The sequence below is a fragment of the Actinoplanes campanulatus genome (assembly GCF_014647795.1).
In the GTDB taxonomy this organism is placed as follows: domain Bacteria; phylum Actinomycetota; class Actinomycetes; order Mycobacteriales; family Micromonosporaceae; genus Actinoplanes; species Actinoplanes campanulatus.
On record NZ_BMPW01000004.1, the window covers coordinates 57672 to 114645 of the forward strand.

Consider the following 56974-nt stretch of genomic DNA (forward strand, 5'->3'; position numbering starts at 1 on the left):
GGGGGCGGCGGCCACCCGGCGTACCTCCAAGGAAAGATTCTCACCGCCGAGCGCGCGCATCGCGCCGGCCAGCACCCGCCCGTAGAAGGGTTTGGCGCTCATCGCGGCCGGATCCGGGTCGACGATCAGCACCTCGATGCGGTCCCGCCGGTGCGGGCCGCCGCGCCCGGTGGCCAGGGCGCGAGCCGCCACGTGCGGCGCGAAACCGAGCCGGGCCGCCACCGAACGCACATGATCACGGACCGTCGGCGAGGTGCCGTACGCTCCGTTGATGGCGCGCGAGGCGGTGGCCTTCGACACGCCTGCGACGCGCGCCACATCGGCCAGGGTGGGGTGCCGTCGTTCCATGTGGATCACGATAACCGCAGATCTTCGATTGACGCGGCCTCCTAGGTTGTGCGGGTGAATATCAGGTATCTCATACACAACGCGTACGGTGTCGGGGGAACGATCCGTACGGTCTTCAACCAGGCCAACGCGTTGTGCGCCACCCACGACGTCGAGATCGCCAGTGTGTACCGCACCGCGGAGACTCCAGCCTTCACGCTGGACCCACGGGTGCGGCTGGTCTCGCTGACCGACCTGCGCACCGACGGCACGAGGTGGAACGGCCCGCCCCGCCGGCTGCTGCGCCGGACCCGGGTCCTGCGCAACCCGCTGCCGCACGGCCGGGACTTCCGCTACCACCGCTGGGACCCGATGGTCGACATGCGGATCATCCGGTACATGCGGGCCCAGAAGGACGGGGTCCTCTTCAGCACCCGGCCGGCGCTCAACCTGCTGTCCGCCTGGTTCGCGCCGAGCCGGCTGATCCGGATCGGCCAGGACCACATGAACTTCAGCAGCTACCGCAAGGGCCTGCAGAAGCGGATCGTCCGCGCCTACCCGCGCCTGGACGCCGTCACCGTGCTCACCCGCGCCGACCTGGCCACCTACCGGGAGGCACTCGGTGACGGGGCGCAGCTTTTCCGGATCCCCAACGGCATTCCGCCACGGACCTCGACGGCCGAGCCGGACCGCACCCGGACCGTGATCGCCGCCGGGCGCCTGGGCCGGCAGAAAGGCTTCGACATGCTGATCGACGCCTTCGCCCTGGTCCACGAGCAGCACCCGGACTGGCGGCTGGACATCTTCGGCGCGGGCCAGGCACGGGACCGGCTCACCGCCCGGATCGCCGAACGCGGCCTCGGCGACGTCGTCCGGCTGCGCGGCGTGACCCGCACCCTGGACGCCGAGTTCGCCAAGGCGTCGATCTTCGCGCTCTCCTCCCGCAAGGAGGGCCTGCCGATGGTGCTGCTCGAAGCCATGAGCGCCGGACTGCCGGTGGTGTCGTTCGACTGCCCGACCGGCCCGGCCGACGTGGTCGACGACGAGGTGAACGGGCTGCTCATCCCGCCCAAGGACGTGCCCGGCCTGGCCGTCGGCCTGTCCCGGCTGATCGAGGCCCCCGCCGAGCGGGAACGGATGGGCGCCGCCGCACGGACGACCGCCTCCGGCTACGAGATGCCGGTGGTCGTCGCGCGGTGGGAGGAGCTCTTCGCCGGCCTGCTCGGTCGTCGCCGGGTGGTGCCATCTCAGCGTGACGGCGCGGCGGAGGACGCCGTCACCGGATCGGCGCGGCGCCGCTGACACGGTCACCGGTCAACGGCAGCGAAACCTCGAAGGTGGTGCCCGCACCCTCGGTGCTGCGGGCACTCACCTCACCGCCGTGATCGTGGACTATCTGCCGGACGATGGCGAGCCCCAGCCCGCTGCCGCCGGTGCCCCGGCCGCGCGCCGGGTCGGCCCGCCACAGCCGGTCGAAGACCAGCGGCAGGTGCTCCGGTGCGATCCCGACCCCGGTGTCGGTCACCTGGAGCACCGCCCGGTCGCCGCGGGCGTGCGCGCGCAGGGTGACCGAGCCGCCGGACGCGGTGGCGCGTAACGCGTTGCCGACCAGATTCCCGACGATCTGCCGGATCCGGTCGGCGTCCGCGTCGGCGAACACCGGGCCGTCCGACTCGACCGTGAGCCGGACGCCCACCGCGTCGGCGGCCGGCCGGTGCGCGGTCCGGGCCGTCTCCATCAGCTCGGCCAGATCGGTCGGCTCCCGGTGGTAGACAAGCGCCCCGGCCTCGGCCAGCGCCAACTCCTGGAGGTCGTCGACGATCCGCTGGTTGAGGATCACCTCGTCGTGCAGGGACGCGAACACCTCCGGCGTCGGCTCGATCACCCCGTCCTGGATCGCCTCCAGGTAACCGCGCAGATTCGCCAGCGGGGTACGCAACTCGTGCGCCACATCCGCGATGAGCCGCCGCTGATCCTCCTCCGCAGCCCGTACCGAATCGGTCATCTGATTGAAGGCCCGCGCCAGCTCGCCGATCTCGTCGCGGCCGTCGTCGGGCACCCGCCCGGCCCGGTCGCCGTCGGCGAGCCGGCGGGCCGCCGCGGTCAGCGTGCCGATCGGGCGCAGCACCCGCCGGCTGATCAGCAGCGCGCCGCCGACCGCCAGCGCCGCCACCACCACGGTGATCAGCAGGACCGGGCCGGTGTCCAGCGCCCGTACCGGCTCGTTGGCGGCGCCGATCGTCAGCAACAGCGTCGGCGGGGCCACCTCCGAGTCGGTGATCCGCCGCCGGAACGCCTCCCGCAGGCAGCCGGCCTCGGCACACTGCCCCACCTCGAGACGGTCCGCCTCCCGCGTCCCCTCCGGGAAGGGCCCGGGCCGGCAGACGTCGAGAGTGTCCGGATCAACACCGGAAAGACCATGACGGGGTACGCCGTCCGCGCCCACCATGCCCAGCGGCGTATAGCCGGCCCGGAACAGGCACGCCGACCGCACCGTCTCCTCCCGGTACACGCCGATGGCCGTGAGCGTCGCCATCCGCTCGTCACCGCCGTCCGGCAGCACCAGCGTGGGCAACGGGTCGACGATCACCGCGACCGGGCCGGGCGGCCGGGCGGCGCGACCGTCCATGTGATCGGTATCGGCCACCGCATTGCCGTACGGGTCGACCAGCCGGATCCGCTGCCCGGTCTGCGCCCGCAACCGCTTCAGGGTCTGGTCCACCCCCTCCCAAGTGCCGTTGCGCAGCGCCTGCGCCCGCAACTCGCCGCGGATCGTCTCGGTCGTCTCCCGGGACGCCGACGCCGCCTCGCCCACCTGGTCGCGGGCCTGCCACCAGGTCAGCGCCACGGTCAGCCCGGTAGCGCCCAGCCCGACGACGGCGACCAGCAGGAAGACGCGGATCCGGAAACTCACGGCTCGGCCGCCAGCCGGTAGCCGCGCCCGTAGACGGTCTGCACGTACCGTGGATCGTCCGGGTCGTCGCCGAGCTTGCGCCGCAGATTGCGCACGTGCGCGTCGACCGTGCGCTCCAGAACGTACCGGTCGAAACCGAACGCCTTCGCCAGGATCTCGCCACGGGTGAATACCCGCCCCGGCGCCCCGGCCAGCACCTCGATGATCCCGAACTCCTTGGCGGTGAGCACGATCGGCCGCCCGCCGACCCGAACCTCGAACCGCCCCACGTCGACTTCCAGATCCCCGGTACGCAGCACCGGCTGATCCCGGTCCCGCAGCGCCCCCGACCGGCGCAGCAGAGCCCGCACCCGGGCCGCCAGCTCACGCGGACTGTACGGTTTGGTCAGATAGTCGTCGGCCCCGGCGTCCAGGCCACGCAGAATGTCGTCCTCGGCGGCCCGGGCCGTCAGCATGAGAATCGGAACGTCCGACTCGGCGCGCAGCACCCGGCAGACCGTGACCCCGTCGAGCGCCGGCATCATCACATCGAGCACCACGAGATCCGGCCGCCGCTGCCGGCACGCCTCGAAGACCGCGGGCCCGTCCCCGACCAGCGTGACCCGGTGCCCTTCCCGCCGCAGATAGGCGGCGGCAAGCTCGGCCTGCTTGGGGTTGTCCTCGGCGATCAGGATCTCGGTGGCCACCCCACCGATCCAAACACCACCCCGCAACCTGGTGGGATTGCTACCTCTGCTCCGTCTGATGCCGGAACGGGATCCGGTCGCCGCACCAGTTCGGGCAGGTGCACGCGCCGGCCTCGAGGAGGCGGCGCCGCAGCGGGTCCGATGCCGGCCGGCGGGATCTCAGCGGCGGGCGGCAACGACCGCACCAGCGCGGCCACAGCTGCCGGGTCGAAATCGGGTCGCGCGGCGGGGTCGACGTCATCCCAGGTGAGCAGCCGGAAATCGGGCAGGTGGACACGGTCGGTGCTCAATGCAGTCAGCCTTCCGTCGGGCAGCCGGACACGATATCGGTCGTCGCGTCCGCTCGTGCGGGGCCACGCGCGCTCGTCCCACCTCCGCCCGCATCGTGCTCACCCGGCAAACCGCCGCCGTGGTCACCTTTGGCGTTGCATCGACCTGGTTCGTGGCGACGTCAGGCTTTCGGCGGGGTGACCGGCAGGGTGAGTCAGATCGGCTCGCCGTCGTCGTCGAAGGGGCCGTTACAGGCCTCCTCGACGAACTCCTCCAGGTCCTCAAGCAGGTTCTCGGCATCGGCGAGGATGGCCTCGGTGGAACGCGGCTCGCCGGGCGCGAGAGCGACGAGCGCGGGAATCGGGTGCGGCTCGCGATTCAGCCCACCGACCGGCTCCAGCGGTCCGACGCCGTTAGCAAGCAGCCACAGGTAGTCGCCGAGATTCCGGGCGAGTACGGCCAGTTGGCCCTCGGATCCGAGGAACACGACCGGCTGCGCCTCGATCGACCTGTTCGAGTCGCGCAGCCAGATGGTCGCTTGGCCGCCCGAGCCGTCCGAGCCGAAGAACCGTAGGGGCGGCTAGCCGGCGTCTTCGTTGCCCGTCCACGCCTGCCACCAGTCGGTGATGTCCTCCGCCGAGTCGAATTCATCGAACGGCTCGAAATCATGGCCCTCGTGATCGACGGCGAAGGGGGCGTTGAGGGCTGCGGCCAGCGAGGTAGGGAACCTGGAGGGTTCCCAGTTCGGCATGTGGGGCGGCCGCGATGAGGACTGCCCCGACTGCACGGCCGTAGCACAGGAGATCGATGCCCGATGGCCCGAGGACCGCCGCGCCTACGGGTCTCGGGTCTTCAGCTCGGCCGGCCGTACCGCGCCTTCATGGACATGCCGAGACAGGCCAACCGTCCCACGGCGGCGCCTGCCCGTGCTGCTGCGGACGCGGCCCGCAGCACCGCCCCGCTGTTGTTCCACCTCCCGGACGACGAGGTCTTCCCCGTCGACGGGCAGCGGGAGCCGTTCAACCTGATCCGATCCATCAGGAGGTGCCTGGTCACCGAGCCTGGCCGCCACGTCGGCACCACCCCGCGGCGATCATCGGGTGGCGAACCTTCATCGCCGAGCGCCTGACCGGCCAAGAGATCTAGCCATCCCCACGACCAGATTTCGAGCATGCCGATATCAGGGAGTTTCGTCGGGTCCATGCCCGACCGCTGGAGCCGGTCCGAGCAGCAGGAAAGAGTCGCTGCGAATCTTCCAGACGAGACGGGCCGATGATCCGGCAAGTACTGCGCCTATCAGCCATGCCGTCCACAATATCACCGCCGTGACGGACAATTTTTGGCTCGCCAGATAAGGAAATGATCCCAGCAGCGCCAGTATGCTGATCCCTGGAAACGAAATCAGCTGTGGATCAAGGCCGCGATACTGTTTCGGGCTGGAACGATGCGATCGGATCCATTGTTCCCAACCAAGTCCACCTGATACGCGAGGGCTCAACTGGGTGCGGATGTAGGTGCCGATGCTGAGGCACGCATAGCTGTGCGCGACGGCACGTCCAGCGAGCATGTAGGTGATCAGGGGAAGGACCAGGAGCACGGCAGCCCGCCCGGTCCCTGAGAGCGCGAGGCTGAACAGCGCCCCTGCCGCGGTGAGTTGTATCGACAGGAGGCCCTGTGCGCTTGCCTGTCGAGCGATGATCTCTGCCCGCAGAGCATTAAACTCGGCCAGAACTACATCTTTTTCTGGAACGGCATTCTCGATCAATTCCACTCCATTCGAAGGATTGGTTACATGCGCTGCCGACTCCCATAATGCATTAGGCGGGCAATGCTGTTACCTCGGAGGCGTATTCGCACAAAAACACTCATTTCACTTCACTCAGTCGGAGATGATAAAGTCGCGAGTAACAATCTTGGATCGGATAAGGCAGTCGAAGCCGTCACTTTCATAGCCGCGGAGTAGGCACTCCTGGTGACGTCGCGGGCTGGTCCACCGTGACGCCGGAGCAGGGCCGGAGGTTGACCGACGAGCTGCGTGCTCAAGGGGTTGTGTGTCTTGGCGATCCACGTCGAGGATCTCCCGCGGGGGGTTGACCCGCGAGAGCCCACCAAGATGGTCCAGGACGTGCAGGGTGACTTCCCGTTGGGCGGTATCTCGTGGTCGGGTAGCGTGCTGCGGACCAGGAGCAAGATCAGGTACGGCTGCGGTGCGCGTACGGTGGGAATGGAAAAGTGGTTTTGAGGGGATCAGCGGTAGTTTGCGCCTTGGCCGTCGTTTCTCTCGCCGCCTGTGGCAGCGATCGTGAGCCGGCGGCGGTACCCGTCGTCACCTCGCCCTCGCCGTCTGTGCTGGTCCTCGCGGAACCGGCAGATCCGCAGATCGTTGCCCGGCTCGTCGGGCGCACCGGTCGTTGGCGGGCGTCGTTGGGTGTGCCGGGCGATCAGGGCGACCTCACGATCCGGTACCGATGTACCGGTGGCGGCGAATTGATCGTCGGCACCGGCCTGGGCGGCGAAACCGCCAAGGCCACGAGCACCTGTGATGGCGTCACCAGGCTCCATAGTGCCAGCTCACCGGAGAAATCCTGGCCGGTGGCCGTCACGGTCGAGCCCGATGGTGCTCAGCGATGGTCGCTGGCCGTCGTGCGGGGGCCCTACGAACCGGGCGACGACTGGCCGAAGGGCGCCCCGGAGATCGACCCCGCGCCGGGCTGGTGAGCGGCCGGTAATCTGCGGCGGTGGACTGTCATGCCTGCCGCAACAACGAGGGCTTCGATCGACTGCCGCCCCGGGAGCGGGTGGCCGCGGACCGGTTCTGGCGGGTGGCGCACGACTTCAACAGCAGTCTGCCCGGGTGGCTCGTCCTGGTTCCGCGGCGTCACGTGACCTCGATCGCGGAGCTGACCGACGACGAGGCGAGCACGCTCGGGCTCTGGCAGGTGCGGCTCTCGCGTGCGCTGCGGGCCGTCACCGGCTGTGTCAAGACGTACGTGGTGCAGTTCGCCGAGAAGGAGGGCTTCGCCCACGTGCACTTCCACATTGTGCCGCGCATGCCGGACCTGCCCGCCGAGCGTCGTGGGCCGGGTGTCTTCCGGTACCTGAACGACACCGATGGCCGCCTGTCCGAGGCGCGACGCGACGAACTCGCCGACGGGTGTCGCCGCGGGTAGGGCCGCCGGCGCCTTCGTCGTGGGCCTCGCGCCGGATCCGTCCGGCCTAACCGGGGCCGACGTGGTCGTCGGCTCCCTGGAGGAGGTCGTCCACGTGCTTCACAGGCCGGCGGCCGCGTCGTAGCGGCCGCGCAGGTCGGCCATCTCCTCGGTGGACAAGGCCTCTTTCAAAGCCATTTCGGCGTACGGCGACGGAAACATCTGCCGCAGCCGGTCGACGTACTTGACCTCGGCGGTGGCCTCGACCACCTGGATGCCGGGCGGGTCGCTGGACATGTTCAGGATGACCGGGCCGGCGAGTTTGACCGCCACGTCCCACGGACGCTGCTGTTCGGCGACCCCGCACAGGTGGAAGCCGTAGACCGCCGTGACGTCGGTGAGCGTGCCGGCCTCGGCGGGCTCGTAGCCGTAGACGCGGACTCCGCAGATGACCGCCGCGTTCGCCGCCTGGGCGCCGTGGCCGGCGTGCTGGTGCTGTTCCGGGCTGGACTGTTCGAGTGACGTACGCATCCGGGTCATTATTTGATCTTGCAGTGACGAAGTGCCGGAACGGGACAGCGCGACCGCCCCGGCCGCCGCCGTCAGCAGCGCCACCGCGGCCCCTATGTAGCGGGTCCTCATGAGATTCACCTCGGGGGGAGTGCCCGGCCCGGGAGGGGGCGTCCCGGGCCGGATGGGTCGTGACGGTCAGGCGAAGTTGACGTCGCTGCACCACATGTAGGCCTGGTCGAGGTGCGAGGCCTGCCAGATGACGAAGAGGATGTGGTGCCCGGTGTAACCCGAGGTGGTGATGTTGAACGAGATGTTCTGTGCCGGGGCGTACCTGCCGGTCTGCGTGATGAAGTCGAGGTTCCCCCAGCCGAGGCTCTGGGTGGCCGGGTTGAACCCCTGCTTGCTCACGTAGACACGGAAGTAGTCGGCGCCGTGGCTCGCCTGGTCGTACAACTGGACGGTCATGTTGCGGCTGACGTTGGTGACCTTCCAGGCGCCCGTCCGGTTCAGGCTGTCGTTGCGGGCCAGCCCGTTGCTGCACAGCTGACCGTCGGGGGTGCGGGCCTGGAACTGGCCGCCGAGCCCGTCCCGCAGCGCGCTCATCCAGTTCCACATGGTGTCCGGGTTGGCCTGGAACGCCTGGTAGCACATCGGGTCCTGGGTCTGCATGGCCGGGTTGGTGTGCTGGCTGCCCCAGGTCTTCCAGCACTGATAGGCGCGGGTTTGCGGGCTGATGATGGTGCCGTGCGCCTGGGCCGCTCCGGTCCAGGGCAGCATGCTGATCATCGTGGCGAGCGCGACGAGCAGCACCTGGAGGGACCGGCGGGTGGATCGACGGGACTCGTGTCGGGGCACGTTACGTCCTCCATTCTTCGGCTTTCGGGGGAATGGGAGCGCTCCCGGCAAGTATTACGTCAATGTGTCGGGATATCAACCAATGTCAATCAGCTAAGTGTGCCGAATGCTGTTGACAGCGCGACCCCAGGCGGATCGGATGGCGGAGTGAAGGCCGTCGTCTACACCCGCTACGGGGAACCGGACGTTCTACATCTGACCGAGGTGCCCGCACCGGTTCCCGGCGAACGGGAGATCCTGATCAGGGTGCGGGCGGCCGAGGCCACCAAATCCGACTGCGAGCTCAGGGCCTTCCGGTTCGCGGTGAAGTGGTTCTGGCTTCCCCTGCGGATCGCGGTCGGCATCCGGAGGCCACGCCGGCACATCCTGGGCGGCTACTTCGCCGGTGAGGTGGTGTCGGTGGGTGGGCGGGTCACCCGGTTCGCCGCCGGTGACCCGGTCTACGGCGGCTCCGGACTGCGGCTGGGTGGGTACGGCGAGTACGTCGTCGTTCCCGAGGACGCCGCGATCGCGCCCAAGCCACGGACCATGACGTTCGCGGAGGCGGCCGCCGTTCCGCTCGGCGGGCTCAACGCGCTGCACTTCATGCGGCGAGCCGGCATCGAGCCGGGGGAGCGGGTGCTGATCAACGGCGCGGGCGGCAGCATCGGCGCGCACGCCGTCCAGATCGCCCGCTCGATGGGGGCGCATGTCACCGCGGTCGATCATGCGATCAAGGAGGAGTTCGTCCGGAGCCTCGGAGCGAGTGACTTCATCGACTACACCACGGTCGACGTGACGACCACGGGCCGCCGGTTCGACGTCGTCTTCGACATGGTCGCCGGAAGTTCGCACGGCCGGCTGATCGGCATGCTCGAACCGGGTGGCCGCTATCTCAACGGCAACCCGCGGCTGTCGGTGCTGAGCCGAGGGCTGACCAGCCGGAGCGTGATCGTCACGTTCGCGCCGGAGAGCCGGGAGGATCTGGCCGACCTCGCCGAGATGATCGAGGCCGGGGCCGTGCGGCCGATCGTCGACCGGGTCTACCCGATGGCGGAGGCGGCCGAGGCACACCGCCGGGTGGAGATCGAGCAACGGCTCGGCGCGATCGTGATCGCCATCGGCGACCCGGAGTAGAACCCCCGGCCGGTCGTGCGGACCGGCCGGGGTTCACTGAGGCGGATCAGCGCAGGTCGAAGCGGTCCAGCTCCATGACCTTGACCCATGCGGCGACGAAGTCCTTGACGAACTTCTCGCGGGCGTCGGCGCTGGCGTAGACCTCGGAGAGGGCGCGCAGCTGCGAGTTCGAGCCGAAGATCAGGTCGACCACGGTGGCGGTCCACTTGACCTCGCCGGTGGTCACGTCCTGGACCTCGTACACGTGCTCCTGGGACTCCGACGCCTTCCACCGGGTGCCCGGGGAGAGCAGGTTGACGAAGAACTCGTTGGTGAGAACGCCGCCGGCCAGCGCGCGCAGGCCGCCGACCAGGACGGTCATCTCCGGCGCGGTGAGGTTCAGCATGTACGCCCGGTCGACGAGCAGCACCTCGGGCTGGGTCTTCTCGCCCGGCCGCAGATAGTTGCGGAAACCGTCGGCCCGCGGCTCCAGGACCTTGAACGACTCGACGTCGGTCTGCTCCTGCGTGGCGTCGGTGCGGCCCGGGTGGAACGGCACGGTCACCGGGTGCCCGGCGTCGGCGGCGGCCTTCTCCACGCCGGCGTTGCCGGCCAGCACGATCAGGTCGGCCAGCGAGATCTTCGCGCCACCGGACGACGCGTTGAACTCCTGCCGGATCTTCTCCAGCGCGTCGATCACCGGGATGACCGGCTGGTTGACCTCCCAGCCGCGCTGCGGTTCCAGGCGGATCCGGGCGCCGTTGGCGCCGCCGCGCTTGTCGGTGGACCGGAAGGTCGCGGCCGACGCCCAGGCGGCCGACACGAGCTGGTCGGTGGTCAGGCCGGATTCGAGGATCTTGGACTTCAGGGCATCGACATCAGTGGCCGAGACCAGCGGGTGGTCGACGGCCGGCACCGGGTCCTGCCACAGCTGCGCCTCGGGCACCCACGGGCCGAGGAAGCGGTCGACCGGGCCCATGTCACGGTGCAGCAGCTTGTACCACGCCTTGGCGAAGGCGAGGGCGAACTCGTCGGGGTTCGCCAGGAAGCGGCGGGAGATCTTCTCGTACGCCGGGTCCAGGCGCAGCGACAGGTCGGTCGTCAGCATCGTCGGCTTGTGCTTCTTCGACGGGTCGTGGGCGTCCGGGATGATCGCCTCGGCGTCCTTGGCGACCCACTGCTTGGCGCCGCCGGGGCTGGTGGTGAGCTCCCACTCGTACCCGAAAAGGATCTCGAAGAAGCGGTTGCTCCACTGGGTCGGCCGGTCGGTCCAGGTGACCTCGAGCCCACTGGTGATCGTGTCGGCGCCCTTGCCGGTGCCGTGCGTGCTCAGCCAGCCCAGGCCCTGCGCCTCGAGCGGCGCGCCCTCCGGCTCGGCGCCCACGTGGTCGTCGGCGACGCCCGCGCCGTGGGTCTTGCCGAAGGTGTGGCCGCCAGCGATCAGCGCCACGGTCTCCTCGTCGTTCATCGCCATCCGGGCGAACGTCTCCCGGATGAAGTGCGCCGCGGCGACGGGGTCGGCGTTGCCGCGCGGGCCCTCCGGGTTGACGTAGATGAGGCCCATCTCGGTGGCGCCGACGCCCTCGGACATGGTCTTCTCGGACACGTACCGCGCGTCGCCGAGCCAGGTGTCCTCCGGGCCCCAGAAGATCTCCTCCGGCTCCCACACGTCCTGGCGGCCGAAGCCGAAGCCGAACGTCTTGAAGCCCATCGACTCCAGGGCCACGTTGCCGGCCAGCACCAGCAGGTCGGCCCAGGAGACCTTCTGCCCGTACTTGGCCTTGACCGGCCAGAGCAGACGGCGGGCCTTGTCCAGGTTGGCGTTGTCCGGCCAGCTGTTGAGCGGGGCGAACCGCTGCCCGCCGTCACCGGCGCCGCCGCGGCCGTCGTGGATCCGGTAGGTGCCGGCGGCGTGCCAGCTGAGCCGGATCATCAGGCCGCCGTAGTGGCCGAAGTCGGCCGGCCACCAGTCCTGCGAGGTGGTGAGAACCGTGACGATGTCGGCCTTGAGAGCCGCCACGTCGAGCTTCTCGAACTCCTTGGCGTAGTCGAAGTCCGTGCCGAGCGGGTTGCTCTTCGACGAGTGGGAGTGCAGCACCGACAGGTCGAGCTGGTTGGGCCACCAGTCCCGGTTGCCGCGCGGACGGCCACCGGTCTTCGGGGTCGGCGAGCCGATCGCCGGGTTCTCGCTCTCGCTGCCGTGCGCGGTCACGGAGTCGTGCGCGACCGGACAGCCGCTCTGCTTCGGATCTTGGATGTCGCTCATCAGCTACCTTCTTCCGAACGTTTGGTCACGCAGTCGGGGCAGGTGCCCCAGTAGACGACCTCCGCCTCCTCGACCACGAACCCGTGATCGCCGGAGGCGGTGAGGCAGGGGGCGTGTCCGACCGCGCAGTCGACGTCGGCGATCGTGCCGCAGCCGCGGCACACGACGTGATGATGGTTGTCGCGCACCCGGGTCTCGTAGCGGGCGGTCGCGCCGGCGGGCTGGATGCGCCGGATCAGGCCGGTGTCGGTGAGCGCTCGCAGGACATCGTAAACCGCCTGGTGGGAGACCGACGGGAGATCCGCTCGCACCAGCTCGATCACCGTGTCGGTGTCGACGTGCGGGTGGTCGCGCAGCGTGGCGAGCACGGCCAGGCGTGGCCGGGTCACCCGCAGCGAGACGGCCCGCAGCTGCGCCTCGAGGTCGGACGTCATGCCACGACCTTAACCCGCTTTTCTGGAATCGTTCCAGTTTTGCCCGAGGGTGGCCTGGTGGGGCCGCACTCAGCGGGGCGGCTCCCAGCCGGGACGGGTGGGCCGCAGGCCACCGTGCGGGTCACGGTAGCGATAGACCACGTACGGGCGGGTGAGGTAGCCGACCGGCGCGCTGAACGCGTGCACCAGCCGGGTGAACGGCCAGCACGCGAACAGCACGAACGCGGCGATGATGTGAATCTTGAAGCCGGCCGGGACCGCGGTCATCAGGGCGACGTCCGGTTGCAGCGTGAACAGCGAGCGCAGCCACGGCGACACGGTCTCCCGGTAGTCGTAGCCGCCGCCGGTGATGTTCGCCTTCACGGTCGCCCACAGGCCCAGCAGGATCACCGAGCCCAGCACCACGTACATCGTCTTGTCGTTCCTGGTGGTGGCGGCGAAGACCGGGCCGGTGAGGCGGCGGCGGAGGATGAGGATCGCCATGCCGATCAGCGTGCACAGCCCGGCCACCGTGCCGATGAAGACGGCCATCAGGTGGTAGAGGTGTTCGGTGATGCCCACGGCCTCGGTCCACGACTTGGGGATGAGCAGGCCGACGATGTGCCCGATCAGCACGAACAGCACTCCGAAGTGGAACAGCGGGCTGCCCCAGCGCAGGTAGTTCGTCTCGTAGAGCTGGGAGGAGCGGGTGGTCCAGCCGAACTTGTCGTACCGGTAGCGCCAGACCGTCCCGCCGGCCAGCACCACGATCGACAGGTAGGGGAAGACCACCCACAGGAACGTGTTCATCGACTGCTCCCGAACGGTTGCAGGCCCACCTGTTCGGCCGGTGGGCCGGTACGGGCCAGGGCGGTGGCGGCGTCGAGATCCCCGGGCGTGGCCGCCGGTAGCAGGGCGCGGACGGCCTCGACGGCATGCCGGTAGACGGACTTCTCCAGCGACTGCGCCAGCAGGTCCAGGCCGACCCGGTTCTCCCGCAGCAGCCGCCATCCGGTGTCGTCGGCGGCCGCCAGGTCGAGGACCGCGGGCAGGTAGTCGGGCAGTTCGCCGTCGGCCACCTCGTACCCCGAGGCTTTGAACGCGGCGGCGAAGCCGGCCAGCGCCTCACCACGCCGACGGGTGTCACCGCAGGTGTAGTAGGTCAGATGCAGGCTGGACCGGCGGCGGAAGTCGAACTGGTCCACGTATTCGGTGCGCAGGGCTCCCGGCTCGCCGCCGGCCCGGTGGGCGGCGACCGGCCGCAGTGATCCGGCGATCCGGGTGGGCAGCGCCGGCAGGGCGTCGAGGATCAGGGGTACGGCGGTGAGCACGTGATCGTCGGGGTAGCGCAGCAGCAGGGAGGCGGCCCGGGCGGCGAGAGCGGTCACGACCGGTCCTCCTCGCGCGGCGGGAACATGCCCTCCGGGGTGCCCTTGCCGTCCCAGTTCAGCAGGTTGAGCCGGCGCGGCTCGTCGGCGGTCTGCCGGTCTTGCAGCATGTGGAAGGTCTCCACCTGAACCGGCACCGCCGTTCCGGAGGCCTCGCCGAACGGGCCGGTCTGGTACATGCCGGGGCCGCCCTCGTAGTCCAGTGAGCACTCGGCGCCGAGACCCTCCAGCCGGTGGGCGTCCTCGGCGTGCGCGGACGGGATGACGTAGCGCTGCTCGTACTTGGCGATCGCCAGCAGCCGGTACATCTCGTCCATCTCCTCCGGCGTCATCCCGACGGCCGCCGGGATCGAGCCGTCCGGCTTCTCGCCCAGGTTGATCCGCCGCTGGTAGGCGCGCATCGCGGCGAGCCGGTTCAGGGCCTCCCGGACCGGGGCGGGGTCGCCCGCGGTGAACAGCTCGGCCAGGTACTCCATCGGGATGCGCAGCGCGTCCACGGCGCCGAACAGATTGTGCGGGTCCTCGCCGTCGTGGCCGGTGTCGCGCAGCACGTCGACGACCGGCGACAGCGGCGGGATGTACCAGACCATCGGCATGGTGCGGTACTCCGGATGCAGCGGCAGCGCCACCTCGTACTTCATGATCAGGTCCCAGACCGGCGACCGGCGGGCGGCGGCGATCCAGTCCTCGGGGATCCCGGCGGCGAGCGCGGCCTTCGCGACGGTCGGATCCCAGGGGTCGAGGAAGACCGAGCGCTGGGCGTCGTACAGGTCGTGCTCGTCCTCGACGGCGGCGGCCTTCGCGACGGCGTCCGCGTCGTACAGCATCAGGCCGATGTAGCGGAGGCGGCCGACGCAGGTCTCGGAGCAGATGGTGGGCTGGCCGATCTCGATCCGCGGGAAGCAGAACGTGCACTTCTCGGCCTTGCCGGTGCGGTGGTTGAAATACACCTTCTTGTACGGGCAGCCGGTCACGCACATCCGCCAGCCCCGGCACCGGTCCTGGTCGACCAGCACGATCCCGTCCTCGGCCCGCTTGTAGATGGCGCCGGACGGGCAGGACGCGGCACACGACGGGTTGAGGCAGTGCTCGCAGATGCGCGGCAGGAAGAACAGGAACGCCTTCTCGTACTCCTGGCGGACCTGGTCGGACACCTTCCGCAGGATCGGGTCGCCCTGGAGGACCTCGTTGCCGCCGCCGAGCGAGTCGTCCCAGTTGGCCGACCAGGTCACCTTGGTGTCCTCGCCGGTGAGCAGCGACTTCGGCCGGGCCACCGGCAGGTCCTCGCCGGCCGGGGCGGTCAGCAGGTTCTCGTAGTCGTACGTCCACGGTTCGTAGTAGTCACCGATCCGCGGCAGGATCGGGTTGGCGAAGATGCTGAACAGCCTCTTGATCCGGCCGCCGGAGCGGGGCTTGAGCCGCCCGGTCCGGGTCCGCACCCAGCCGCCCTGCCAGCGGTCCTGGTCCTGGTAGGTGCGCGGATAGCCCTGCCCGGGGCGGGACTCGACGTTGTTGAACCACACGTACTCGACACCGGAGCGGTTGGTCCACGCCTGCTTGCAGGTGACCGAGCAGGTGTGGCAGCCGATGCACTTGTCGAGGTTCATGACCATCGCGATCTGGGCCATCACGCGCATCTCAGTACTCCACGTCCTGCGACCGGCGGCGGATGACGGTCACCTCGTCGCGCTGGTTGCCGGTCGGGCCGAGGTAGTTGAACGCGAACGACAACTGGGCGTACCCGCCGATGATGTGGGTGGGTTTGACCAGCAGCCTGGTCAGCGAGTTGTGGATGCCGCCGCGCCGGCCGTTGATCTCGGCTTTCGGCACGTCGATCACCCGTTCCTGGGCGTGGTAGAAGTACACCGTGCCCTCGGGCATCTTGTGCGTCACGACGGCTCGGCAGACCACCACGCCGTTGCGGTTGACCGCCTCGATCCACTCGTTGTCGCGGACCTTGATCTTCGCGGCGTCCGCCTCGCTCATCCACATGGTCGGCCCGCCCCGGGACAGCGTCAGCATGATCAGGTTGTCCTGGTACTCGGAGTGGATCGACCACTTCGAGTGCGGTGTCAGGTAGCGCAGGGTGATCTCCAGCTCGCCGTTGCGCCCGAGCCTCGGTTCGCCGAAGAGCTTGTGCATGTCCAGCGGCGGCCGGAAGATCGGCAGCGCCTCACCGGCCTCGTGCATCCAGTCGTGGTCGAGGAAGAAGTGCTGCCGCCCGGTCAGCGTGTGCCACGGTTTGAGCCGCTCCACGTTGATGGTGAACGGCGAGTAGCGGCGGCCCCCGGTCTCGCTGCCCGACCACTCCGGGCTGGTGATCACCGGAACCGGCCGGGCCTGGCAGTCGGCGAAGGTGATCTGCTTGCCCTCGTGCTCGGCGGCCAGGTCGGCGAGCCGCACCCCGGTACGTTTCTCCACGTCGTGGAAGCCCTCGGTGGCGACCCGCCCGTTGGTGGTGCCGGAGAGCGCCAGGATCGCCTCGCACGCGTGCACGTCCTTGAGCAGTGACGGCCGGTCGCCGAGGACCACACCGTTCTTGCGGCGCAGGTACTCGATCTCCGGGTTGACGTCGACGTGCACGCCCTTGACGGTGGTGCCGAGCGTGTCCAGCAGCGGTCCGAGCGCGCCCAGCCGGTCGGCGACCGCCCCGTAGTCGCGTTCCACCACCACGATCTTCGGCATGGTCCGGCCGGGCACCGGCACCTCGCCGGTCTCCTGCCAGTCGACGACCCGCCCGCACGGGGTGGCCATCGCGTCCGGCGTGTCGTGCAGCAGCGGCGCGGCCACCAGGTCCTTTCGTACCCCCAGATGGGTTTTGGCCAGGGCGGAGAAGTGCCGGGCCAGCCCGTGGAAGATGTCGAAGTCGGTCCGGGTCTGCCACGGCGGGCTGATCGCCGGGGTGAACGCGTGGATGAACGGGTGCATGTCCGTGGTGTTCAGGTCGTGCTTCTCGTACCAGGTGGCGGCCGGGAGCACGATGTCGGACAGCAGCGTGGTCGACGTCATCCGGAAGTCGAGGCTGAGCATCAGGTCGAGCTTGCCCTCGGGCGCCTCACCCTTCCCGGACACGTCGGCGGCCCGCAGGTTCGAGCGGGTGCCGAGCAGATGCTTGAGGAAGTACTCGTTGCCCTTCGCCGACGAGCCGAGGATGTTGGCCCGCCAGGCGGTGAACACCCGGGGCCAGTTCTTCGGATCGTCCGGGTCGGCGCAGGCGAACCCGAGCCGCCCGGAGTGCAGCTCGCCCGCCACGTGGGAGCCCGGGTCGTCGCCGGCCTCGTCGGCCAGGTCCAGCGGGTTGCGGTCGAACGTCGGCATCGACGGCATCCAGCCCAGGCGCGCCGACTGGGCGAGCAGGTCCATGGTGTGCCGTCCGGCGAACTGACCGGTGCCGGTCGGCGACGCGATCGCGTCGGCGGTGTACGTGTCGTACCGCCACTGGTCGGTGTGCGTGTACCAGTACGCGGTGCCGATCATCTGCCGCGGCGGCCGCACCCAGTCCAGCGCGAAGGCGAGCTGCTGCCAGCCGGTGACCGGGCGGCACTTCTCCTGGCCCACGTAGTGCGCCCAGCCGCCGCCGTTGACACCCTGACAGCCGGTCAGGGTGACCAGCGCCAGGATCGCCCGGTAGGTGGTGTCGCCGTGGAACCACTGGTTGACGCCCGCGCCGAGCAGGATCATCGACCGGCCGCCGGACCGTTCCGCGTTGTCGGCGAACTCCCGGGCCACCCGGGCCACCTGGGCGGCCGGAACACCGGTGATCGGCTCCTGCCACGCCGGCGTGTAGGGCTCGTCCGGGTCGTCGTAGCCGGTCGGCCACTGCCCGGGCAGGCCCGGCCGGGACACCCCGTACTGGGCCAGCATCAGGTCGAACACGCTGGTCACGAGCTGGCCGTCGATCATGCGGGTGGGTACGCTCCGGCGTACCGTGCCCGGCTCGTCGAGGTCGAAGCGCGGCAGCAGGATCTCCACCGCCTGGCCCGCGCCCAGGCAGGTCAGCGCCGGTTCGATGTCGCCGAGATCGAGGTTCCACCGACCGGGCTCGTCGCCGAACCGGTGCCCGAGGCTGCCGCGCGGCACCGCGGGCGCGCCGGTGGCCGAATCCCACACCACCGGCTTGAAATCGTCACCGTAGAAGCGGTCCGGCTGGTAGGCGCCGTCCGGCCGCCGCCTCAGCGTGATCAGGTAGGGCAGGTCGGTGTACCTGCGCACGTAGTCGACGAACGGCGGGGTGCGCCGGTCGACGAAGAACTCCTTGAGGATCACGTGGCCCATCGCCATGGCCAGCGCCCCGTCGGTGCCCGGCTGCGCCGGCATCCACTCGTCGGCGAACTTCACGTTGTCGGCGAAGTCCGGGCTCACCACCACGACCTTCTGCCCCCGGTAGCGGGCCTCGGCCATCCAGTGCGCGTCCGGGGTCCGGGTGACCGGGATGTTGGAGCCCCACATCAGCAGGTAGGAGGCGTCCCACCAGTCGCCGGACTCGGGCACGTCGGTCTGGTCGCCGAACACCTGCGGCGAGGCCACCGGCAGGTCGGCGTACCAGTCGTAGAACGACAGCATGGTGGCGCCGATCAGGCTCATGAACCGGGCGCCGACCGCGTGCGACACCATCGACATGGCCGGAATCGGGGAGAACCCGGCGATCCGGTCCGGCCCGTACTCCTTGATCGCGTGCACGTGGGCGGCGGCGGCCATCTCCAGGGCCTCGTCCCAGTTCACCCGGACCAGGCCACCCTGACCGCGGGCCCGCTGGTAGGCGCGCCGCTTCGCCGGATCGTTCTGGATCTCGGCCCACGCGGCCACCGGATCGCCGAGCCGCTGCCGCGCCTCCCGGAACATCTCGATCAGGACCCCCCGGGCGTACGGGTACCGCACGCGCGTGGGGGAGTAGGTGTACCAGGAGAACGCCGCCCCGCGCGGGCAGCCCCGTGGCTCGTACTCGGGGCGGTCCGGCCCGGCGGTCGGGTAGTCGGTCTGCTGCTGCTCCCAGGTGATGATGCCGTCGCGGACATACACCTTCCACGAGCACGACCCGGTGCAGTTGACCCCGTGGGTGGAGCGCACCACCTTGTCGTACGACCAGCGATCGCGGTAGAAGGCGTCCGCCTCCCGCCCGCCGATCTGGTAGAGCGCGCGTCCGTCCGGCGAGACCTTCGCCCGCCTGATCAGACCGCCGAACTGCAACAACGCCTGTTCGGAACCGTCCGCCATGGAGCGATCCTCCCGGTTGATTTGCCTCGGTCCCACATTCGTACGGGCCGTGCGCCGGTGCAAGCGGAATGGCGAACCCGGGCTCGTATCTGTGCCACGCTGACCGGAGAAGACTGCCCACACGGAGAGACCGTTAACGACATCCCCACGGATGAATCCGGGGGATTTCCCAGCTCAGGCCGCATCTGATCCACCGTCCCGGAAGGAGGCGATCCGATGTCTGACGTCGTCGGCACCGGCACGGTCGCGTTCGGCCGTGGCGAGGATCGTCCTCGCGGCGTTGAGATCACGACCTGCGGTGTAGCCGCAGGCCGTGCACTCGAAGGTTCGGACACCGAGTCCGAGGCGGAGATTGGTTCTCTCGCCGCACCCGGAACAGGTCATGGTGGTGTAGGCGGGCGGTACCAGCACCACCTTCCGGCCCGCCCGCGTGCCACGGTCGATCAGTTCTCGTTTGCAGGCGCCGATCGCGGCGTCGGCGGCCTTACGCGCCATGCTGGTCTTGGTCAGAAACTTTGGTTTGAAATCCTCGACAGCGATCAGGTGGTGATGGTCGACGACGGTCTTGGCCCAGACCCGGGCGTCGTGGGTGTTCTGCCGGGCGGCCTTCTTGACGATCCGGGCGGCCTGCCGCTTCGCCGCCAGATAGCCGTTCGACGGGCTGTGGCCTTTCGGCCGGCGGCGGCGGGCCATCGTGCGCTGGGCCTTGGCCAGCTCGGCCGCACACCGGCGGCGGTGTCCGAGGTGCGGCAGGTCGAAAGACGGGTTCGTGGTGGTGGCGGTGGTGGTCACACCCCAGTCCACGCCGATGCCCGGCAGATCCGGGCCCGGTGTCGCGACAGCCTCGCGCTGGACGACGAAGGACGCATACCAGTGGCCGAGGTTGTCCTGGTAGACCCGCACGGAGGTGGGGTCCGAGGGCAACTCGCGGGACCAGACGACCGGGATGGTCACGCCCTTGGCAAGCCGCAGCCGGCCGCCGACCAGTGCGAAGCCGTTGGTGGTGTACTCCAAGGTCGGCAGCGCGTTCCTCTTGAGCTTGACCTTCGGCCGGCCCCGGTCCATCACGGTGAACGAGGCGTTCAACGCCGAACCATAGGTGCGCAGCGTTTGCTGCTGGACGTTCTGCGAACCGTTGCGCAGCCAGGCGAACCGGGCGCGGGCCTCGGTCAGCAGCTTCGACAGCTTGCCGAACGTCGGCTTGCGGCCGGATTTCTGCTGGTGGACGGCCTCGTTCCACAGCCAGCGGCAGCGGGACCACTCGGCGAGCAGTGCGGCCTGCGCCTGACGGCCGGGCCGCAGGCGGTAGGTGTAACGCACCGTCTCGACCACACCAGCCACCGTACAGACGACATCTTGCTCCCCGCAAACCCCGTGAATTCCGATCCGACGGCAAAACCGCGAACCGCTGCACCCACCACAAAGCCTGGTACCCCAAGCACCGCCGCGACGTCGTCAACGGCGACACCGACATCCGACTCAACGTCTGACCAGACGCCCATCCGCCCTGCCGGCGGATCGGCTATTCCCGACCTGCTCCGCAGGCAATCCGACTCCTCCCCACGGCTGAAGCCGGGGGTTTCCACGGAAGGTTTTCGATGAGCACTTCACCGACGACCGGCCGCCCCAACCTGATGCTGTTCCTGGCCACCCTCGGGTTCGCCCTCAACTTCTGGGCCTGGGCGCTGCTCAGCCCACTGGCCAGCAGATTCCAGGCCGAACTGGACCTCACCTCGTTCCAGCAGGCGCTGCTGGTGGCCGTACCGGTGGTGGTCGGCTCGGTCGGCCGCATCCCGGTCGGCGCGCTCACCGACCGCTACGGCGGCCGGACCATGTTCCCGCTGATCACACTGGCCACCATCGTCCCGGTCCTCTACCTGGGACTGATCGGCCACGACGCCCTCGTCTCACTGCTGGTCGGCGGCTTCTTCCTGGGCATCGCCGGCACCACCTTCGCGGTCGGCGTCCCGTTCGTCAACGCCTGGTTCCCACCCGAGCGGCGTGGCTTCGCGGTCGGCGTCTTCGGCGTCGGCATGGGCGGTACCGCGATCAGCGCGCTCACCACGGTCAAGCTGGTCGACGCCGGGAGCACGGCCACCCCGTTCCTGATCACGGCGGGGGCGCTGTTCGCGTACGCCATCGTGGCCTGGCTCCTGCTGCGGGACGCGCCCGGCCGGACGGTGCCCACCGCGCCGCTGGCGGAGCGGCTCGGTGCCGCCATGAAACTGCGGATCACCTGGCAGGCGTCGGCGCTGTACGCGGTCACGTTCGGCGGCTACGTGGCGTTCTCGGTCTACCTGCCCGCCTACCTGAAGACCGCCTACGACCTGACCCCGGCCGACGCCTCCAACCGGATGGCCGGATTCGTGCTGCTCGCGGTGGTCATGCGGCCGGTCGGCGGCTGGCTCTCCGACCGGATGCCGCCGGCCCGGGTCCTGGCCGTGACCCTGGTCGTGGTGATGGCCGGCGCGCTGGTGCAGGCGTTCACACCGCCGCTCATGCCGCTCGGCACGATCGCGTTCCTGTCCATGGCCGCCGCCCTCGGCGCCGGCAGCGGCGCGACGTTCGCACTGGTCGCGCAGCTGACGCCACCCGCCCAGGTCGGTTCGGTGACCGGCATCGTCGGCGCCGCGGGCGGCCTCGGCGGGTTCGTGCCACCGCTGGTCATGGGCGGCGTCTACGAGCGGTTCGACTCGTACGCGCTGGGTCTGGTCCTGCTGGCCCTGGTGGCCGGCGCCGCCCTGCTGCTCGACGTGCTCTCGGTGGGCCGCCCCCGCCCGGGCAGCGTCGCCCGCCACGCGTGACGGGGACCGTCCGGGCGCGTGCGCACACGCCCGGACGGCCGTCATCAGGCCGGATCGAAACCGGCGATGTGCAGTGAGAACGCCCGGATCGACCCGGTGTCCGCGCCGACCCGGTCGGCGACGTGCAGCGTCCACGTGCCGTCGACCGGCGCGGTCCGCAGCGCCGACAGCGGGGTGGCCGGCTTCCAGCTGCCGGTGAACGGCGCGTTGCTGGACAGCGCCGACGCGAACGGTGTCGCGGCCGCGTCGTCGAACACCGCCTGGCACAGGTTGTTGCCGCTGCCCCCGGTCCGCGAGAACAGCGTCACCGACCGGCCGTCCGGCGCCTTCAGCGTGCCGATCAGGTCGCCCACGAAGGTGTGGTCGACGCCGACCGTGGTGGCGCCGGTGGCCGTGGAGCACTCGGTGCCGTCGATCGACACGGTCAGCGCCGACGCGAACCCGACACCGGCGACCTCGACCGTGGCGGAGGCCCCGGTCGGGTCGTTGTCCGGGATCGGCACCGCCGCGCCGCCGTAGGCGAAGTCGCGCACCGTCGCCGACGGCTGCCCCACCGGCACGTTCACCGTCCGGGCGGTCGGCGACAGCACCCCGGCGAAGGTGACCCTGGTCTGCAACGTCACCGGCCGGCCCAGCGGATAGTCGGCGGCCAGCGTCACCGTGTAGTCCCGGGTCTTGGACGCGCCCGCCGCGATGGTGCCGTACGACCGGGACCGCGGCGTGACCGTCACGCCCGGATCCGAGGTGGACACCACCACGCTGACCCCGGTCGCCGTGCCGTCGCCGGAGTTGACGGCGGGCACCGTGACCGTGGCCTTCTCGCCCGGCTCCAGGTGGGCGTCACCGTCGCCGGTGGTCGGGGTGACCGTCGGCTCACCGGCCCGGACCAGCGGCTGCGGGGTGGCGCCGGTGTTGCGCAGCAGCAGGTCGGCCCGGATCACGCCGTTGCCGGTGCGCTGGTCGAACCCGGCCGGCGCCAGGTCCAGGGCGGTCGACGTGAGCGCGGCCCGGATCTCCTCGCCGGTCATCCCCGGGTTCCCGGAGAGCGCCAGCGCGGCGATCGCGGCGGCGTGCGGCGCCGACGCCGAGGTGCCGAAGAACGGGTTGAAGTCGGACAGCGACGTGGCCACCCCGTCGGCCGCGGTGATCTGCGGTTTGGCCCGCACCACGCCACCGGTCGAGGAGAGGTTCCCCGGCGTGTACGGCGTGCCGTCGGCGGCGTAGAACACCCGGCGCGGACCGTCCGAGGTGAACCGTTCCGGCTGTGACTGGCGGGTGTGCACGTTCGGGTACGGGCCGACCGGGTTCGCCGGGTCGCCGGTCTCCAGGTCGAACGGCAGCGCGGCGGCCGCCGGGGTGGCCGCCACCGCGAACGCGTTCTCGGCGGCGCTGTGCCCGCGCAGCACACCCGGGGTGGAGAAGCCCATCCGGCCGCGGAACACGGTGAGCTGCAGGTACCGGTCGGCGCCGGCGAACTTGACGACCGCCACCTTCTGGCCGGTGGTGGCGCCGGTCTGGAGGATCTCCCACGGGTCGTCGTCGCCGTCCTGCACGTCCTGCGAGAACGACGTCACGTTGCCGGCCGAGTTGATCAGGTACAGGTCGTAGTCGTTGGCCGAACCGGCCAGCGGGTCCGCCCACCACAGGGTGGTGATCCGGCCGTCGCTGTTCGGCGACAGCGGGTTGAGGATCGACACGCCCTCGCCCGGGTCGAAGTCGTGCGCGTCCCCGGCGAACTTGCCGAGGCCCAGCCCGGAGTCGGCGAAGTCGCCCTCCCAGTTGCCGGAGGACCCGTCGAGGGTGTTGCCCTCGTTGCCGGCCGAGCTGAAGTAGTACGCGCCGTCCGCGGTCACCGCGTTGACCGCCTGTGCCGGCAGACCGTCCTGGAACGGGCTCTCGTGGTAGTAGACGACGTCGTCGACGATGATGTCGCAGCCGCCGGTGAAGCGCAGCGCCCGGATGTTCTCGGCGAAGCTGGCCTCACTGGTGAACGCCGTCGCGAAGCCGAGCTCGGCGTTCGGCACCAGGTCGTGGATGATCTCCAGCATCGCGGTGCCCTCGTCGCCCTCGCCCTCCTGACCGGGCAGCACGTCGACGTCGGCGGGCAGGTCACCGGAGGCCTGCGAGTCGGCGAGGGAGTCCACGCCGTCGGACAGGGCGCAGACCTTCACCCCCACGCCGGTCACCTTGTGCCTGGTCCGGGCCGTGTCGGCGGCGTGTGTGCGGTCGCCCTCGGAGACGACCGAGCCGGCCGCCGCCGTGGTCAGTTTCGGCGCCGTCTTGAGAGCCGTCTCGATCCGGGCGGTCTTGCTCTCCTTGGACTCGGTCGTCGGCTTGGCGTTCGGGTCCCTCTGGTGGCCGGTGATCGCGCCGTGCTCCAGGTTGACCGCGGTCACGTCCTTCCAGGAGGCGATCTCCGGCAGTGTGCCGAGCGGCGCCTCGACCAGCACCGTACCGGTCTGTTCGGACGGGAAACGGATCCCCGCGCCGGCCTTGCGGAGCCGGCCGAGCAGGTCGTCGCCGACCTTCTCGGCGTGCACCTCGACCTCGACCGTGCCGGACTTGGTGACCTCGACGCCGGTGGTGAGCGCCGGCAGCGCGCTCGTGGCCACCTTGCTGTTCCGTTTGCGCAGTTCGACGGCGAGCCGGCTGTCGAGCTTGCGCTCGTCCGGGCTCATCGACTTCTTGATCTCCTGCAGGGCGGCGATCTGCGCGTACGCGTGATCGTCGGGTGATTCCGCCCAGGCCGCGGTGCCGGTGATCCCGACCACGGTGGCGCCGATTGCGAGAGCAGCAACGGTTCTTCGAAGCATGCAGTCCCCCACTGACATCTATCGATTCGATGTCCGTGGATGTTATCGGGATCGGGATCAATGTTCGAGCACCGCAACCGGATCGCTCTCCGACCGGATCGCGGCCCGCACCCGCCGGACCGCACGGTGGTACGTCCACGCACCGGAAGGCAAGGAGCGCACGTCAGGTGAGGAAGACACGGATCATCACCGCGATGGCCACGGCATTCGCGGTCGCTGCCCCGATCGTCGGCACCCCCGGCACAGCCCACGCGGCGGTCCCCGGAGTCGCGCACGACTACAGCAAGCTCATGTACCGCAGCCTCACCGTCGACGCGACCAAGGCGGCGCTGCGTAGGACCCTGGCCGTCCAGAAGGCGGCGCTCAAGACGCGTACCACCGAGGTCACCGCCGCCACCAGGGCCGACGCCGCCGCCCGGAAGAAGCTGGCCGATGTCACCACGGCGCACGCGGCCGTACACGAACGGCTCAAGACCGCCGAACGCGCGCTCACCGGCACCAAGAACACCCTGACCCGCGTGTCGAAACAGCGCCCCCGCAAGAAGAAGGCCGTCACCAAGGCGACCAGGGCCGTCACCACCGCCACCGCCACCCGCGACGCCCGCCGCAAGAGGTTGCACGAGGCCGCCGCCGTCCTGCGCGCCACCAAGGCCCAGGCCAGGACCGCCGCCACCGGCCTGCAGAAGGCGGCCGCCGTGCGCCAGGCCGCCGCCGCGGCGATCCCGAAGACCGAGCAGCGCATCGCCACCGCCGGCACCGCGGCCGGCTACGCCGCACAGGCCGCCACGGTCAGCCGCGACGTGGTCACCGAGATCCGGCCGAAGTTCGCCCTGGCCGACACCACCACGGTCTACGGCACCACTGTCCACCGCAACGTCGCCTACGCCTTCAAGCGGATGGTCGACGACGCCCGCGCCGACGGCGTCGCCATCTCCGGAGGCGGATTCCGCACCAAGCAACGGCAGATCGAACTCCGCAAGATCAACGGCTGCCCCGACGTGTGGACCGCGCCGGCCTCCGCCTGCCGCGTCCCGACCGCCATCCCGGGCCGCTCCCTGCACGAACTCGGCCTGGCCGTCGACATCACCTCCGACGGAAAATCGCTGACCAAGAAGACCAAGGCCTTCAAGTGGCTGTCCGCCAACGCCGCGAAATACGGCTACGTCAACCTGCCCTCCGAGGCCTGGCACTGGTCCATCACCGGCGGCTGACCGGATCGGTGGCCGGCGTCAGAAGCGGAGGATGCTGCCCTCGGCGTTGCCGGCCAGGTAGAGGGCGCCGTCCGGGCCGGTGGCCAGGCCCGCGAAGGGGCGCGGCACCCCGGGCAGGTCGTGCACCATCAGGGCCGGCTGCGGGTCGCGGGGCGGTGCCACCGGCAGGTCCTCGGCCAGCACCCGCGGCTCCGGCCCGAGCGCGATCAGGCGGCCGCGGCCCGACTCGACCACCACCGGGCGGCCGTCGGCGATGGCCAGGCCCTGCGGGGCGGACAGGTTCTCGGCCACGGCGACCGGCTTGCCGTCCTCGAGGCGGTGGACCGCGCCGTGCTCCTCGTCGCTGACGTAGCAGCGGCCCTCCGCGTCGACCGCGACCCCGGCCGGACGGCCCAGCCCCTCGGCCAGCACCTCGACCGTGTCGTCGACGGTGATCGCCAGGACCCGGCCGGCACCGGACTCGGCGATCACCACGGCGCCGTCCGGGCGTACCGCGATGCCGAGAGGGTGATTCAAGGCGACCTCGCGCATGCGCAGTGAGCCGGAGATCCGGTCGTAGGTTCCGGTCTGGCCGTACTGCGAGGTGAAATGCAGCTGGTCGCCGGAGGCGGCCAGGCCGTGCGCGAACGGCAGCAGCGCCCGGTCGATCCGGTAGTGGTCGGCGGTGTGCACCTTCCCGTCGTCGTCCACCGCCACGCCGTAGGGGCCCGCGAAGCCGTGCGGCACGATCTCCCGGGTGGTCCCGTCCGGCAGCACCTCGGTGATCCCGGCCGTGGCGAAACTGGACACGAACATCCGGTTGTCGCCGGAGAACGCCGCGTTGTCCAGGCCGGGCACCCCGGTCGTGATCGTGGTCCGCCGGTCGCCGTCGACGCGCACGATGGTGCCGTTCTCGTCGACGAGCAGGACGTGCAGGACACCGTCGCGGTCGAAACGGACGGCCACGGTCTGCGGCAGTTCGTCGGCGAACAACTCCGGCTCGCCGCCGTCCGGGCCGACCCGGTGGACCGAACCCGGGAACATGTGCGGGAAATAGAGGCGCCCGTCCGGGCCGGCCTGCATGGCGTTGCCGAGCATCAGGCCCTCGGCCAGCACGGCCGGCTCACCCGCGCCGATCTCCAGCACCCGGCCGGCGAAGGCCATCTCGTTGACGAACAGCCGGTTGCCGAGGCAGCAGATGCCGTTCGGGTTGCGGATGCCCTCGGCCACCACGCTCAGCTCGCCGGCCGGGGTGCGCCGCCACACGAGGCCGGGCGCCAGGTCGACGACGTACAGGTTGCCGTCGGCGTCGAAGGCCAGGTCGTCGGGGGACTGCACCGGCCCGTCCGCGCCGATCAGCACCGACACCTCGCCGGTGTGCACGTCGACCGTGCGGATCCGCCCGGCCAGGTACTCGGCCACGTACAGCAGCCCGTCCGGGCCGAACGCGATGCCGTTCGACCCGCGCAGCGGTGAGGGTCCGGTCAGCCGTTCCACAGCACCTGCTCCATTCCTCCGTCGGTGCGCCAGCGGCGCAGGGTGTCGTGGAAGACGATCGGGCCCGGACCGAACGAGAAGCTCGCCGCCATCGGCCGGCCCTCGTTGTTGTAGTAGCCGGGCGTGCACTCGGCCTGGAACGCGTAGCTGCTGTGCGCGTTCCGGTCGATGGTGGCGGCCCACTCGTCCTCGGCGTCCAGGGTCGGCTCGATCCGCAGGGCGCCCCGCTCACGGGCCTCCGCGACCATCGCGCCGATGTGGGTGGCCTGCTCCTGGAGGATGTGGACGAAGTTCACCGCGTTCGCGTTGTGGATCGGCCCGAGCTGGAACAGGTTCGGGAAGCCGTGGCTGGTGAACCCGTGCAGCGTCCGGAAACCGGTCGCCCAGTGCTCGAAGATGTCGCGCCCGCCGCGGCCGGTCACCCGCAACGTCCCGGACAGCACGCCGGAGATGCCGACCTCGAAACCGGTGGCGAAGATGACGCAGTCCACCTCGTACTCCTGATCGCCCACCACGATCGAGGTGGCCGTCATCCGGGTGACGCCGCCGTGGTCCGCGGTGTCCACCAGCGTGACGTTCGCCCGGTTGAACGCCTGGAGATAGTGGTCGCTGAAGGTGGGGCGCTTGCACATGTACCGGTACCAGGGCTTCAGCAACTCGGCCACGGCCGGGTCGGCGACCACCTCGTCCACCCGGGCGCGGATGCCGTCCATCGTCGCCGCGTCGGCCAGCTCCAGCTGCTCGTCGGTCAGCTCGGAAGGGGTGCCGCTGAGGAACACGCGCTGGAGCTTGGCGGTCGCCGTCCACCGGTCGTCGATCAGGTCCACGTCGGCGTGCCCGCCGCTGACGATGGTCAGGAAGTTGTCCATCCGCTCCCGCTGCCAGCCCGGCTTCAGATCAGCGGCCCAGGACGGGTCGGTGGGCCGGTTGTCCCGGACGTCGACGGTCGACGGGGTGCGCTGGAACACGAAGAGGTGCCGGGCCGACTCGGCCAGGTGCGGGATCACCTGGATGCCGGTGGCGCCGGTGCCGATCACCGCGACCCGCTTGCCGGCCAGCCCGTCCAGGCCGCCGGTCTGGTCGCCGCCGGTGTAGCCGTAGTCCCACCGGCTGGTGTGGAAGGTGTGCCCCCGGAACTCGTCGATGCCGGGGATGCCGGGCAGCTTCGCCTGGGTCAGCAGGCCCGAGGAGATCACCACGTACGCCGACCGGAACGCGTCACCCCGGTCGGTGGTCACCTGCCACTCGCACGTGTCGTCGTCCCAGGTCAGCGACGTGACCTTGGTGTGGAACAGGGTGTCCTGGTAGAGGTCGAACCGCTTGCCGATCGCCACCGCGTGCTGCCGGATCTCCTCGCCCGGGGCGTACCGCCACTTCGGGACGTAGCCGACCTCCTCCAGCAGCGGCATGTAGACGGTCGCCTCGATGTCGCAGTGGATGCCGGGGTAGCGGTTCCAGTACCAGGTGCCGCCGAAATCGCCCGCCTCGTCGATCATCCGGATGTCCCGCACACCCGCCTGGCGCAGCCGCGCCCCGGTGAGCAGACCGCCGAACCCGCCGCCGATCACGGTGGCCTCGACCCGGTCGGACACCGGATCGCGCTCGATGCGCTCGGTGTACGGATCCTTCGCGTAGTAGCCGAACTCGCCGCCGGCCGTGGAGCGGTACTGCCCGCCGGCGTCCGGCCGGATCCGGCGGTCGCGCTCGGCACGGTATCTCGCGCGCAGCGCTTCGATGTCGCGGGTCGTGGACATACGTCCCCTTCCGACAGGCCCCCGTGGCATGCATCGCAAACTTTAAAGCACGTGACTGGCGAAACGTCCACATTGATCAAGGCATCGAGTCAGGCGGATCTCTGCCATGCGGAGATCCGACAGTGAAGAGGGCTTCCTCACCGGTCCGGTGAAGAAAGAGGATGGCCGAGGCGCACCTGACCGAACTACCACGGGGATGACAGTTTGAGCAGGTCAACGACGCCGGCGCTGGCCGGCGTACCGGGAATTCAGCTGATCGACTTCGACCTCGTCACGGGTCCGGCCGGGCCGTCCCGGCTGTTCCTGCACGGTTTCGGCGGCGACAAGCACCAGCTGCGCGGGCTGGGCGACGCACTGCCGCCGGCGAGTCAATCGATGTACGTGTCGCTGCGCGCCCACGGCGACAGCCCCCGCCCGGCCTGGGGCTACTCGGTCCTCGACTTCGCCGCCGACGTGCACCGGGTCGCCGACCTGCTGCGGCCGCCGGTCGACGTGATCGCCTACTCGTACGGCGCCCTGGTCGGCGCCGCCTGCGCCGCCACCTGGGGCGACGGCCTGATCCGCAGCCTCGTGGTGATCGACCAGTCGTTCACCGCCGACCCGGCCCAGCACGAGGCCGACGAGTGGGCCGAGGGCAGCTACCTGCGGTGGATGTACCGCTACGGCCGCATGGTCGAGCGCCTCGGCATCCCGGTGCACGTGCTCGCCGCCCAGCACAGCGACATGATCGGCCCGGAGGAGCGGGGCCGGATGACCGCCGCCGGGATCCGGGTCACCACCGTCCCCGGCGACCACGGCGGCTGCCTCGACGACCCGGCCCGCCTCGCCGCGGTCATCACCGGGCGCCCATGCTGACCGGCCCAGCCCGGAAACTGGTGACCGCACAGCTGGTCACCAACATCGGCAACGGCGCGTTCGCCACCTGCTCGGCCCTCTACTTCACCCAGGTCCTCGGGTTCTCCCCGGCGGCGCTCGGCCTCGGCCTGGCCGCCGCCGGGGTCGCCGGGGTGCTGGCCGGTGTCCCGGCCGGCCATCTCGCCGACCGGTACGGCGCCCGCCGCGTCGCCGTCCTGCTCGTGGCCCTGACCGGGGTCGCGGCGGCCGGCTACCTCGTCCTCGGCTCGTACCCGGCGTTCGTCGCTGTCGCCTGCGCGTGGGCACTGTTCGACCGCGGCGGGTACGCGGCCCGGCAAGCCCTGATGGCCACCGTCCTCTCCGGGCCGGACCTGGTCCAGGCCCGCGCCCGGCTGCGCGTGGTCACCAACATCGGCATGGCGATCGGCGCCGGCATCGGGGCGCTGGCGCTCGCCGCGGACACCCCGCAGGCGTACCGGATCGTCCTCGGCCTGGACGCGCTGACGTTCCTCGGCTGCGCCGTCCTGTTGCGCCGGCTGCCGGCCGCCCCACCCACCGCCGCCGCCGAACGGCAACCCGGCGAGCCGCGCCTGGCCGTCCTGCGGGACCGGCCCTACGCCACGATCACCGTGCTCACCATGGTGATGTCGCTGCACGTGCCGGTGCTCGACGTGATCCTGCCGCTGTGGATCGTGCTGCACACCGATGCGCCGAAACCGCTGACCGCCGCCCTGGTCGTGCTGAACACGGTCACCGTCGTGCTGTTGCAGGTGCGGGTCACGACCGGCATCGACACCGTGGCGACGGCGGTGCGCGCCACCCGTACGTCTGCCTTGTTTCTGGCAGGCATGTGCCTGTTCTTCGCGGCGTCGGACGGCCGTTCGGCCGCGGTGGCGACGGTGCTGCTGGTGGCCGCCGCGGGCCTGCACGTCTACGGCGAGATGGTCCAGTCGTCGGCCGCCTGGGTGTTCGCCTACGAACTCGCGCCACCCGACCGGCAGGGCCAGTACCAGGGCTTCTTCAACTCCGGGACGGCCGTGTCGCAGATGGTCGCCCCGGCCGCCCTGACCCTCCTGCTGATCGAGGGCGGCCGGCCGGGCTGGCTCGTGCTGGCCGCCGCCTTCCTGGCCGCCGGCTGGGCGACCGGCCCGGCCACCGCCCGCGCCCACCAGTACGAACGGAGCACCCCATGACGACCGTCGCGCCGCGTGACCCGGCCGAACTCCAGATCGCCGACCTGTGGCGGGAGATCATCGGCATCCCCGAGGTCGGGGTGCACGACGACTTCTTCGAGGTCGGCGGGCACTCGCTGCTGGCGATCAGCGTGGTGGTCGGCATCCGCCGGCTGTTCGGGGTGGACGTCACCGCCGGGCAGCTCCTCGAAGCCAACACCATCGCGAAACTCGCCGAGATCGTCCGCGGCGGCAACCCGGGGGAGGCGCCCAGCCCGCTGGCCCGGCTGCGGCACGGCGACCCGGAACTGGCCCCGGTCTACGGGCTGCCGCCGGTCTCCGGAACCACCCTGGTCTACGTGCGGCTCATGCAGGCGCTGCCCCGCAACCGGCCGTTCTGGGCGTTGCAGTCGGTCGGCCTCCAACCGGGGGAGCAGCCGCTCACCACGGTCGAGGACGTGGCCTCCGACTTCATCACCCGGGCCCGCAAGGTCCACCCGGCCGGGAAACCGTGGCACCTGGTCGGCTACTCGATGGGCGGCGTCTACGCCTACGAGATCGCCAAGCAGCTGCACACCGCCGGGGAACCGGTCGGCCTGGTCGGGCTGCTGGACACCCGGCCCACCGCGGACACCGGCGGCGACGAGGACTACGCGCTCAACGCCCTGCTGCGCCGCGGCCTCAAGCTCGATCTCGACCTGGACGAGGTGCGGGCCATGGCACCGGACGCCCGCGCCGAGCTGCTGCTGACCGAGGCGGTCGCGGCCGGCACCGTACCGGCCGACTTCGACCGCGACCGGCTGCTGCGGATGGTCGACATGTACCGCTACAACCTGGACGCCCTGGTCGGCTACGACCCGGCCGGCTACCCGGGCACCGTCACCCTCTACCGGGTGACCGACCACGCCATGGAGCCGGTGCTGCTGCCGCGTGACCTCGACTGGACCCGGCGGGCCGGTGAACTCGTCGTCCACGACGTGCCGGGCCACCACTTCAGCATGATCGAACCCGGCCAGGTGGAGACCATCGCCGCCCTGATCGACGCCGCCACAACCACGGAGGAAGAACAGTGACACCGATCGGCATCGTCCGCAACGAGCGCACCACCCCCGAGGACGACCACTGGGGCAAGGTCGACTCGGTGATCGAACTCGACGCCACCCAGGTCGACGCCGACGCCACCCTCGGGCTGGAGGAGTTCTCCCACATCGAGGTGGTCTTCTCCTTCCACCTGTGCGACCCGGCCAGGACCACCCGCGGCGCCCGGCACCCGCGCGGCAACACCGCCCTGCCGAAGGTCGGGGTGCTCGCCCAGCGGGTCAAGGACCGCCCCAACCACCTCGGCGTCTCCCGCTGCGAGCTGATCCGCGTCGACGGGCTGCGCCTGCACGTCCGCGGCCTCGACGCCATCGACGGCACTCCCGTGCTGGACGTCAAGGCGTTCCTGAGCGCCATGGTCCCGCCCGTCGAGGCCGTCCGCGAACCCGCCTGGGTGCACGACGTCATGAAGTCCTATTACCACTAGGAAGGACATCCGCATGGCCGTTCATGACCTGGAACTCGACCTTGGAGCCCTCCTGGAGCGCAACCCGGCGCTCCAGATTCCCCGCGACGAGTACAACATCAACGTCACCTCGAACGAGGGCGGCCGGCTCACCCCCGCGGAGCTCACCGACGAGATCGCGGCCTTCCCCGGCGCCGGCCAGCCGGCCCACCTCTACTTCCACCTGCCGCTGTGCAACTACATCTGCCACTTCTGCAACTACGTCAAACGCCTGGTCCCCCGCGGTAAGGAGGACTCGTCTCTGCGGCTCTGGCAGGACCTGCTGATCGAGGAGTCCCGGCGCTGGCTGGACCGGTTCGGCTGGGTGTCCGGCGCCCGGATCGACTCGTTCTACATCGGCGGCGGCACCGCGGCGCTGCTGCTCAACAGCGCGGACACGATCACCCCGCTGGTCGAGCACGTGCGCCGCCACTATCAGTTGACCGACGGCGCCGAGTTCAACATCGAGGGCAACCCGGAGAACTTCACCCGCGACAACCTGGCGCTCGCCCGGGACCTCGGCTTCAACCGGTTCAGCCTCGGCGTGCAGTCACTCCAGGACGAGGTCAACGAGTTCACCAAACGGCGGCACACGGCCGAGGAGTCGCTGTCCGCCGTCCGGAACCTGCTCGACACCGGCTGCCCGTTCAACGTCGACATGATGTTCGGGCTGCCCTACCAGACACCCGAGTCGGTGCGCGCCGACCTCACCGCGTTCACCGAACTGGGCGTCCCGACGATCACCATCTACCGGCTGCGCAACGCCGACCGGGCCGAGATGGGCATCGGCAACCGGGCCGTCTGGAACAACCCGGCGGTCCGCGACCGGCTCATCCAGCAGGGCTACTTCCCGGACCTGACCGCCACCTACGCCATGCGGCAGGCGGCCGTCGAGGTGCTGCTCGACCACGACTACTACCCGAGCCCGTGCGGCTGGTGGAGCCGGCCCGGCACCTACGAGGGCGGCAACATCCCGCAGACCTCGAAGAACAAGTGGGAGCACTACGACACGATGATCGCGCACGGGCCCGGGGCGTACGGTTGGCTCACGGGTGACGGCGCCGAGTTCGTGCAGACCCACAACGACACCGACATCTCCGGATATGTGCGTTATATGCAGACGCAGCCGGATCTGCCGCTGGCGTACGGCCGCCGCCTCGACGGGCACAAGGCGATCGGCACCGCGCTCGGCTTCAACTTCAAGGCCAACCAGCCGATCGTCCTCGACCGCTACAAGCGGCAGTTCGGCGCCGACCTCCTCGAAACCGAGCCGTTCGCGTCGGCGTTCGCCGACCTGATCGACCGCAAACTGGTCGAGGTGATCGACGGCGGAGCCGCGCTGAAACCCACCCTGGACGGTGAGGCCCTACACGAGGAGATCATCTACCACTACTTCCACCAGCGGATCAGCCTGTCCGACGCCCCGGTATGCAGGCGTTGATGAGCGGATCCCCCGACACCGGATGGCTGGCCGGCGACGACCGGCCGGCCCCGGCCACCCTCAGCGGCGCAGAGCGGCGGCTGTGCGAGCTGCACGGCGCCGAGACCGCGGTGGTCCTGTCCGGGCAGGGCGCGGCGACGGCGTACGCCCTGGCCGCGCTCACCAACCCGGGCGGCCATGTGATCGTCTCCGCCGGACTCGGTGGTGCCGCCCGCGAGCACGTCGAACAGGAGTTCCTCGAATCCGGGCGGACCGTCGACTTCGTCGACTGCGACGACCTCGACGCGGTCGCCGCCCTGGTCGGCCCGCGGACCCAGCTCATCCTCACCGAGTCGATGACCGACCCGGGGATGCGGCCGATCCCGGTCAACGACCTGGCGGCGCTCGCCCACAGCACCGACCTGCTGCTCGTCGTCGACAACACCGCGCTGTCCCCGGCCCAGTTGCGGCCCCTCGACCTCGGCGCCACCGTCGTCGTCGAAAGCTGCACCCCCTACCTCGACGACCAGGCCGGACTCGGGCTGTCGACGGTTTGCGGCCCGTCGCGGCCGCTGCGTCGGATCGGCGCGCAGGCGGCCCGTACCGGCGGGCGGCCCGACCCCTGGTCGGACCGGATGCTGGCCCAGGCGCTGCGCACCCTGGATCTGCGGATGGCCGCCCACCACCGGCACGCCGACGAGATCGCCGAGTACCTGCGCAAACACCCGGCGGTCGCGACGGTCCACCGGGCCGGCTTCGACGAGGCGCCGTGGGCGGTGGAGACACACACCGGCTTCGGTGGACTGCTGTCGTTCACCACGCACGTGCCGGTCGACGCGGCCCGGACCGGTGGCGCGATCACCGTGCCCGCCTGGGAACAGCCAGGTCTCGACCCGCACCTGGTCCGGGTCGCGGCCGGACACGACGACGCGGCCTCGCTGATCGGGCGGTTGCGCGCTCTTCTGTCCGAGGAGGCCGCCGCATGATCGCCGGAGTCGACCTGGCCGGCTGGCGCGAACTCGCCGCCACCGTCCGCCGGGCCTCCTGGGAGGCGCAGGCCACGATCAGCGTGTCCGCCGACGGGCCGCAGATCACGGTGCGGCCCATGCTGCTCGGCCCGTCCCGCGTCGCCCGCCCCTTCACCGTCGCCGGCGATCCGGTCGCGCTGCTGCTCAGCGCCCTCGCCGCCGACACCGCGGCCACCGTCGCCATCTCACTCACCCGGCAGGGCGCGCTCCCCACAAAGATCAACATCCGGGGGTACGCCGGACCCGCGCCGAAAATGGGAGTGCACCTCGACGTCGCCGGCCTGGTCACCCCCGCTCGACTGGCGGCGGCCGCCGACCACGTCCGCCGCTACAGCGTCATCCTGCGCACCCTGGCCGAGTCGAGCCCCGTACGCCTGCTGCTCGTGACCCCGGACGGCTCGCAACCGGTCCACCTCGCCGAACCACCGCCTGCCTCGCTGTCGTCTGGCTCGCCATCGCCTGGCTCGTCGTCGGTGCGCTTTGCCGGATCGTCGAGTGTCGATGCCGGGGGTGAGGTGCATGCCGTTTGGCGGCAGGGCGCCCGGTCCACGGTCACCGCCGCCGACCGCTCCATCGTCATCGACCGGCCGAAACAGCTGTTCGGGACCGACCGCGGCCCGTCCCCGGAGGAGTGCCTGCTCGCCGCCCTCGCCGCCGAGATCCGTATCCACACCGGCGGTGAGGTGCATGTGTCGGCCCGCCAGGACCTGCGCGGCGGCCTGGGCTTCGACGGCGCCCCGGTCGGGTTGCGCGACATCCTCGTGCAGTGCCTCGACCCGCAGGCGGCGATCCCGGCCCCCGGCCCGGTGCTCGAACTGCTGCGACAGCCCACCGACGTATCCATCGAGATCGAGAACCGGAGAACACCAGATGCCCCGTGAATGGGACGCCACCACCTACGACTCCCTGCCGCTGCCGCACAAGTTCTGGGGCAAGCGCACCCTCGCCCGCCTGGATCTCGCCGGCACCGAGACCGTCCTCGACGCGGGCGCCGGAACCGGCCGGGACACCCTCGCCCTGCTCGACCTGCTCCCCGACGGCCGGGTCGTGGCGGTGGACGGCTCGGTCAAGATGCTCACCCAGCTCAAGGCGAAACTCGACGGCAAGCTGGACCGGGTCGACGTGATCAACGCCGACCTGACCAAGCCGCTCCCCGTCGAGCCGCCGGTCGACACGGTGTTCAGCGTCGCCACCTTCCACTGGATCCACGACCACAGCGCCCTGTTCGCCAACATCGCCCAGGTGCTGCGCCCGGGCGGCTGGTTCGTCGCCGAATGCGGTGGCCAAGGTTGTGTACGGCGGGTGCTCGGCGCCGTCGAGGACGTGCTCGGCCAGCCCGCCGACGCCGCCTACTTCGCCGGCGTCGACGAGACCGTGGAGCGGCTGCGCGAGAACGGCTTCACCGACATCGAGGTCGACCTGCTCGACGACCCGGCCACTCTGGAACCGGGCGAGCAACTGGAAAGCTACCTCGGCACGGTCGTCATCGGCCCGTACGTCGACCGGCTCCCCGAATCCGAACACCGCGGCTTCGTCCACAACGTAGCGAGCCGCCTGCCGGAGCCGGTGATCGACTACGTCCGCCTGAACATCAGGGCCCGCCGCAAGGGCTGAGAAGGGAGTGCCGTGCGTCGCGTTCGGCTCGCCGTCGTCTACGACACCGGCGCCGCCTCGCCGCTGGAGCTCAGCCTCCTGGCGGCCAGGCACGCGCCGATGGCGGTGATCGTGGGTGACTCGCCGCACGCGGCCGCCATGATGCCGATGTTCGCCGAATTCGACCACGTCACCGGCCTCGACGGTGCCGACCTGAGCGCGGACGGCATCGTCACGTTCAGCGAGCGCATGCTGGTGCCCACGGCGCTGCTCGCCGAACGTCTCGGCCTGCCGTTCCACACCCCGGCCGTGGCGGCGCTGCTCACCGACAAGCACCGGCAGCGCGAGGCCCTCGACGCGGCCGGGGTTACGCCCGTACGCCACCGGCCGCTGACCGATCCCGCCCGGTGGCCGGAAGCTGTCGCCCACACCGGCCTGCCCGCCGTGGTGAAACCACGCCGCGGCGAGGCCAGCCGCGACACCCACCTGCTGCGAGACGAGGCCCAGGCCGCCGCGATCCTGCCCGGACTGCCGCCCGGCGCGTTCGTCCTCGAGGAGTACCTGGAAGGACGCCCGGAACCGAACTTCGGCGACTACGTGTCGGTCGAGTGCGTGGCAGCCGCCGGCACGGTCACCGCCCTCGCGGTGACCGGCAAGTTCCGCCTCCTGCCACCGTTCCGGGAGACCGGCGGATTCTGGCCGTCGCACCTGAGCGACACCGAACAGGACGAGGTGGCGGCCCTGGCCGTCGCCGCGGTCGAGGCCCTCGGCGTCACCACCGGCCTGAGCCACGTCGAGATCAAACTGACCCCGGCCGGTCCCCGGATCATCGAGGTCAACGGGCGGCTCGGCGGCGGCATCGCCGAACTCGCCCACCGCGCCGCCGGCCTCGACCTGCTGGACCTGGCCGCCCGCATCGCCCTCGGCGAGACCCCACCGGTACGGCGGGCCCGCCCCGATCGTGTGTACTTCCAGCACAACACCGTCGCACCCGAACAACCGTGCACGGTCACCGCCATCCACGGCATCGCCTCGGTGAGCGCGACACCCGGAGTCCACCGGATCCGCCCGTTCGTCCGCCTCGGCGAGCGGTTACCCGGCGGTGTGCACACCCAGGAACTCGACATCCTCACCGGCGACGCCGCCGACCACGCCGAGATGATCCGGATCCTCGACACCGCACTGACCGAACTCGCCTACGAACTCGACGGTTCCCGCCTCTACAGCGCACCGCGTCTCGACGGTGTGTCTCGTGTCGACGGCGCCTCTCAGGTCGACGGTGCCTGGCGGGCCAGTAGGTAGCCCGCGTGCAGACGATTCCGGGCGCCCAACTGGGCCATGATCTCGGCGACATGCCGTTGACACGTGCGCAGCGACAGCCCGATCCGCCGGGCGATCACCTTGTCCTCCTCGCCCTCGACCAGCAGGCGGATGATCTGCGCCCGGATGTCGTCGCTGACCGACAGCGGCGGCGCGCCCCGGTCCGGGAACGGCAGCGCCGCGATCCAGAACCGCTCGAACTGCTCGGCGAGACAGCCGATCAGATTCGGCTCCCGCAGCAGCACCACACCGTCCGGGCCGGAGCGGATCGGCGCCACCGCCACCGTACGGTCGAAGATCAGCAATCGGGCCGTGCCCGGCGCCGAACTGCGAATCTCGGCGCCCAGCGCGGTCAGCTCCCCGGCCCGCGCCGCGGTCGGTGGGCGGTACCGGTCGGCGTGCCGGTACAGCATCCGCAACCGCACCCCGCGCCGCGGCAGCTCGTCGGCGACCAGACCCGGCCACGGCTCGCCCGGCTCGCAGACCAGCGCCTCATCGGTGCAGCGGGCGGCCAGGTCGGCGACCGTCCGGCTCACCTCGTCGGCCCCCTGCACCAGTTCGATCGCATGTTCAGGAGCCCGGCCCGGCAGCCCGGCCCGGTACGCCGGCATCAGATCGTCGAGCGTCAGCCGCGCCTCGTCGGCCTGGGCCCGCAGCTCGGCGATCGCCTGCTCGACCGGCCCGAGCAGCAGTCTTCGGGCGATCTCCGGCGACACTGCGGCCAGTCGGCGGCCGTCCCCACTCGGGCGCAGCAGCCCCGCGGCGACCAGCCGTTCCACGGCCGCGCCGACATCCCCGAGAGCCTCGCCGGGCGCGGCACGCTCGATGCCGCCGTGACCAGCCGCGCCGTAACCGGCCGCGCCGGCCGCGCCGTGACCGGACGCGCCGGTCTCACCGTGTTCGGTGTTCTCCTGACCAGCCGCGCCAGGTTCGTTGCGTTCAGTATCGGCCTGAGTAACTGTGCCCCCTCCAAGGCGTTCGGGGCGGGCTTGGTCGGTTGTGCTGGGTTCGGCGGGTTCGAGGCGGGTCTGGTCGGCCGCGCCTGGTTCGGCGGGTTCGAGGCGGGCCTGGACGGCCGCGCCTGGTTCGGGGCGTTCGATGTCGGTGCGGTCGGCTGCGGCGACGCCTTGCGGGCCGAGGGCCTCGCTGAGTTCGGCGCGGTCGACGTCGGTGCGGGCGGCCGCGTAGGCGTACGCCCGCACCGCCGTCTCGCCGAGCTGCTCCCAGCGGAAATCGCTCACGTCCGCGCCCTCCCCGTCGCACCGCGGTGTCCACATTAATCACGGGAGTTCGAATGCCGCACTACATGATCAACAAGCAGGTCGCCGCGCGTGCCGTCGAACGTCCGGACGCCGTCGCGGTGATCGATCGGGGTGTCGCGGTGGACTATCGCACCCTCGACGCGGCGGCCGAGTCCGCCGCCGCCGAACTGGCCCGGCACGGCGCCGGCCCGGGAACCTTCGTGGCGGTACGCCTCCCGCGCGGCGCCCACCTCGTGATGACGTTGCTCGCCGTGCTGAAGACCGGCGCGGCGTACGCGGCTCTCGACCCGCGCTGGCCGCCGGACCGCGTCGGACTGCTCCTCGATGCCCTCGACCCGCCGGTGATCGCCGGCCCGTCCGGCTGGAATCCGCTCTCCCGCGATCTGTCCGAGTGGGCGGCCCTGGGGGAGCGGCCACCCACGGTCGACGGCACCGCCGACGACCCTGCCTGCGTCTTCTTCACCTCGGGCACCACCGGTGTGCCCAAGGGTGTGGTGTCCCCGCACCGCGCCACCACCCGGCTGTTCGCCGCCGGGGGACCGCTCTCCTTCGGCCCCGGCACCGTGATGTGCCAGTCGTCGCCACCCGCCTGGGACGCGTTCAGCCTGGAACTGTGGGGCCCGCTCACCACCGGCGGAACGGTCGTCGTCGCCCCCGACGACCACCTGCTGCCGCACGTGCTGCACCAGCTCGTCACCGCCCACGGCGTGGACACCGCCTGGCTGACCGCGTCGCTGTTCAACCTCTTCGTAGACCTGGAACCGGACTGCTTCACCGGCCTCCGCCACGTGCTCACCGGCGGCGAACGCCTGTCACCGCCACACATCGGCCGGTTCCTGCGGCGGTTCCCGGAGACCGCTCTCCTCAACGGGTACGGGCCGGTCGAGACCTGCGTCTTCGCGACCTGCCACCCGATCGTCGCGGCCGACGTGGACCGGCCGGACGGGATCCCGCTGGGCCGCCCGGTTCCGGACACCACGATCGAGCTGATCGACGGCGAGATCCACATCGGCGGGGCCGGGCTGGCGCTGGGCTACCTCGGCGACCCTGGGGCCACCGCCGAGCGTTTTCGGAACGCGCTCTACCGTACCGGTGACCTGGGTTTTCTCGATCATGACGGGGTCCTGCACTTCCGTGGGCGCGCCGACCGCCAGGTCAAGATCCGTGGCCACCGCATCGAACCGTCCGAGATCGAGGCGGTCACCAGCGGCATCGGCCAGGTCAAACAGTGCGTGGTCGTACCGGTCCCCGGCACCCGCCCCGGCACCTACGAGAAACTGGCCCTCTTCTACACGGCCCCACCCGGCAGCGGCCCGGCCTGGCTGCGTAGCCGCCTGGCCGCCGTCCTCCCGCCCTACGCTGTCCCCGACACGATTCGCCAGGTCCCCTCGATCCCGGTCACCCCGAACGGCAAAACCGACACCCGCCTCCTGCTCAACCGCCTGTGACCCGCCGGGCTGGGCGCCGACTTCTCAACCGCCTGTGACCCGCCGGGCTCCGGGCGCCGAGCGCAGCACCCGCAGCAGACGGCCCGGGGTCAGCAGATGGGTGGGCGGCGCCAGCATGTTCGAGACCCGTAAGAAGGCCGCGCCCAGCGCCGGATCCCGGGAGGCGGCCGCGCGATAGTGCGCCAGGTAGGCGTTGAGCGGCCGGTCGACGGCACGCCGCGGGCCCTCCGCCTGCGGAAACCGCAGATCGGTGCCGGTGGCCAGCGACCACGGTGTGGCCACCAGACGGGCCGCCTCGGCGAAGTAGCGATCGGTATCGGTCATCCGGGCCAGCAGCAGCGCCTGGAGCGCGGCCACCGTGATCCCCTGGCCGTAGATCGGATTGAAACTGCACAGCGCGTCACCGACCACCACGAGCCCGTCCGGGCGGCGCGGCAGACGTTCGAAGTGGTGGCGGACGCTCGCCGGAAAGCGCATCCGGACCGGATCATCGAGCGCGACCGCCGTACCCAGGAAGTCTTTGATCTCGGGCCCGGGAAACGATCGAGCGAAAGCGAGAATCCCGGCGTCGTCGACCGGAGGCTCGTCGCCGTGCATGCCCGCGAGCAACAACACGACCCGGTCATCCTCCTGACGGATAGTGACGCCGGTGCGTGGCATCCCCGGGTACGGCGCCATGATCACCGCGAAGTCGATACGACCCGGTTCATATTGATAGTGACGAGTCGTATAGACGACGTCGGTGCGCACCGTACTCGTCGGCACCTCCCCGTAGCCGAGCTCCCGCAACCACACCGGCGACCGCGACGACCTCCCACCCGCGTCGACGACGAGATCCGCTGCGATCTCCTTTTCCGCCCCATTCATTCGTACGCGTACGCCGCGCACGCCGCCCGTATGCGACAGCCCGGTGACCTCGGCGCGGTCGATGATCTCCACGTTCGGGAGAGCGCGGACCCGCTCTCGGATCAGGTGCTCGAGCAGCGCCCGGGTCACCCCGTAGACCGGCATCGGCGACCGCGCGCGCCGCATCGGATAGCCGTCGAGATACCAGTGGCAGTCGTCGTGCAGGTCGCCCCGGGGTACGCCGGCCGCCAGCATCTCGTCCAGGAACCCGGGAAAGAGCTGGTCGAGGACGGTGCTGCCACGAGCCAGGAGGGCATGGGCCTGCCGGCTCTGCGGCACCCCACGCCGGGGCCGCGCGGTCTCCGGAAGACTGTCCCGATCAAAGACGGTCACCCGCCCGCATCGGCCGCTGAGCCCCCGCGCGGCGAGCAGCCCTCCGATGCTCGCCCCCATGATCACCACCCGCTCCATGTCGATGATCATGACGATCGCCCGCTCCGGTGCCCTCGCTTTCCAGCCGAAGTCAGGCGATGGTGTCCGGCGAACGCCACAGTGACGTCCGTCAGTTCCCGTCATGACCGTCATCGAGCAGTGGGTGGAGGTGAACCGCCTGGCGGTGGCCGGCCGGGAACCGGAGATCGCCCGGGACGTCGGCCGCAGCGTGCGCTGGTTCTGGCTGCGTGGCTCCCGGTTCGAGGACATCGCGGCACTGGCATGCGTCACTCTGACCCTGGGCCCGGACGCGTCCGCCTTCCACGATCTGGCCCGGGCGCGGATGTCCACCGGGCGGCCCCGGGAGGCACTGGCCGACTTCGAGCGGGCGCTGCGCCTCTACCGGAGCCAGAGCGAGCGGACGGGCGAGGCGGCCGCCCGATTCAACCTGGCGACGATTCATCGGGCGGCCGGGGACTTCGACGGCGCGATCGGTGAGGTGGAGGTCGTCGTCGAACTCGACCGGCAGGTCAGCCACCCGGACCTGCAAGCCGACATCGCCGTGCTCCAGCAGGCACGCCGTGAGCGGGACGAGGACCGCAACGTGACCGGGGCGGTGTCATGACCTCCGTCGAACAGGCGATGGAGGTGCACCGTCTGGCCGTGGCGGGCCGGGAGGCGGTGATCGCCCGGGATCTCGGCCGCCGGTTGTCGCGAGTGTTGCTGCCCAGATCCCGGTTCTCCGACGTCGCGGACATCGCCCGCTCGACCCTGACCCTGGGACCGGATGCCTCCGCCTTCTACCACCTCGGCTGGGCGGAGAGCTCCACCGGGCACCCCCGGGCGGCCCTGATCAGTTACGAGCGGGCCCTGCACCTGTACCGGGAAGCCGGCGCCCGCGCCGACGAGGCGGCCACGCTCAACAACATCGGCCACGTCCATGACAACCTGGGCGACCGGCAGCGGGCGGTGGAGTACTTCCGGCGGGCACTGCCCATCAGCCGGCAGGCTGGTGACCAGGTGGGCGAGTCGGCCGCGCTCAACAATCTCGGCCGCGTGCACGACAGTGTGGGCGACCGGCGGCAGGCTCTGGCCTACTACGAGCGGGCGCTGACCCTCTGCCGGGAGATGGGGCAGCGGACCGGGGAAGCGGTCGCTCTCAGCAACATCGGCCACGTCCATGACAACCTGGGCGACCGGCAGCCGGCGCTCGACCACTTCTTGCAGGCCTTGCCCATTTTCCGGGACATCGGGGATCGGGTCGGGGAGGCGGTCACCCTCAGCAACCTCGGCCGGGTGTATCACAGCATGGACGAGTCACAGCGGGCCATGGAGTACTTCATGCACGCGTTGCGCATCCTGCGGGAAGCCGGCCATCGAGCCAACGAGGCGGTCACGCTCAGTAATATCGGCAGTGTTCTCCATAGCTGGGGCGATCGTCCAGCGGCGCTGGCCTGTTACCGGCAGGCCCTCGCCATCCAGCGGGACGTCGGTGACCGGGCGGCCGAGTCGGTCACCCGATTCAACATCGCGTCGATCCACCGTGCGGCGGGGAATCTCGACGAGGCCGTCGCCGAACTCGAACACGTCGTCGAACTGGATCGGCAGGTCAACCACCCGGACCTCGAATCCGACACCACGGTACTGGAGCAGGTGCGCCGGGAGCGCGACACCGGCCGCTGATCAGGCCGCCGGGCACGGGCGGACAGGCGGCCTGATCAGCGGTCACGGCGACGAGGACATGGCCGCCTCCCACCACGCCGGTCTCATCGGCTGACCACTGCGGGACCCGGGCCGAGACCTCGTCGAGCGCCTCCACCTCGGCGGCGGTCAGGTCCAGGGTCGCGGCGGCGATCAGCGCCGGGAGCTGGTCGAGGGTGCGGGCGCTGGCGATCGGGGCGGCGATGCCGGGCCGCCCGCGCAGCCAGGTCGGCGCCACGGTCGCCGGGCCAACTGTGAAAACCAAATCAATCCACCGTCATCGTCCTGTCCGTCAGTCCCAGTCATGACCACCGTCGAACGCTGGATCGAGGTCCACCGCCTGGCGGTGGCCGGCCTAGAGCCGGCGATCGCCCGCCGGCTCGAGCAGGTGCTGGCGCCGAAGTGGCTGCTCACGTCCCGGTTCACGGACGCTGCGAAACTCGCGCGCCTGACGCTGACTCTGGGGCCGGACGCCAGCGCCTTCTACGATCTGGGATGGGCCCAGTCCGCGACCGGAGATCTCCGGCAGGCGCTGACCAGCTATGAGCAGGCCTGGCGCCTCTACCAGCGAGCCGGTGATCGGGACAACGAAGCGACGGCCCTCAGCAGCATCGCGTTCGTGCACAACCGTCTCGGTGAACGACGGCAGGCGCTGGATTACCACGAACAGGCCCTGTCCATTCAGCGGGACCGTGGTAATCGAAAGGGCGAGGCGGCGACGCTCAACAACATCGGTGGTGTCTACAACGATCTGGGCGATTCGCGCCGGGCGTTGGAGCACTGGGAGCGTGCCCTGTTGATCCAACGGGAGATCGGTGATCGGCGGGGCGAGGCGGCGGCACTGAACAACATCGGCGGAATCCACGACAACCTGGGTGATCCGCGCCGGGCGCAGGAGTACTTCGAGCAGGCCCTGTCCATCCAACGTGAGATCGGTGACCCGGCGGGCGAGGCGGCGATCCTCAACAATCTCGGCACCCACCGGTTCCGGGACGGCGATCTCATCGCGGCCGGGGAGATGTTCGGGCAGGTCTTGATGATCGCTCGCGACATCGGTCATCGACTTACCGAGATGACCGCGAACTCCAACCTGGCCGTAGTCCTCGCGAGTGGGGGGAGGCTGAGCGAGGCGGTGGAATTCCAGCGGCGGGCGGTCGCCCTGGCCGAGCAGGTGAGCCGTCCCGACCTTGATCGGTTGCGAGCGCTCCTCACTCAAATCGAGCAGGCGGCGAGAGCCCGGGCGGAAGAGGCGCCGTCATGACCACGATCGAGCAGGTGGTCGAGGTTCACCGCCTGGCGGTGAAGGGGCGGGAGACGGCGATCGCCCGGAACATCGGGGGATGGCTGGCGACGGTGTGGCTACGCGGGTCGCGCTTCACCGACGTCATCGATCTCGCGCGCCTGACCCTGACGCTCGGTCCGCATGCGCCCGCCCTCAACCACCTCGGTGGCGCCCAATCGTCCCTGGGGCGGCTTCAGCAGGCTCTGTCCAGCTATGAGCAGGCGTTGCGCCTCTACCAGGAGACCGATGACCGGGGAGGCGAGGCCGCCGCTCTCAACAACATCGGTGGCGTGTTCGAGAGCCTCGGCGACCGGCGGCGGGCGTTGGACTACTACCAGCGGGCGCTGCCCCTCACCCGGGACGTCGGTGGCCGGGAGGGCGAGGCGGCCGCCCTCAACAACATCGGTCTCGCCTATGACGGCCTCGGCGAATGGCAGCGTGCGCTGGAGTACTACCAGCAGGCTCTGCCGATCAGCCGCGAGACCGGTGACTCGGTCGGCGAGGCGGTGACTCTCAGCAACATCGGTCTCGCCTATCGCCATCTCGGAGATCCGCAGCGGGCGCTGGACCACTACCAGCAGGCGCTGTCGATCCAACGGGACATCGGTGACCGGGCCGGCGAGGCGACCACGCTCAACAACATCGGTCTCGCCCATGACGGCCTGGGGGACCGGCCAGGCGCGCTGGACTACTACCGCCGGGCCCTGTCGCTGCGGCGTGAGGTGGGCGACCGGCAGGGCGAGGCGGTGACCCTCGCCAACATCGGCGTGTTGCTCGGCGACGTCGGCGAGAACGAGCGGGCGCTCGAGTTCTTGCGGAAGGCACTGTCCATCCGTCGAGAGATAGGCGATCGGGTGGGCGCGGCGACCACGCTCAACAACATCGGCGCGATCCTGTTCGGACTGGGCGATCTCGATGGGGCGAGGGAGGGCATGGAAGAGGTCCTCGAGGTCGTCCTCGAAGTCGGTGATCGCAGTTCCGAGGTGGTCGTCAGATCCAATCTGGCCGCTCTGCTGGTGGAGATGGGGAGGGTGGACGAAGCCCTCGAGTTCCAGCGCGGAGCGGTTGATCTGGCCGAGCGGATGGGACACCCGGCATCGGGTGCGCTGCGCAGGTACCTCGGCGACATCGAACAGGCAGCGAGAGAGAACGAGGATCGGTCGTGAGCCGGATGAATGTGTTTGAGCTGGAAGTCTTCGAGCAGACCTCGGACTACTCCGAGCTTCGGCTGTCCAGTGGCGGGGGGAAGCCGAAGACGCGGGCGCTGGACAAGGCCGCCATCGAGGAGCTGATCGGGGTGGTGGAGCATGTCTACACCCCGCATGCGATCGCTCAGAAGCTCTTCGAGTCGTCGCAGTTGCGGGAACTCGGGGCGAAGCTGGCCGAACTGCTGGACTCCGACGAGCGGTGGCTCGAGGACGTCCTCGGCAGCCCGCCGGGCAGCACGCTGCGGATCACGGCGGCCGAGCGGCTCCGGCATCTGCCCTGGGAACTGCTTGCCAGGGACGGCGCCTATCTGACCGTCTCCGGGACGGCGCCGCTGCTGCCGGTGCGGGCCATCGGCACCAACGCGGCTCTCAAGGAACCCGTCGCTCCCGGTAACCGGCCCCTGCGGGTGCTGTTCATGGCCACCTCCCCGGAGGGGGTCACGCCGGTGCTGAACTACGAGCGGGAGGAGGGGGAGATCCTGGCCGCGACCTCGCGCGCCGGCAGCGAGCTGGTGGTCGAGGAGAGCGGCACCCTGGACGGCCTGCGGTTCCTCAGCCTCGACCACGGTGAGGGCTATTTCGACGTCCTGCATCTCAGCGGCCACGCCACCATCGGGACGGACGGGCAACCCGTCTTCGTGGCCGAGGACGAGCTCGGCCGGCGCTCCGATGTGACCGCTGACCAGATCGCCCAGGCGATGGCCGGGTACTGGCCTCGCCTCGTCTTCGTCTCCGGCTGCCTGACCGGGAACGCGCCCGACGGCGGAACGCTGCCGTCGATGAGCGAGAGCCTGGTCCGGGCCGGCGCCCCCGCCGTACTGGGATGGGCCCTGCCGGTCAGTGACCTGGCGGCGACCGAGTTCGCGGCACAGCTCTACCAGGCGCTCGCCGACGGGCAGCGCCTCGACCGGGCGATCGTCGAGGCCCGTCAGCACCTGTTCGCCCAGAAGAGCTGTGACTGGCACCTGTTGCGGGTCTACGCCGACCGTTCGCCGCTCGCGCCCCTGGTCACGCCCCTGCGGACGCTCGGGCGCGCGCTGCCGCGGATCCGCTCCGCCGACCAGGACTTCCTGGATCCGCAGACCCGGCTGTCCCGGGTGGCGTCCCGGGCCGCGTTCGTCGGGCGGCGGCGCGTCATCCAGCGCTGTCTGCGGACCCTCAAACAGCCCCTGGGTGGGCCGGGCGCCGCGGAGGCGCTGGTTCTGCAGGGGATGGGTGGTCTGGGCAAGAGCAGTCTCTCGTCCCGGCTGCTGGAGCGGATGCCCACCCACCAGCGTGTCGTCTGGTACGGCCGGGTCGATCCGACCAAGTTCCGGGAGCTCACCGACAAGATCGATTTTCCGACCATGGAGCAGCAGATCGAGGCCACCAAGCTGCTCGACAACGAGCAGGCCCCGCTCGCCGTCCGGCTGCGTTTCCTGCTCAATGGGCCGCTCGCACAGACGCCGTGCCTGTTCGTGTTCGACGACTTCGAGGAGGGTAACCTCGAGGAGCGCAACGGCGGCTACGTCCTCTCCGCCGAGATGGCCGACATCCTCCCGGCGCTGCTGAAGGCGATCCGCGAGACCGGCAGCCCCAGCCGCGTCATCATCACCAGCCGGTACCGGTTCCCGGAGCCCGCCGGAACCACCGTCGTCGTCGAGGCGCTGGAGACCCTGTCCCAGGTCGAACAGGACAAGAAGATCTCCAACCTGGCCAACCTGCGGCCCGGTTCCGCCCTCGACCCCGGCATCCGGGAGCGTGCCATCGAGGCCGCGGCCGGCAACCCGCGCCTGCTGGACTGGCTGGACAAGATCGTCGCCGACACCAGCCTCGACATCGACGGCTTCATCACCGCCATCCAGGCGGAGGCGGACCGTTTCCGCCGGGAGAGCATCCTGGCGCAGAAACTGCTCGGCTCCCAGTCCGAGGATCTGCGGCGGATGCTCGCCAAGGTCAACGTCGTGGAGCTGCCGGTGCCGGCCGAGACGGTCCGCGCCGTCCACGACCATCCGGACGCCGACAAGCACATCCGGCGGGCCGCCGACCTCGGCCTCCTCGAAGAGGGCACCGACCCGGAGAACGGCCAGCCCCGCTACTTCGTCTCCAACGTCCTGCGCCCGCTGATCCGCCCGCTGCTCACCGACGAGGAGCACGTCGGGGCGTGTGCGGCGGCCGCCCGATCCCTCTACAAGATCTGGGTCACCGACCCCGCCGAGTCCGATTCGAGCTCATGACCACCATCGACCAGTTGGCAGAGATTCATCGCCTGGCGGTGGCGGGCCGTGAGCAGCCGATCGCCCGTGTCGCCGGGGACCGCCTCGGGCGGATCTGGCTGGGCTGGTCCCGGTTCGCGGACGTCTTGGCGCTGGCGCGTTCCACCTTGACGCTCGGGCCGGATCCCTCCGCCCTGTACGACCTCGGCTGGGCACAGCTGGCGACGGGGCAGACGCACCAGGCCGCCGCCTCCTTCGAGGAAGCGTTGCGCCTCTACCGGGAGGCCGGCGATCGGGTCAACGAAGCGGCCACCCTCAACAACATCGGGAGTGTGCACGAGAGGTTGGGTGACCGGCGGCGTGCTCTGGAGTATCTCCAGCGGGTTCTGCCCATCACCCGGGAGGTGGGGGATCGGGACGGCGAGGGATCCGTCCTCAACAACATCGGCGTCCTGTACGACAAGTTGGGTGACCAGCAGCGGGCGCTGGAGTACTTCCAGCAGGCTCTGTTGATTCGGAGGGAGGTAGGCGCCCGGGCCGGTGAAGCCATCACCTTCAACAACATGGGTTCGGCCCACGTGAGACTGGGTGATCTGCCGCGGGCGCTGGAGTACTTCCAGCAGGCTCTGCCCATTCTGCGGGAGGTGGGCGCTCGGGCCGGCGAGGCGGTCGCCCTCAACAGCCTCGGGGGCGTGTACGACCGGTTGGGTGACCCGCAGCGGGCGCTGGAGTACTTCTTGCAGGCACTGGTGATCCGGAGGGAAGTGGGCGACCGGGCCGGCGAAGCGATCACACTCGCCAACATCGGTGTCGTGGCGGCGGCCGGCGGCGCTTGGCAGCAGGCTGTGGACTACTTCCAGGAGGCCCTGGTGCTCCTCCAGGAGGTGGGCGACCGTGCGGGAGAGGCGGTGATCCGGTTCAACCTCGCCATGCGTTACCGGGCATTCGGCGATCTCGACCGGGCGGTCAGCGAGTTGGAGATCGTCGTCGAACTCGACCGGCAGACCGGCCATCCGGACCTTGCGGCCGACGCGGCCGTGCTCGAGGAGGTCCGCCAGGAGCTGGCACGGGCGCGCGCCGCATCCTGATGTCGCGGCGCTCCGCCCGTACCGGAAACGGATTTGGGTTCAGGGGTTCGCGGCCTCCTGGCGGATCCGGTCGAATTGCGCGCCCATCGCCTCGGCCAGGGCCTGCGCCGCCGAGAGGGGGCGGACCATGACCATGAACGAGTCGATGAGGCCGTTCTCGTCGTAGTGCAGGAAGTCGCAGCCGGTGATGGCCTTGCCGTCGACCTTGGCCTCGAAGACGAGGGCGTGGTCACGGCCGTCGGCGATCTCGCGGACGTAGTGGAAGTCCTCGAAGACCCGCAGCACGCCGCGGAGGATGGCCGCGGTGATCGGCTTGCCCTCGTAGGGCTTGAACGCGACCGGGCTGGTGAAGACGACGTCGTCGGCGAGCAGTGCCTCGATGGCGGCGGCGTCGCGGGCTTCCACGGCCTTACGGAAGGTGGTCATCGATCCTCCGAGGGATAGTCAATTTGTTGACTATAGCCGCCCGGGTTCGCCGAGTCCGCCCACCAGGCGCCCGGGCTGATGGAGCGCGATCCGCGGCCAGCGACCGGTGTCGAGACGTGCCTCCAGCAGGTGCAGAGCGGCCAGGTCGTCGGCGGGCTGGAAGGCGCAGTGGCCGGTGGCGTTCACGTAGAGGCTGCGGAACAGATCCGGGCGGTGCCGGGTGTGTGCGGCGTACCAGGCGACGTGCTCGACCGGGACCAGTTCGTCGACGAGCGTGTGCATGGTCAGGTGCGGCACCCGCAGCGGCCCGTTCACCATCGACGAGCGGCGCAGGTCCGCGACCGCCCACGGGTCGGCGGTCACGTCGGCCGTCGCGGTGAGCCGGTTCAGGTCGGCGCGCAGGTCGAGGCCCGCCTCCCGGTAGAGGGCCCGCACCTGCGCCGAGTGAACACTTCCGGTCAGCAGGGCACGGTAGTCGACGCCCCGGTTGTAGGCGCTGTTGCCGCCCGCGGAGAGTTCGATCTGCTGGCGGCGGTCACGTACCGGTTGAGGGCGCCGCCGGCGGTCAGCGCGAGGAACTGGCGCTGCTGCTGCTCGGCCGGGTCGCCGGTCCCGCCGGACAGGTTGAACAGGGCGGCGGCCAGCGCGATCCGGGCGCGGCCCTGGGGTGAGGCTTGCGCCTCGGTGGTCACGGCGAGGATGTCGGCGGCGGCCTGCGCGGCCTGCTCCGGGTTGTCGTAACGAACCAACGGGATGGTACGGCCGGGGGCGAGCAGTTCGGAGAGCGCGTGCAGCCCGTCCAGCTGATAGTTGTTGAGGTTCAGTCCGCCCGCCACGATGCCGCACGTGGTGAGCGCCCCGTCGATGCCGCCGCGCGGGTCGTGCGCCTGCCGTGCGCTGACCAGGCCGCCCATTGATCGTCCGATCGCGATGGTCCGTCTCGGTGGCGTGCCGAGGACGTCCTCGAAGGCGCGCAGGGCGGCGTGCTGGTCGGGGAGAGCGGTTTCCAGCGCCCACATGGTCGGGCCGGAGTAGGAGGAGCCGACCATCGCGTACCCCTCGGCGAGCAGCAGTTCCCGCGTCCGGTCGCTGGGCGCGTCCTGCGGGCGCAGCGGGCCGAAGCCGTGCGCGAAGAGCAGGACCGTGCTGAACATCGGCTGCTCGGATCGGACCTGGCCGCCGACCCCGCCTTCCTGCTGGCCCGTGCTCGCGCGGTGACCAGCGGCGCCGCGAACGCCCGCCTCGCACCGCTCGACCTCAAGGTCCGGTCACTGTCGGTGCTGTGGCTCGCCGGTCAGGACCTGGAGCCGACGCAGCGGGAACTCAGCGAGTTCCTGGGCCTCGACCCCAGCCAGGTGGTGGCGCTCGTCGACGAGTTGCAGCGGCGCGGGCTGGTCGAGCGCCGCCCGGACGAGCGGGACCGGCGCTCCCGGATCATCGTCGCCACGGCCGGCGGCCGGGAGCTTCTGGAGCAGGGGCTCACGGCGGTGCGGGAGGCCGGTGACGTCAGCTTCGCGAACCTCACTGACCGTGAGCGCAAGACCCTCGCCGAACTGCTGACGAAGGTCGCCTTCGGCTGACGTCCTAGGAGCCCTGGAGCTGCCACATCGCTTCCGGGCTCTCGGTGAGGTTGGCCAGAATCAGCCAGTCCGGCCGTTCTGCCTCGAAGACGACGGAGAGCCGGCCGGTGGTCTCCCCGAAACCCTCCGAGCACCCCGTGACCGCGCCCACCACGGAACCGTCCGCGGTCCTCAGCTGGAACTTGCCCAGGGCCAGGACCGCCGCGTCGGCCGCCGGCTCCACGGTCAGGTCGACCGTGACCCGTGGACCCGAAGCGCAACCCCCGGTACCGGTGGTGGCCCGGGTGGGTGTCACTCGCAACTCGGTCTGGTCCACGAACACCGTCACCGGCTCGCCCAGCCACTGGTCCAGTGCGTTCGGGTCGGCGACCTGGACGCGTCCCTCGGTGAAGAACGCGTCGATGATCGCCTGCTGCCCAGGCCCGTTCTCCACCGGCTCCTTGGCCAGAATGTGCCGGCCCGCCAGGAGAATCACCGACAGGGCGAGCATCGGTCCCAGCACGCGACGCCATTGCTCCGGCGTCCACCCGCTGCCGTATCCGTCTGCCATTCCGCCTCCAAGATCAACCCTGTGCGGTGGTGGATGCTACGACACCGCCGGACGGCTGCTTCGATGGAGGAGTGATGAGAGAGAACAGGACATCGCCGCCGCTGGGCCGGGTCGATCTCGGCGAGGTGCCGTACGAGCGGGCCATGGCCGACATGGACGAGTGGGTCCGGCAGCGGCGTGAACGGGCGACCGGGGACCGGCTGTTCCTGCTCAGCCATCCGCCGGTGGTCACCTACGGGCGGGCCACCAGCCCGGAGCACTTCGCCGTGCTGTTCCCCGGCATCCCGGCGGTGCCGACCGACCGGGGCGGGCTGGCCACCTACCACGGACCCGGCCAGCTCGTCGGCTACCTGGTGCTGGGCCTGCGCGACCGCGGACCCGGCGACATCGTCCGCTGGCTGGAACTCGGCCTCATCGCCGCTCTCGCCGACCTCGGCCTGGCCGCCGTCCGCCGGGACACCCCGCGAGGCGCCACCAGCCTGGTCGGGGTGTGGACACCGGACCACCGCAAGGTCGCCTCGATCGGGATGCGGGTGCGCGGCACGATCACCAGCCACGGCTTCGCCCTCAACATCGACCCGGACATGTCGGTCTACGACACCTTCACCGCCTGCGGCCTGCGCGACGTCGAGATGACCTCGGTGCGGCAGTTGGCCGCCGAACAGGGTGTCCGGATGCCGTCGGACGCCGAGATCCGGAACGCCGTCGCCGGCCGCCTCGGAGCGGTCACGACGGGCTGAGCGGTGACTACTTCCCGGCGAGCGCGGCGAAAACGGCCAACAGGGCGCCGACTCCGGCGTTCACCGCGATGACGAAGCCCCGCTCCGAGCCGGCCGGGGCCAGGGCCACGCCGACCACGACGGTGGCCACCGCGGCCACGGCCATGCCGATGCGCGCCACCCGCTGATCCGCGGTCCCGTGCCGCCCGCGCAGCACCGACGACAGGATCACCAGCGCGCCGACCGAACCCGCGACGCCGGCGATGAACATCGGTACGCCGAGCTCCGGCACACCCGACCGGATCCCGTCGGCCCCGCTCCACGCGAGCAGACCGAAGATCACCACAGCCATCGCGTGCAGGGCGGTGCCGACGACTCGTACTTCAGGCATGGCCCATCCTGGCATCCGGAGGTGTCGATTCCCAGATCAGAATCTGGCGGTGATGGGTGAAACCGTTACGCAGGTAGAAATCGACCGCCCGGCGGCCGGAATGGACGGTCACGTGCAGCAGTTCCCGGTCGCGGGCCTCGGCCAGGATCGCGGCCATCAGCGCCGCGCCGATACCTCGACGCCGGAACTCCTCACGAACCATCACCGACTGCACGTCCCCGAAACGGCGGTCCATCGCTTGGCCGCCGGGCACCCGCTGCGCCACGAACAGCCAGGCGCAGCCGACCACGTACCCGTCGACCTCGGCGACGAACGGCAGATGCGTCTCCGCATGCGTGGCCATCCACCCGGCGAGCGCCGCGATCCCGTCCGGCCCGATGTCCCGCAGTTCCGCCAGCGCCGGTGCATCCGCCGCATCGCCCTTCCGCACGATCACCCGCCGGAGTCTAGAACCTCGTGGCCAAGGTCTGCGTTTCGCTTCCACCCCTTTCCCGGTACGCGTGACGCCCTCCCGCTCTTATCAGGGTCGTCCCGTCCGGTCGTCGCGATCTCGCTGCCCGCTCCGGCCTGTGCCGCACCCGCCGGGCTGAGATCGGTGGCCGGGCGGGCCCGGCCAGTCGCCGCCACCCCGCCTGCCGCCGGTCACGGCCGCACGATCGACTCGTCTGCCCAGCTTTCGGTCATCCAGAGTGGCTGGTCGCCGTCCTGTCTCCCCGGCGCGGAGGTTCACCAGAGCCGGTGGACGGGGTTCCTCGCTTACGCGGAGTTCCGGCCGGCCGGGCTTTCGGAGGTGAGCGCGCACAGTGAGTTCTACAGCGGGCGCACACGGTCGAGCGGACGAAACCATGGCGGGAGCACACGAAAGACGCCATGTGCGCGGCCACCGCGGCTACCGGCCACGTGGGCGACCACGACACCGCCAGCGTGTACATCCACCCGCCCTGGTGGAACCGCGACCACCCGCCCAGAGCGACCGGTGCAACGGCCGAAAGCGGGCAACCCGGGTGCCGGGGAAGCACGACCGCGGCCACCCGCCCGGCGGGACCGAAAGCAGGTCGGTGAGCCGGCCGGAAGCGAAACGCGGACCTCGATCTCTAGCCCACGGGGGCCGTGGACTCGCGGGTGATCAGGCGGCACGGGACGGTCTCGGTGCCGGAGCCGAGGGTGCCGCCGATCGCGGCGAACAGGCGCTGGGCGGCCAGGCGGCCGAGCTGTTCCAGGTTCATGTCGATGGTGGACAGCGGCGGCCGGGCGTTGGCGGCCAGGATGTTCCAGTTGTCGAAGCCGATCACCGCGACCTGGGACGGCACGTCGAGTTTCTCCTGGTGGAGGACGTCGAGGACGCCGCGGGCGATCTCGTCGGAGCCGGCGAAGACGGCGTCGATCTCCGGGTCGCGTTGCAGCAGCATGCGGGTGGCGCCGCGGCCCCACGCCTCCGACCAGTTGCCGAACCACACCTGGTCGCCGGCGAGTTCGAGGCCCTCCTCGGCGAGTCTGGCCAGGGCGCCGGTGGCGCGGTCCTGGGCGGCGCCGTAGGTGGCGTCGCCGGTGATGTGGGCGATGCGGCGGCGGCCGTGGCGGATCAGGTGGTCGACGGCGAGCCGGCCGCCGCCGATGTTGTCGGTGACCAGGGACAGGTCGGCCGGGTCCTCGGACGGCGCGTACGCGTAGATGACCGGAACCGGCAGCTCGCCCAGCGATGGTCGGGCGTCGGGGCGGGCGCCGACGACGATGAGCCCGTCGACGCGGCGTGACAGCAGGGCCCGCAGGTGGTGCTTCTCGCGCACGTTGTCGCCGCGGGCGTCGCAGAGGAACACCGATGTCTGGTCGGACCCGAAAGCGTCCTCGGCGCCCATCAGGATCGGGATGGAGAAACGGCCCTCCAGGTCGGAGGTGAGCAGCCCGACCGTCCCGCTGCGCTGTGTGATCAGGCCCTGGGCGAGGGTGTTGGGCGAGAAGTTCAGCTGTTCGGCGGCGCGAATCACGCGGTCACGGGTGCTGGCGCGGACCTGGGGCTGTCCGTTGAGGGCCTTCGACGCGGTCGCGATGGAGACGCCAGCGAGCTTGGCGACTTCGCGGAGCGTGACGGGACGGGTGGTCACGGGAGCACCTCCACATCGGAGCAGGTCATCGAAGCTCTTGACAACGGTTTTTCCTCCGTATTACGTTCCGGAAAACCTTTTCGGTACGCCTGGCTCGTACCTCTTCACTGCTCAACTCGTCCCGAGCGTACCCGCGAATATACCCGCACCGAAACTCACCGAAAACCGGAGGTGCTCCGTGCGTCGAATATTGAGCGCCGCCCTGGCGGGCCTGCTGATCACCGGGCTGGCCGCCTGTGGCGGGGACGGCGACAAAGGAACAGCCGCCCCGCCGGCCGGCGCCGGCGTCGAGGGGGTCGACGACGGCTCCGAACTGACCCTGTGGACCCGCGCCCCCCTCGAACTGCAAGCCAATGCCCTGGTGAAGGCCTACAACGCCTCGCACAAGAACCAGGTGAAACTGACCATCGTCCCGAACGACGACTACGTGGCCAAGGTCGGCGCGGCGGCCGGCAGCGGCGACCTGCCCGACCTGTTCGCCGCCGACATCGTCTACGTGCCGAACTGGACCAAGTCCGGCCTGTTCTGGGACCTGACCGAGAGCATCGGCCAGCTCTCCTACGCCGACAAGATCAACCAGGGGCACCTCCAGGCCGGCACCTACGAAGGCAAGAAGTATGTGCTGCCCTTTGTTCTGGACCTGTCGGTGGTGTTCTGGAACAAAGGGCTCTACAAGGAGGCGGGACTCGATCCGGAGAAGGGCCCGACCACCCTGGACGAGTTCAAACAGCAGGCCCTCGCCGTCCAGAAGCTCGGCAAGAAGGACGTCTACGGCACCTATTTCGGCGGCAACTGCGGCGGCTGCAACGTCTTCACCTGGTTCCCGATGGTCTGGGCCAGCGGTGCGGAGGTGATGGACCCGGCTGGCACGAAGTCGATGCTCAACGGCCCGGCCGCGCAGAAGGTCTACTCCACCTGGCGGGAACTGCAGGCGGCCGGTGCGATCGCGCCGGGCGCGAAGGACGAGACCGGACCCACCTGGGTCGCGGCCTTCCAGGAGGGCAAGGTCGGCGTGATGCCCTACCCGGCGACGCTGCTGTCGACCGCGTCGCAGACCGTCGACGTCGGCGTCACCGCGATCCCGGGCGTCTCCGGTGGCGGCTCCACGTTCGTCGGCGGCGACGGCATCGGCATCTCCAAGGACTCGAAGAAGACGCAGCAGTCGTGGAACTTCATGTCCTGGCTGATGTCCGAGGCGGCGCAGGTCGAGGTGCTCGCCAAGAACAACTCCAGCGTGGCCCGCACCGATCTGGTGGACAACCAGTATTCGGCCAAGGACCCGCGGGTGGTGGCGATCAACAAGGCCGCGGCCTCGCCGCAGAGCAAGACCCCGGTCGCGGTCAACTTCCAGCAGGCGTTCAACGCGCCGGGCAGCCCGTGGGTCACCCTTCTGCGCAATCAGGTGTACGGCGACGCCGGCAGCCTCGAGAAGGACAACGAGGCCCTGACCGGAGTCCTGGCCCAGTGACGAGTGGCGGCGCCCGGTGGCGGAAACCGGGCGCCGCACCAACCCGAAGGACCGACCCACCGTGGCATCTCCCGTCAGCACCCTGGAACAACAACGGAGCTCGCCGGCCGTACCGGTGAAGGGTTTGAAGCGACGTCGCAGGCCGAAGCTGACCGGCTGGGCCTACGCGGCACCCACCGCGTTGTTCGTCCTGATCT

The 56974-nt window shown here is 70.3% G+C and carries 55 protein-coding genes (2 of these 55 only partly in view); 27 read left to right on the top strand and 28 right to left on the bottom strand.

The window, feature by feature from the left end:
* Positions 1-348, bottom strand: the beginning of a protein-coding gene (locus tag IEZ13_RS09135) for a LacI family DNA-binding transcriptional regulator (protein WP_183220257.1). It extends 615 nt beyond the left edge of the window; only the first 348 of its 963 coding nucleotides appear in the window; its start codon is at positions 346-348; its stop codon lies off the left edge, out of view.
* Between the two features lie 54 nt (positions 349-402).
* On the opposite strand from IEZ13_RS09135, the gene IEZ13_RS09140 reads away from it, so the two are divergent.
* Positions 403-1629 (top strand): glycosyltransferase family 4 protein, encoded by a 1227-nt coding sequence (locus IEZ13_RS09140; protein WP_183220259.1) that lies wholly within the window; start codon positions 403-405, stop codon positions 1627-1629.
* On the opposite strand, the gene IEZ13_RS09145 is transcribed toward IEZ13_RS09140, so the two are convergent.
* The 4 genes from IEZ13_RS09145 to IEZ13_RS09160 form a co-directional block, all read right to left on the bottom strand.
* Positions 1604-3241, bottom strand: coding sequence for a sensor histidine kinase (locus IEZ13_RS09145; RefSeq protein WP_183220261.1), 1638 nt, complete (start codon positions 3239-3241; stop codon positions 1604-1606). The two genes, IEZ13_RS09140 and IEZ13_RS09145, sit on opposite strands and share 26 nt — an antisense overlap.
* Entirely contained in the window at positions 3238-3927 is a 690-nt protein-coding gene (locus IEZ13_RS09150) for a response regulator transcription factor (RefSeq protein ID WP_183220263.1), read from the bottom strand. The genes IEZ13_RS09145 and IEZ13_RS09150 overlap by 4 nt, the downstream gene beginning before the upstream one ends.
* A gap of 484 nt (positions 3928-4411) precedes the next feature.
* On the bottom strand, positions 4412-4684 hold the full coding sequence (locus tag IEZ13_RS09155; RefSeq protein WP_183220266.1) for a hypothetical protein: 273 nt from the start codon (positions 4682-4684) through the stop codon (positions 4412-4414).
* A gap of 93 nt (positions 4685-4777) precedes the next feature.
* Positions 4778-4948, bottom strand: coding sequence for a hypothetical protein (locus IEZ13_RS09160; protein ID WP_183220267.1), 171 nt, complete (start codon positions 4946-4948; stop codon positions 4778-4780).
* A 129-nt stretch (positions 4949-5077) separates the two neighbouring features.
* On the opposite strand from IEZ13_RS09160, the gene IEZ13_RS09165 reads away from it, so the two are divergent.
* On the top strand, positions 5078-5326 hold the full coding sequence (locus IEZ13_RS09165) for a hypothetical protein (protein ID WP_183220269.1): 249 nt from the start codon (positions 5078-5080) through the stop codon (positions 5324-5326).
* A gap of 51 nt (positions 5327-5377) precedes the next feature.
* Here the strand turns inward: IEZ13_RS09165 and IEZ13_RS09170 are convergent, their stop codons facing one another.
* Positions 5378-5962, bottom strand: a complete 585-nt coding sequence (locus tag IEZ13_RS09170; protein ID WP_183220271.1) for a hypothetical protein — start codon at positions 5960-5962, stop codon at positions 5378-5380.
* A 500-nt stretch (positions 5963-6462) separates the two neighbouring features.
* Here IEZ13_RS09170 and IEZ13_RS09175 point away from each other — a divergent pair, with 500 nt between their 5' ends.
* Together IEZ13_RS09175 and IEZ13_RS09180 are read left to right on the top strand one after the other, a co-directional pair.
* Positions 6463-6915 carry a hypothetical protein gene (locus IEZ13_RS09175; protein ID WP_183220273.1) on the top strand — a complete coding sequence of 151 codons (453 nt, stop codon included), beginning with the start codon at positions 6463-6465 and terminating at the stop codon, positions 6913-6915.
* 20 nt (positions 6916-6935) lie between these two features.
* Complete coding sequence (locus IEZ13_RS09180) at positions 6936-7367, top strand: HIT family protein (protein ID WP_183220275.1); 432 nt, start codon at positions 6936-6938, stop codon at positions 7365-7367.
* Between the two features lie 99 nt (positions 7368-7466).
* Here IEZ13_RS09180 and IEZ13_RS09185 read toward each other — a convergent pair whose 3' ends face one another.
* Positions 7467-7988, bottom strand: a complete 522-nt coding sequence (locus IEZ13_RS09185) for a hypothetical protein (RefSeq protein WP_183220277.1) — start codon at positions 7986-7988, stop codon at positions 7467-7469.
* A 66-nt stretch (positions 7989-8054) separates the two neighbouring features.
* Complete coding sequence (locus IEZ13_RS09190) at positions 8055-8714, bottom strand: lytic polysaccharide monooxygenase auxiliary activity family 9 protein (protein WP_229794570.1); 660 nt, start codon at positions 8712-8714, stop codon at positions 8055-8057.
* Positions 8715-8861: 147 nt separating this feature from the next.
* On the opposite strand from IEZ13_RS09190, the gene IEZ13_RS09195 reads away from it, so the two are divergent.
* Positions 8862-9830, top strand: coding sequence for an NAD(P)-dependent alcohol dehydrogenase (locus IEZ13_RS09195; protein ID WP_183220279.1), 969 nt, complete (start codon positions 8862-8864; stop codon positions 9828-9830).
* A 46-nt stretch (positions 9831-9876) separates the two neighbouring features.
* Here the strand turns inward: IEZ13_RS09195 and katG are convergent, their stop codons facing one another.
* From katG to IEZ13_RS09230, 7 genes are all read right to left on the bottom strand, one after another.
* Positions 9877-12075: a catalase/peroxidase HPI gene (gene katG / locus IEZ13_RS09200; RefSeq protein WP_183220281.1), complete on the bottom strand. Its 2199-nt coding sequence runs from the start codon at positions 12073-12075 to the stop codon at positions 9877-9879.
* Complete coding sequence (locus IEZ13_RS09205) at positions 12075-12509, bottom strand: Fur family transcriptional regulator (RefSeq protein ID WP_183220283.1); 435 nt, start codon at positions 12507-12509, stop codon at positions 12075-12077. Before IEZ13_RS09205 ends, katG begins: the two co-directional genes overlap by 1 nt.
* Before the next feature lie 69 nt (positions 12510-12578).
* A complete protein-coding gene (narI, locus tag IEZ13_RS09210) occupies positions 12579-13298 on the bottom strand; it encodes a respiratory nitrate reductase subunit gamma (protein WP_183220285.1) in 720 nt (239 codons plus the stop codon).
* Positions 13295-13876 carry a nitrate reductase molybdenum cofactor assembly chaperone gene (gene narJ, locus IEZ13_RS09215; protein ID WP_183220287.1) on the bottom strand — a complete coding sequence of 194 codons (582 nt, stop codon included), beginning with the start codon at positions 13874-13876 and terminating at the stop codon, positions 13295-13297. Before narJ ends, narI begins: the two co-directional genes overlap by 4 nt.
* Positions 13873-15513 (bottom strand): nitrate reductase subunit beta, encoded by a 1641-nt coding sequence (narH, locus tag IEZ13_RS09220; protein WP_183220289.1) that lies wholly within the window; start codon positions 15511-15513, stop codon positions 13873-13875. The genes narJ and narH overlap by 4 nt, the downstream gene beginning before the upstream one ends.
* Before the next feature lies 1 nt (position 15514).
* A complete protein-coding gene (locus IEZ13_RS09225; protein WP_183220291.1) occupies positions 15515-19090 on the bottom strand; it encodes a nitrate reductase subunit alpha in 3576 nt (1191 codons plus the stop codon).
* A gap of 174 nt (positions 19091-19264) precedes the next feature.
* Complete coding sequence (locus IEZ13_RS09230) at positions 19265-20422, bottom strand: RNA-guided endonuclease InsQ/TnpB family protein (RefSeq protein WP_183220293.1); 1158 nt, start codon at positions 20420-20422, stop codon at positions 19265-19267.
* A 266-nt stretch (positions 20423-20688) separates the two neighbouring features.
* Between IEZ13_RS09230 and IEZ13_RS09235 the strand changes: the two genes are divergently transcribed.
* Positions 20689-21894 (top strand): MFS transporter, encoded by a 1206-nt coding sequence (locus tag IEZ13_RS09235; RefSeq protein ID WP_183220295.1) that lies wholly within the window; start codon positions 20689-20691, stop codon positions 21892-21894.
* A 44-nt stretch (positions 21895-21938) separates the two neighbouring features.
* On the opposite strand, the gene IEZ13_RS09240 is transcribed toward IEZ13_RS09235, so the two are convergent.
* Complete coding sequence (locus tag IEZ13_RS09240) at positions 21939-24707, bottom strand: S8 family serine peptidase (protein WP_183220297.1); 2769 nt, start codon at positions 24705-24707, stop codon at positions 21939-21941.
* Positions 24708-24874: 167 nt separating this feature from the next.
* On the opposite strand from IEZ13_RS09240, the gene IEZ13_RS09245 reads away from it, so the two are divergent.
* On the top strand, positions 24875-25918 hold the full coding sequence (locus IEZ13_RS09245) for a M15 family metallopeptidase (RefSeq protein WP_229794571.1): 1044 nt from the start codon (positions 24875-24877) through the stop codon (positions 25916-25918).
* An 18-nt stretch (positions 25919-25936) separates the two neighbouring features.
* Here the strand turns inward: IEZ13_RS09245 and IEZ13_RS09250 are convergent, their stop codons facing one another.
* The gene (locus IEZ13_RS09250; RefSeq protein WP_203833740.1) at positions 25937-27394 is read right to left on the bottom strand and encodes an SMP-30/gluconolactonase/LRE family protein; all 1458 of its coding nucleotides are present in this window, start codon (positions 27392-27394) and stop codon (positions 25937-25939) included.
* Positions 27382-29148 (bottom strand): flavin-containing monooxygenase, encoded by a 1767-nt coding sequence (locus tag IEZ13_RS09255; RefSeq protein WP_229794572.1) that lies wholly within the window; start codon positions 29146-29148, stop codon positions 27382-27384. The genes IEZ13_RS09250 and IEZ13_RS09255 overlap by 13 nt, the downstream gene beginning before the upstream one ends.
* 204 nt (positions 29149-29352) lie before the next feature.
* Between IEZ13_RS09255 and IEZ13_RS09260 the strand changes: the two genes are divergently transcribed.
* Genes IEZ13_RS09260 through IEZ13_RS09300 form a run of 9 tightly spaced genes read left to right on the top strand, consistent with a single transcriptional unit; the run spans position 29353 to position 38061 of the window.
* On the top strand, positions 29353-30003 hold the full coding sequence (locus tag IEZ13_RS09260) for an alpha/beta fold hydrolase (RefSeq protein ID WP_183220300.1): 651 nt from the start codon (positions 29353-29355) through the stop codon (positions 30001-30003).
* Positions 29997-31196: an MFS transporter gene (locus IEZ13_RS09265; RefSeq protein WP_183220302.1), complete on the top strand. Its 1200-nt coding sequence runs from the start codon at positions 29997-29999 to the stop codon at positions 31194-31196. The genes IEZ13_RS09260 and IEZ13_RS09265 overlap by 7 nt, the downstream gene beginning before the upstream one ends.
* Entirely contained in the window at positions 31193-32248 is a 1056-nt protein-coding gene (locus IEZ13_RS09270) for a thioesterase domain-containing protein (RefSeq protein WP_183220304.1), read from the top strand. Before IEZ13_RS09265 ends, IEZ13_RS09270 begins: the two co-directional genes overlap by 4 nt.
* Positions 32245-32700: an SAM-dependent methyltransferase gene (locus IEZ13_RS09275; RefSeq protein WP_183220306.1), complete on the top strand. Its 456-nt coding sequence runs from the start codon at positions 32245-32247 to the stop codon at positions 32698-32700. Before IEZ13_RS09270 ends, IEZ13_RS09275 begins: the two co-directional genes overlap by 4 nt.
* Positions 32701-32713: 13 nt before the next feature.
* Positions 32714-34159: a radical SAM protein gene (locus IEZ13_RS09280; protein ID WP_183220309.1), complete on the top strand. Its 1446-nt coding sequence runs from the start codon at positions 32714-32716 to the stop codon at positions 34157-34159.
* On the top strand, positions 34159-35124 hold the full coding sequence (locus tag IEZ13_RS09285) for a PLP-dependent transferase (protein WP_183220311.1): 966 nt from the start codon (positions 34159-34161) through the stop codon (positions 35122-35124). The genes IEZ13_RS09280 and IEZ13_RS09285 overlap by 1 nt, the downstream gene beginning before the upstream one ends.
* Positions 35121-36047, top strand: a complete 927-nt coding sequence (locus IEZ13_RS09290; protein ID WP_183220313.1) for an OsmC family protein — start codon at positions 35121-35123, stop codon at positions 36045-36047. The genes IEZ13_RS09285 and IEZ13_RS09290 overlap by 4 nt, the downstream gene beginning before the upstream one ends.
* The gene (locus IEZ13_RS09295; RefSeq protein WP_183220315.1) at positions 36037-36780 is read left to right on the top strand and encodes a class I SAM-dependent methyltransferase; all 744 of its coding nucleotides are present in this window, start codon (positions 36037-36039) and stop codon (positions 36778-36780) included. Before IEZ13_RS09290 ends, IEZ13_RS09295 begins: the two co-directional genes overlap by 11 nt.
* Positions 36781-36792: 12 nt before the next feature.
* Complete coding sequence (locus tag IEZ13_RS09300; RefSeq protein WP_183220317.1) at positions 36793-38061, top strand: ATP-grasp domain-containing protein; 1269 nt, start codon at positions 36793-36795, stop codon at positions 38059-38061.
* Here IEZ13_RS09300 and IEZ13_RS09305 read toward each other — a convergent pair.
* Complete coding sequence (locus IEZ13_RS09305) at positions 38028-39320, bottom strand: helix-turn-helix domain-containing protein (protein WP_183220319.1); 1293 nt, start codon at positions 39318-39320, stop codon at positions 38028-38030. The genes IEZ13_RS09300 and IEZ13_RS09305 overlap by 34 nt on opposite strands.
* A 53-nt stretch (positions 39321-39373) precedes the next feature.
* On the opposite strand from IEZ13_RS09305, the gene IEZ13_RS09310 reads away from it, so the two are divergent.
* Positions 39374-40789, top strand: a complete 1416-nt coding sequence (locus IEZ13_RS09310) for an AMP-binding protein (RefSeq protein WP_183220321.1) — start codon at positions 39374-39376, stop codon at positions 40787-40789.
* Between the two features lie 24 nt (positions 40790-40813).
* On the opposite strand, the gene IEZ13_RS09315 is transcribed toward IEZ13_RS09310, so the two are convergent.
* Positions 40814-42118 (bottom strand): FAD-dependent oxidoreductase, encoded by a 1305-nt coding sequence (locus IEZ13_RS09315; protein WP_229794573.1) that lies wholly within the window; start codon positions 42116-42118, stop codon positions 40814-40816.
* A 91-nt stretch (positions 42119-42209) separates the two neighbouring features.
* On the opposite strand from IEZ13_RS09315, the gene IEZ13_RS09320 reads away from it, so the two are divergent.
* Positions 42210-42692 carry a tetratricopeptide repeat protein gene (locus tag IEZ13_RS09320; protein ID WP_183220323.1) on the top strand — a complete coding sequence of 161 codons (483 nt, stop codon included), beginning with the start codon at positions 42210-42212 and terminating at the stop codon, positions 42690-42692.
* Positions 42689-43750, top strand: coding sequence for a tetratricopeptide repeat protein (locus IEZ13_RS09325; RefSeq protein WP_183220325.1), 1062 nt, complete (start codon positions 42689-42691; stop codon positions 43748-43750). The genes IEZ13_RS09320 and IEZ13_RS09325 overlap by 4 nt, the downstream gene beginning before the upstream one ends.
* Here IEZ13_RS09325 and IEZ13_RS09330 read toward each other — a convergent pair.
* Positions 43677-44033 (bottom strand): hypothetical protein, encoded by a 357-nt coding sequence (locus IEZ13_RS09330; protein WP_183220327.1) that lies wholly within the window; start codon positions 44031-44033, stop codon positions 43677-43679. The two genes, IEZ13_RS09325 and IEZ13_RS09330, sit on opposite strands and share 74 nt — an antisense overlap.
* A gap of 39 nt (positions 44034-44072) precedes the next feature.
* Between IEZ13_RS09330 and IEZ13_RS09335 the strand changes: the two genes are divergently transcribed.
* Genes IEZ13_RS09335 through IEZ13_RS09350 form a run of 4 tightly spaced genes read left to right on the top strand, consistent with a single transcriptional unit; the run spans position 44073 to position 49541 of the window.
* Complete coding sequence (locus IEZ13_RS09335; protein WP_183220329.1) at positions 44073-45029, top strand: tetratricopeptide repeat protein; 957 nt, start codon at positions 44073-44075, stop codon at positions 45027-45029.
* Positions 45026-46216, top strand: a complete 1191-nt coding sequence (locus IEZ13_RS09340) for a tetratricopeptide repeat protein (protein ID WP_183220331.1) — start codon at positions 45026-45028, stop codon at positions 46214-46216. Before IEZ13_RS09335 ends, IEZ13_RS09340 begins: the two co-directional genes overlap by 4 nt.
* Positions 46217-46221: 5 nt before the next feature.
* Positions 46222-48474: a CHAT domain-containing protein gene (locus tag IEZ13_RS09345; RefSeq protein WP_183220333.1), complete on the top strand. Its 2253-nt coding sequence runs from the start codon at positions 46222-46224 to the stop codon at positions 48472-48474.
* Positions 48471-49541, top strand: coding sequence for a tetratricopeptide repeat protein (locus IEZ13_RS09350; protein WP_183220334.1), 1071 nt, complete (start codon positions 48471-48473; stop codon positions 49539-49541). The genes IEZ13_RS09345 and IEZ13_RS09350 overlap by 4 nt, the downstream gene beginning before the upstream one ends.
* 39 nt (positions 49542-49580) lie before the next feature.
* Here IEZ13_RS09350 and IEZ13_RS09355 read toward each other — a convergent pair whose 3' ends face one another.
* From IEZ13_RS09355 to IEZ13_RS09365, 3 genes are read right to left on the bottom strand one after another with little or no spacing between them, the layout of a single operon-like run.
* Positions 49581-49967, bottom strand: coding sequence for a nuclear transport factor 2 family protein (locus tag IEZ13_RS09355; protein WP_183220336.1), 387 nt, complete (start codon positions 49965-49967; stop codon positions 49581-49583).
* Positions 49968-49997: 30 nt separating this feature from the next.
* Positions 49998-50402 carry a hypothetical protein gene (locus IEZ13_RS09360; protein ID WP_183220338.1) on the bottom strand — a complete coding sequence of 135 codons (405 nt, stop codon included), beginning with the start codon at positions 50400-50402 and terminating at the stop codon, positions 49998-50000.
* Between the two features lie 23 nt (positions 50403-50425).
* Positions 50426-51121, bottom strand: coding sequence for an alpha/beta fold hydrolase (locus IEZ13_RS09365; protein ID WP_183220340.1), 696 nt, complete (start codon positions 51119-51121; stop codon positions 50426-50428).
* Here IEZ13_RS09365 and IEZ13_RS09370 point away from each other — a divergent pair.
* Positions 51092-51547: a MarR family winged helix-turn-helix transcriptional regulator gene (locus tag IEZ13_RS09370; protein ID WP_183220341.1), complete on the top strand. Its 456-nt coding sequence runs from the start codon at positions 51092-51094 to the stop codon at positions 51545-51547. The two genes, IEZ13_RS09365 and IEZ13_RS09370, sit on opposite strands and share 30 nt — an antisense overlap.
* A 4-nt stretch (positions 51548-51551) precedes the next feature.
* Here IEZ13_RS09370 and IEZ13_RS09375 read toward each other — a convergent pair whose 3' ends face one another.
* Positions 51552-52097, bottom strand: a complete 546-nt coding sequence (locus tag IEZ13_RS09375; protein WP_183220343.1) for a hypothetical protein — start codon at positions 52095-52097, stop codon at positions 51552-51554.
* A 74-nt stretch (positions 52098-52171) separates the two neighbouring features.
* Here IEZ13_RS09375 and lipB point away from each other — a divergent pair, with 74 nt between their 5' ends.
* On the top strand, positions 52172-52837 hold the full coding sequence (lipB, locus tag IEZ13_RS09380) for a lipoyl(octanoyl) transferase LipB (RefSeq protein ID WP_183220345.1): 666 nt from the start codon (positions 52172-52174) through the stop codon (positions 52835-52837).
* 7 nt (positions 52838-52844) lie between these two features.
* Here lipB and IEZ13_RS09385 read toward each other — a convergent pair whose 3' ends face one another.
* The 3 genes from IEZ13_RS09385 to IEZ13_RS09395 form a co-directional block, all read right to left on the bottom strand.
* Positions 52845-53207, bottom strand: coding sequence for a hypothetical protein (locus IEZ13_RS09385; RefSeq protein ID WP_183220347.1), 363 nt, complete (start codon positions 53205-53207; stop codon positions 52845-52847).
* Positions 53200-53643, bottom strand: a complete 444-nt coding sequence (locus IEZ13_RS09390; RefSeq protein WP_229794574.1) for a GNAT family N-acetyltransferase — start codon at positions 53641-53643, stop codon at positions 53200-53202. Before IEZ13_RS09390 ends, IEZ13_RS09385 begins: the two co-directional genes overlap by 8 nt.
* A 658-nt stretch (positions 53644-54301) precedes the next feature.
* Positions 54302-55309, bottom strand: a complete 1008-nt coding sequence (locus IEZ13_RS09395; RefSeq protein ID WP_183220349.1) for a LacI family DNA-binding transcriptional regulator — start codon at positions 55307-55309, stop codon at positions 54302-54304.
* A 178-nt stretch (positions 55310-55487) separates the two neighbouring features.
* Between IEZ13_RS09395 and IEZ13_RS09400 the strand changes: the two genes are divergently transcribed.
* Together IEZ13_RS09400 and IEZ13_RS09405 are read left to right on the top strand one after the other, a co-directional pair.
* The gene (locus IEZ13_RS09400; protein ID WP_183220351.1) at positions 55488-56777 is read left to right on the top strand and encodes an ABC transporter substrate-binding protein; all 1290 of its coding nucleotides are present in this window, start codon (positions 55488-55490) and stop codon (positions 56775-56777) included.
* A 61-nt stretch (positions 56778-56838) separates the two neighbouring features.
* On the top strand, positions 56839-56974 hold the start of the coding sequence (locus tag IEZ13_RS09405) for a carbohydrate ABC transporter permease (RefSeq protein WP_229794575.1). Its footprint extends 785 nt past the window's final position; the window shows 136 of its 921 coding nt (coding positions 1-136); its start codon is at positions 56839-56841; its stop codon lies off the right edge, out of view.

Coding starts and splice junctions, on each gene's coding strand:
- IEZ13_RS09385 (WP_183220347.1), bottom strand. CDS start 53,207: ATGCCTGAAGTACGAGTCGTCGGCACCGCCCTGCACGCGATGGCTGTG.
- IEZ13_RS09255 (WP_229794572.1), bottom strand. CDS start 29,148: ATGTCCACGACCCGCGACATCGAAGCGCTGCGCGCGAGATACCGTGCC.
- IEZ13_RS09315 (WP_229794573.1), bottom strand. CDS start 42,118: ATGATCATCGACATGGAGCGGGTGGTGATCATGGGGGCGAGCATCGGA.
- katG (WP_183220281.1), bottom strand. CDS start 12,075: ATGAGCGACATCCAAGATCCGAAGCAGAGCGGCTGTCCGGTCGCGCAC.
- IEZ13_RS09235 (WP_183220295.1), top strand. CDS start 20,689: ATGAGCACTTCACCGACGACCGGCCGCCCCAACCTGATGCTGTTCCTG.
- IEZ13_RS09345 (WP_183220333.1), top strand. CDS start 46,222: ATGAATGTGTTTGAGCTGGAAGTCTTCGAGCAGACCTCGGACTACTCC.
- IEZ13_RS09375 (WP_183220343.1), bottom strand. CDS start 52,097: ATGGCAGACGGATACGGCAGCGGGTGGACGCCGGAGCAATGGCGTCGC.
- IEZ13_RS09325 (WP_183220325.1), top strand. CDS start 42,689: ATGACCTCCGTCGAACAGGCGATGGAGGTGCACCGTCTGGCCGTGGCG.
- IEZ13_RS09185 (WP_183220277.1), bottom strand. CDS start 7,988: ATGAGGACCCGCTACATAGGGGCCGCGGTGGCGCTGCTGACGGCGGCG.
- IEZ13_RS09285 (WP_183220311.1), top strand. CDS start 34,159: ATGAGCGGATCCCCCGACACCGGATGGCTGGCCGGCGACGACCGGCCG.
- IEZ13_RS09290 (WP_183220313.1), top strand. CDS start 35,121: ATGATCGCCGGAGTCGACCTGGCCGGCTGGCGCGAACTCGCCGCCACC.
- IEZ13_RS09355 (WP_183220336.1), bottom strand. CDS start 49,967: ATGACCACCTTCCGTAAGGCCGTGGAAGCCCGCGACGCCGCCGCCATC.
- IEZ13_RS09205 (WP_183220283.1), bottom strand. CDS start 12,509: ATGACGTCCGACCTCGAGGCGCAGCTGCGGGCCGTCTCGCTGCGGGTG.
- IEZ13_RS09280 (WP_183220309.1), top strand. CDS start 32,714: ATGGCCGTTCATGACCTGGAACTCGACCTTGGAGCCCTCCTGGAGCGC.
- IEZ13_RS09295 (WP_183220315.1), top strand. CDS start 36,037: ATGCCCCGTGAATGGGACGCCACCACCTACGACTCCCTGCCGCTGCCG.
- IEZ13_RS09225 (WP_183220291.1), bottom strand. CDS start 19,090: ATGGCGGACGGTTCCGAACAGGCGTTGTTGCAGTTCGGCGGTCTGATC.
- IEZ13_RS09265 (WP_183220302.1), top strand. CDS start 29,997: ATGCTGACCGGCCCAGCCCGGAAACTGGTGACCGCACAGCTGGTCACC.
- IEZ13_RS09240 (WP_183220297.1), bottom strand. CDS start 24,707: ATGCTTCGAAGAACCGTTGCTGCTCTCGCAATCGGCGCCACCGTGGTC.
- IEZ13_RS09160 (WP_183220267.1), bottom strand. CDS start 4,948: ATGCCGAACTGGGAACCCTCCAGGTTCCCTACCTCGCTGGCCGCAGCC.
- IEZ13_RS09365 (WP_183220340.1), bottom strand. CDS start 51,121: ATGTTCAGCACGGTCCTGCTCTTCGCGCACGGCTTCGGCCCGCTGCGC.
- IEZ13_RS09165 (WP_183220269.1), top strand. CDS start 5,078: ATGGACATGCCGAGACAGGCCAACCGTCCCACGGCGGCGCCTGCCCGT.
- IEZ13_RS09310 (WP_183220321.1), top strand. CDS start 39,374: ATGCCGCACTACATGATCAACAAGCAGGTCGCCGCGCGTGCCGTCGAA.
- narH (WP_183220289.1), bottom strand. CDS start 15,513: ATGCGCGTGATGGCCCAGATCGCGATGGTCATGAACCTCGACAAGTGC.
- IEZ13_RS09340 (WP_183220331.1), top strand. CDS start 45,026: ATGACCACGATCGAGCAGGTGGTCGAGGTTCACCGCCTGGCGGTGAAG.
- lipB (WP_183220345.1), top strand. CDS start 52,172: ATGAGAGAGAACAGGACATCGCCGCCGCTGGGCCGGGTCGATCTCGGC.
- IEZ13_RS09350 (WP_183220334.1), top strand. CDS start 48,471: ATGACCACCATCGACCAGTTGGCAGAGATTCATCGCCTGGCGGTGGCG.
- IEZ13_RS09335 (WP_183220329.1), top strand. CDS start 44,073: ATGACCACCGTCGAACGCTGGATCGAGGTCCACCGCCTGGCGGTGGCC.
- narI (WP_183220285.1), bottom strand. CDS start 13,298: ATGAACACGTTCCTGTGGGTGGTCTTCCCCTACCTGTCGATCGTGGTG.
- IEZ13_RS09320 (WP_183220323.1), top strand. CDS start 42,210: ATGACCGTCATCGAGCAGTGGGTGGAGGTGAACCGCCTGGCGGTGGCC.
- IEZ13_RS09270 (WP_183220304.1), top strand. CDS start 31,193: ATGACGACCGTCGCGCCGCGTGACCCGGCCGAACTCCAGATCGCCGAC.